Source organism: Caulobacter sp. UNC279MFTsu5.1 (assembly GCF_900114015.1).
Taxonomy (GTDB): domain Bacteria; phylum Pseudomonadota; class Alphaproteobacteria; order Caulobacterales; family Caulobacteraceae; genus Caulobacter.
In genome coordinates, this window is record NZ_FORN01000017.1 from 53,960 (window position 1) to 96,235 (window position 42,276).

At 70.3% G+C, this 42,276-nt stretch carries 33 protein-coding genes and 2 pseudogenes (1 of these 35 running past the window's edge); 17 read left to right on the forward strand and 18 right to left on the reverse strand.

Annotated features, from left to right (window positions below):
• The 3 genes in view from BM066_RS11745 to BM066_RS11755 are tightly spaced (at most 3 nt apart) and all read left to right on the forward strand, a layout consistent with a single transcriptional unit that may run on beyond the window.
• A protein-coding gene (locus BM066_RS11745; protein ID WP_089928050.1) for a TolC family protein crosses the window boundary here: on the forward strand, positions 1-195 show its final stretch. It extends 1,050 nt beyond the left edge of the window; 195 of the gene's 1,245 nt are visible here — the last part of the coding sequence; its start codon lies beyond the left edge, outside the window; it ends in the stop codon at positions 193-195.
• Positions 192-1,346 (forward strand): efflux RND transporter periplasmic adaptor subunit, encoded by a 1,155-nt coding sequence (locus tag BM066_RS11750; protein ID WP_089928053.1) that lies wholly within the window; start codon positions 192-194, stop codon positions 1,344-1,346. The genes BM066_RS11745 and BM066_RS11750 overlap by 4 nt, the downstream gene beginning before the upstream one ends.
• Before the next feature lie 3 nt (positions 1,347-1,349).
• Positions 1,350-4,514 carry an efflux RND transporter permease subunit gene (locus BM066_RS11755; RefSeq protein ID WP_089928055.1) on the forward strand — a complete coding sequence of 1,055 codons (3,165 nt, stop codon included), beginning with the start codon at positions 1,350-1,352 and terminating at the stop codon, positions 4,512-4,514.
• Between the two features lie 78 nt (positions 4,515-4,592).
• Here the strand turns inward: BM066_RS11755 and BM066_RS11760 are convergent, their stop codons facing one another.
• From BM066_RS11760 to BM066_RS11780, 5 genes are all read right to left on the reverse strand, one after another.
• Positions 4,593-7,556 (reverse strand): TonB-dependent receptor, encoded by a 2,964-nt coding sequence (locus BM066_RS11760; RefSeq protein WP_255367563.1) that lies wholly within the window; start codon positions 7,554-7,556, stop codon positions 4,593-4,595.
• Between the two features lie 308 nt (positions 7,557-7,864).
• Entirely contained in the window at positions 7,865-9,616 is a 1,752-nt protein-coding gene (locus tag BM066_RS11765; protein ID WP_255367564.1) for a glycoside hydrolase family 43 protein, read from the reverse strand.
• A gap of 11 nt (positions 9,617-9,627) precedes the next feature.
• On the reverse strand, positions 9,628-11,598 hold the full coding sequence (locus BM066_RS11770) for a glycoside hydrolase family 97 protein (RefSeq protein ID WP_089928059.1): 1,971 nt from the start codon (positions 11,596-11,598) through the stop codon (positions 9,628-9,630).
• A gap of 195 nt (positions 11,599-11,793) precedes the next feature.
• Entirely contained in the window at positions 11,794-12,801 is a 1,008-nt protein-coding gene (locus BM066_RS11775; RefSeq protein WP_255367565.1) for a LacI family DNA-binding transcriptional regulator, read from the reverse strand.
• 135 nt (positions 12,802-12,936) lie between these two features.
• Positions 12,937-14,397 carry a glycosyl hydrolase family 28 protein gene (locus tag BM066_RS11780; protein ID WP_177218443.1) on the reverse strand — a complete coding sequence of 487 codons (1,461 nt, stop codon included), beginning with the start codon at positions 14,395-14,397 and terminating at the stop codon, positions 12,937-12,939.
• A gap of 418 nt (positions 14,398-14,815) precedes the next feature.
• Between BM066_RS11780 and BM066_RS11785 the strand changes: the two genes are divergently transcribed.
• From BM066_RS11785 to BM066_RS11795, 3 genes are read left to right on the forward strand one after another with little or no spacing between them, the layout of a single operon-like run.
• Complete coding sequence (locus BM066_RS11785) at positions 14,816-16,072, forward strand: oligosaccharide MFS transporter (protein ID WP_089928069.1); 1,257 nt, start codon at positions 14,816-14,818, stop codon at positions 16,070-16,072.
• 4 nt (positions 16,073-16,076) lie between these two features.
• A complete protein-coding gene (locus BM066_RS11790; RefSeq protein ID WP_089928072.1) occupies positions 16,077-17,288 on the forward strand; it encodes a glycoside hydrolase family 88 protein in 1,212 nt (403 codons plus the stop codon).
• A complete protein-coding gene (locus tag BM066_RS11795; protein WP_089928075.1) occupies positions 17,285-18,217 on the forward strand; it encodes an ROK family protein in 933 nt (310 codons plus the stop codon). Before BM066_RS11790 ends, BM066_RS11795 begins: the two co-directional genes overlap by 4 nt.
• 98 nt (positions 18,218-18,315) lie before the next feature.
• Here BM066_RS11795 and BM066_RS11800 read toward each other — a convergent pair whose 3' ends face one another.
• From BM066_RS11800 to BM066_RS11810, 3 genes are all read right to left on the reverse strand, one after another.
• Complete coding sequence (locus BM066_RS11800) at positions 18,316-19,425, reverse strand: LacI family DNA-binding transcriptional regulator (protein WP_255367566.1); 1,110 nt, start codon at positions 19,423-19,425, stop codon at positions 18,316-18,318.
• A 377-nt stretch (positions 19,426-19,802) separates the two neighbouring features.
• On the reverse strand, positions 19,803-20,300 hold the full coding sequence (locus tag BM066_RS11805) for a PIN domain-containing protein (RefSeq protein ID WP_089928083.1): 498 nt from the start codon (positions 20,298-20,300) through the stop codon (positions 19,803-19,805).
• A complete protein-coding gene (locus tag BM066_RS11810) occupies positions 20,300-20,554 on the reverse strand; it encodes a type II toxin-antitoxin system Phd/YefM family antitoxin (protein WP_089928086.1) in 255 nt (84 codons plus the stop codon). The genes BM066_RS11805 and BM066_RS11810 overlap by 1 nt, the downstream gene beginning before the upstream one ends.
• A gap of 206 nt (positions 20,555-20,760) precedes the next feature.
• Here BM066_RS11810 and BM066_RS11815 point away from each other — a divergent pair, with 206 nt between their 5' ends.
• Positions 20,761-22,134: a cation:proton antiporter gene (locus BM066_RS11815; protein ID WP_089928089.1), complete on the forward strand. Its 1,374-nt coding sequence runs from the start codon at positions 20,761-20,763 to the stop codon at positions 22,132-22,134.
• Positions 22,135-22,252: 118 nt separating this feature from the next.
• On the opposite strand, the gene BM066_RS11820 is transcribed toward BM066_RS11815, so the two are convergent.
• From BM066_RS11820 to BM066_RS11840, 5 genes are all read right to left on the reverse strand, one after another.
• The gene (locus tag BM066_RS11820) at positions 22,253-23,812 is read right to left on the reverse strand and encodes a tryptophan halogenase family protein (RefSeq protein ID WP_089928093.1); all 1,560 of its coding nucleotides are present in this window, start codon (positions 23,810-23,812) and stop codon (positions 22,253-22,255) included.
• A gap of 248 nt (positions 23,813-24,060) precedes the next feature.
• Positions 24,061-25,590 carry a globin-coupled sensor protein gene (locus BM066_RS11825; RefSeq protein ID WP_089928096.1) on the reverse strand — a complete coding sequence of 510 codons (1,530 nt, stop codon included), beginning with the start codon at positions 25,588-25,590 and terminating at the stop codon, positions 24,061-24,063.
• 101 nt (positions 25,591-25,691) lie between these two features.
• Positions 25,692-26,918 (reverse strand): glycosyltransferase, encoded by a 1,227-nt coding sequence (locus BM066_RS11830; RefSeq protein WP_089928101.1) that lies wholly within the window; start codon positions 26,916-26,918, stop codon positions 25,692-25,694.
• A gap of 117 nt (positions 26,919-27,035) precedes the next feature.
• Positions 27,036-27,827 (reverse strand): nuclear transport factor 2 family protein, encoded by a 792-nt coding sequence (locus tag BM066_RS11835; RefSeq protein ID WP_177218444.1) that lies wholly within the window; start codon positions 27,825-27,827, stop codon positions 27,036-27,038.
• 123 nt (positions 27,828-27,950) lie between these two features.
• Positions 27,951-29,492, reverse strand: coding sequence for a glucan biosynthesis protein G (locus BM066_RS11840; RefSeq protein ID WP_089928108.1), 1,542 nt, complete (start codon positions 29,490-29,492; stop codon positions 27,951-27,953).
• A 235-nt stretch (positions 29,493-29,727) separates the two neighbouring features.
• On the opposite strand from BM066_RS11840, the gene BM066_RS11845 reads away from it, so the two are divergent.
• From BM066_RS11845 to BM066_RS11860, 4 genes are read left to right on the forward strand one after another with little or no spacing between them, the layout of a single operon-like run.
• Positions 29,728-30,843 (forward strand): ABC transporter permease, encoded by a 1,116-nt coding sequence (locus BM066_RS11845; RefSeq protein ID WP_089928111.1) that lies wholly within the window; start codon positions 29,728-29,730, stop codon positions 30,841-30,843.
• Complete coding sequence (locus BM066_RS11850; RefSeq protein ID WP_369823244.1) at positions 30,840-31,679, forward strand: ABC transporter ATP-binding protein; 840 nt, start codon at positions 30,840-30,842, stop codon at positions 31,677-31,679. Before BM066_RS11845 ends, BM066_RS11850 begins: the two co-directional genes overlap by 4 nt.
• Positions 31,679-32,617 (forward strand): MlaD family protein, encoded by a 939-nt coding sequence (locus BM066_RS11855; RefSeq protein ID WP_089928114.1) that lies wholly within the window; start codon positions 31,679-31,681, stop codon positions 32,615-32,617. Before BM066_RS11850 ends, BM066_RS11855 begins: the two co-directional genes overlap by 1 nt.
• Entirely contained in the window at positions 32,614-33,252 is a 639-nt protein-coding gene (locus BM066_RS11860) for an ABC-type transport auxiliary lipoprotein family protein (protein WP_089928117.1), read from the forward strand. The genes BM066_RS11855 and BM066_RS11860 overlap by 4 nt, the downstream gene beginning before the upstream one ends.
• Positions 33,253-33,399: 147 nt before the next feature.
• Here the strand turns inward: BM066_RS11860 and BM066_RS11865 are convergent, their stop codons facing one another.
• Complete coding sequence (locus BM066_RS11865) at positions 33,400-33,864, reverse strand: transcriptional repressor (RefSeq protein WP_089928120.1); 465 nt, start codon at positions 33,862-33,864, stop codon at positions 33,400-33,402.
• A 26-nt stretch (positions 33,865-33,890) separates the two neighbouring features.
• Here BM066_RS11865 and BM066_RS25970 point away from each other — a divergent pair, with 26 nt between their 5' ends.
• Together BM066_RS25970 and BM066_RS11870 are read left to right on the forward strand one after the other, a co-directional pair.
• Entirely contained in the window at positions 33,891-34,118 is a 228-nt protein-coding gene (locus BM066_RS25970) for a hypothetical protein (protein ID WP_143093719.1), read from the forward strand.
• 18 nt (positions 34,119-34,136) lie between these two features.
• Positions 34,137-35,042 carry a LysR substrate-binding domain-containing protein gene (locus BM066_RS11870; protein WP_089928123.1) on the forward strand — a complete coding sequence of 302 codons (906 nt, stop codon included), beginning with the start codon at positions 34,137-34,139 and terminating at the stop codon, positions 35,040-35,042.
• A 53-nt stretch (positions 35,043-35,095) separates the two neighbouring features.
• Here the strand turns inward: BM066_RS11870 and spbR are convergent, their stop codons facing one another.
• On the reverse strand, positions 35,096-36,235 hold the full coding sequence (gene spbR / locus BM066_RS11875; RefSeq protein WP_089928126.1) for a SpbR family protein: 1,140 nt from the start codon (positions 36,233-36,235) through the stop codon (positions 35,096-35,098).
• Between the two features lie 161 nt (positions 36,236-36,396).
• Between spbR and BM066_RS11880 the strand changes: the two genes are divergently transcribed.
• The 3 genes from BM066_RS11880 (at position 36,397) to BM066_RS11890 (ending at position 39,953) form a co-directional block, all read left to right on the forward strand.
• The gene (locus BM066_RS11880) at positions 36,397-38,208 is read left to right on the forward strand and encodes an ATP-binding protein (RefSeq protein WP_089928129.1); all 1,812 of its coding nucleotides are present in this window, start codon (positions 36,397-36,399) and stop codon (positions 38,206-38,208) included.
• A gap of 146 nt (positions 38,209-38,354) precedes the next feature.
• Positions 38,355-38,672, forward strand: a complete 318-nt coding sequence (locus BM066_RS11885) for a hypothetical protein (protein WP_089928132.1) — start codon at positions 38,355-38,357, stop codon at positions 38,670-38,672.
• 99 nt (positions 38,673-38,771) lie between these two features.
• Complete coding sequence (locus BM066_RS11890) at positions 38,772-39,953, forward strand: CaiB/BaiF CoA transferase family protein (RefSeq protein ID WP_089928135.1); 1,182 nt, start codon at positions 38,772-38,774, stop codon at positions 39,951-39,953.
• 34 nt (positions 39,954-39,987) lie between these two features.
• Here BM066_RS11890 and BM066_RS11895 read toward each other — a convergent pair whose 3' ends face one another.
• Complete coding sequence (locus BM066_RS11895) at positions 39,988-40,863, reverse strand: transglycosylase SLT domain-containing protein (protein ID WP_089928138.1); 876 nt, start codon at positions 40,861-40,863, stop codon at positions 39,988-39,990.
• A gap of 198 nt (positions 40,864-41,061) precedes the next feature.
• Here BM066_RS11895 and BM066_RS11900 point away from each other — a divergent pair, with 198 nt between their 5' ends.
• Positions 41,062-41,781, forward strand: coding sequence for an energy transducer TonB family protein (locus BM066_RS11900; protein WP_089928142.1), 720 nt, complete (start codon positions 41,062-41,064; stop codon positions 41,779-41,781).
• Between the two features lie 203 nt (positions 41,782-41,984).
• Here BM066_RS11900 and BM066_RS26980 read toward each other — a convergent pair.
• Together BM066_RS26980 and BM066_RS26985 are read right to left on the reverse strand one after the other, a co-directional pair.
• Positions 41,985-42,071 (reverse strand): annotated as a pseudogene (locus BM066_RS26980) (hypothetical protein); the annotation flags it as partial.
• Between the two features lie 52 nt (positions 42,072-42,123).
• Positions 42,124-42,276 (reverse strand): annotated as a pseudogene (locus BM066_RS26985) (hypothetical protein); the annotation flags it as partial.

A 42,276-nucleotide genomic window follows, 5' to 3' on the forward strand; every position in this document is an offset into this window, starting at 1 on the left:
GCCGCCGCCGAAACCTACCGCCTGGCCCGGATCGGCTACGACGCCGGCCGCCTGCCGTTGTCCGAGCTGCTGGCCGCCCGCCGCGACCTGATCGCCGCGCGCGGCCGGGCCGTCGACATCAAGCTGGCCCGCGTCAAGGCGCTGGCCGACCTCGCCCGCGCCCAGGGCCGCCTTCCCTTCGGAGACCAACCGTGATCGCTCGCCGTTCCCTCATCGCCTCGGCGGTCGCCCTGATCGCCGCCGCCGGTCTCGGCTACGGCGCCGCCCAACTGCCTCAAGGCCGCCCCGGCGCCCCCGCGTCTGAAAAGGAAGGCGCCGAGCACGACGTCCACGACCCGGCGGACTTCGTGCCCCTGAAGCTCGCCGACGCGGCGGCGGCCGGCGTCTCGGTCGTCACGCCGGGGCGCGGCGGCGGCGGCGACATCCTGCTGCCGGGGCGCGTGGCCCTGGCCGCCAACGCCCTGGCCGCCCTCGGCGCGCCGGTGTCCGGCGCGGTGGAGCGCGTCCATGTCTCGGCCGGCGCGGCCGTGACCGTCGGATCGCCCATCGCGACCCTGCGCAGCGCCGACGCCGCCTCCGGCCGCGCCAGCCTCGACGCCGCCGCGGCCGCCGCCCGGGCCGCCCAGGCCGCCGCCAGCCGCGACCGTCGCCTGTTCGAGGCCGGCGTGGTCGCCCGTCAGGACTGGGAAGTCAGCCAGGCCGTCGCCGAGAAGGCCCAGGCCGACCATCGCGCCGCCCAGGCCCAGGTCCGCGCCATGGGCGGGCCAGGCGCCAATGGCGTCACGGTCCTGCGCAGCCCGATCGCGGGGGTCGTGACGCGGATCGAAGCCCAGGTCGGCGGTTTTCTGACCCAGGGGACGCTGGTCGCCGAGATCGCCGACCAGAGCCGCGCCGAATATGTCTTCGACGCCCCCGCCGCCGCGGCCGACGCCATCCGGCTCGGCCAGGTGATCCACGTCCAGACGCCGGACGGCCAGGAAGCGCCGGCCAGGATCAGCGCCGTGGCGCCCGGCGCGTCGGGCGGCAACACCGCCACCGTCCGCGCCGCGCCCTCCGGCAAGACCGCGCCGGTCGGGTCGGTCGTCTCGGCCCGGGTGATGACGGGCGCAAGCGATGGCGGCGCGATCATCGCGCCCAGCGAGGCGGTCCAGACCGTGGCGGGCCGCCCGGTGGTGTTCGTGGTCGAGGCGGACGGCTTCCGCGCCAGGCCGGTGACCCCCGGCCGGGTCGCCGCCGGCTCCACCGAGATCCTGCGCGGCCTGACCGGAACCGAACGCATCGCCGGCAAGGGCGCCTTCCTGCTCAAGGCCGAGCTCGGCAAGGGCGAAGCCGGACATGAGGACTAAGCCATGCTCGCGCGCCTGATCGACCTTTCCGTCCGCTTCCGCTGGATCGTCGCCCTGCTGGCCGTCGCCCTGCTGGCCTATGGCGGAAGCCAGCTGGCCGGCCTGCCCATCGACGCGGTCCCCGACATCACCAACCGCCAGGTGCAGATCAACACCGTCGCCCCGGCCCTCGGCCCGGAAGAGGTCGAGCGCCAGGTCACCTTCCCGGTCGAGACGGCCCTGGCCGGCCTTCCGGGGCTGGTCGAGACCCGCTCGCTGTCGCGCCATGGCTTCTCGCAGATCACCGCCGTCTTCACCGACGCCACCGACCTCTACTTCGCCCGCAATCTGATCAACGAGCGGCTCCAAGCCGCCCGCGCCAACCTGCCCGACGGGCTCGAGCCCGCCATGGGGCCGCCGGTCACCGGGCTGGGCGAGGTCTATATCTGGACGGTCGAGCTGTCGGGCGCGGCGGCGCGGCCGGGCGCGCTCTACGTCACCCCCGAGGGCGATCGCCTGACCAGCGACATCCAAAAGGCCACCTATCTGCGCACGGTCCAGGATTGGATCGTCGCGCCGCAGCTGAAGACGCTGAAGGGCGTGGCCGGGGTCGACGTGCTGGGCGGCTATGTGAAGCAGTACGTCGTCCAGCCCGATCCGGCCAAGCTGTCGACCTTCGGCATCAGCCTGCCGCAGCTGATCGAGGCCCTGGAGCACGCCAATCGCGTCGAGGGCGCCGGCTACGTCCAGCGCGGCGGCGAGGCCTATATCGTCCGCGCCGACGCCCGGGTGAAGACCCTGACCGAACTGGCCGAGACCCCTGTCGGGCGGCGCGATGGGGCGGTGGTCCGCGTCTCCGACGTCGCCACCGTCGTGGTCGGCCAGGCTCCGCGCCTGGGCTCGGCCAGCGAGGCGGGCCGCGAGGTGGTGATCGGCACGGCCCTGATGCTGGCGGGCGAGAACAGCCGCACCGTCGCCGCGCGGGTGGGCCAGCGCCTGAAGGACATCCAGGCCAGCCTGCCGGCCGGCGTGGTGGTCAAACCGGTGCTGGACCGCACCGACCTGGTCGACGCCACCATCGCCACCGTCGAGCACAACCTGGCCTTCGGCGCGCTGCTGGTCGTCGCCGTGCTGTTCGTGGCCCTGGGCAATATTCGGGCCGCGGTCATCACCGCCCTGGTCATCCCGCTGTCGTTCCTGTTCGCCGCCATCGCCATGCGGCGCTTCGGGATCAGCGGCAACCTGATGAGCCTGGGGGCGCTGGACTTCGGCCTGATCGTCGACGGGGCGGTCGTCGTGATCGAGAACACCCTGGGCCGCCTGGCGCTGCGCCGGACGGAACGGGGCCGGCCGCTGGACGCCCGCGAGCGGATCGAGATCGCCGCGTCCTCGGCCCGCGAGATGGCCCGGCCCGCCGCGTTCGGCCAGGCCATCATCCTGATGGTCTACGCCCCGCTGTTGGCCTTCGAGGGCGTCGAGGGCAAGATGTTCGGTCCGATGGCCGCCACGGTGATGTTCGCCCTGGCCGGGGCCTTCGTGCTGTCCCTGACCTTCGTGCCGGCCATGGCCGCCCTGCTGGTCGGCGAGCCCAAGGGCCACGGCGAAACCCGGGTGATGACCGCCGCCAAGGCGTGGTTCGAGCCCCTGCTGCGCCGGCTGGTCGCCCGGCCGGTCGCGGTGGCGGCGGGGGCTGGCGTCGCCTTGCTGATCGGGGTCGCGGCGTTCCTGAGCCTGGGCCGCGAGTTCATCCCGACGCTCGACGAGGGCGACCTGATGGTCCAGGCCTCGCGCGTGCCGTCGGTCTCGCTGGAACAGAGCCAGGCCATGCAGTTCCGGATCGAGAAGACCCTGTCGGCCATGCCCGAAGTCGCCCTGGTGTTCACCCGCACGGGCACGGCCGAGATCGCCTCGGACCCCATGCCGCCCAGCGCCTCGGACACCTTCGTCATCCTCAAGCCGCGCAAGGCCTGGCCCGATCCCCGCCTGCCCAAGGCGCGGCTGGTCGAGCGCATGGAGGGCGCGCTGGCCCAGCACCTAGGCAACGCCTACGAGTTCACCCAGCCGATCCAGATGCGGTTCAACGAGCTGATCGCCGGGGTCCGCTCGGACGTCGCCGTCAGCATCTATGGCGACGACTTCGCGGTCATGGACCAAACCGCTCGGAAGGTGGCCAAGGCGCTGGGCGGGGTGCGCGGCGCGGCCGACGTCAAGGTCGAGCAGGTCTCGGGCCAGCCGACCATCACCGCCACGGTGGACCGCACGGCCGCCGCCGCCCTGGGGGTTCACGCCAGCGACGCCGCCGACGCCCTGGCCATTGGCCTGGGCGGTCGCGAGGCCGGGCACATCCTGGAAGGCGACCGGCGGTTCGACGTCGTCGTCCGCCTGGACGAGCAGCGCCGCAACGATCCGGCGATCATGGGCCAGCTGCCGGTCATGCCGGAGGGCGCGCCGGCGGGCACGGCGGCGATCCCGCTCTCGACCCTGGCCCGCTTCGACGCCGCCGAGGGGCCCAACCAGATCAGCCGCGAGAACGGCAAACGGCGCATCGTCGTCCAGGCCAACGTCCGGGGCCGCGACCTGGGCGGCTTCGTCGCCGACGCCAAGGCCGCGGTGCGCGACGAGATCCAGCTGCCCGCCGGCTCCTGGCTGGACTGGGGCGGTCAGTTCGAGAACCTGGAGCGGGCCTCGGCCCGCCTCATGGTGATCGTGCCGGTCGTCTTCCTGGTGATCGCCGTCTTGCTCTATCTCGCCCTGGGCTCCGCGGCGGAGGCGGCCTTGGTCTTCGCCTGCGTGCCCCTGGCCCTGGTCGGCGGCGCCGCGGCCCTGGCGCTGCGGGGCGCGCCGTTCTCGATCTCGGCCGCCGTCGGCTTCATCGCGGTGTCGGGCGTCGCGACGCTGAACGGCCTGGTGCTGATGCAGAGCATCCGCCAGCAGTTGGCCCTGGGGCTCGCGCCCGTCGAGGCGGTGCTCACCGGCACGGTCGGCCGCCTGCGGGCGGTCCTGACCACCGCCTTGGTCGCCATGCTGGGCTTCCTGCCCATGGCCGTCGCCATCGGCCCCGGGGCGGAGGTGCAGAAGCCGCTGGCCACCGTCGTCATCGGCGGCCTGCTGACCTCCACGGCCCTGACCCTGCTGGCCCTGCCCGTCTTCGCGGCCTGGCTGGCGTCGCGGGGGCGGCGGCTGAGATGACCCGGCGGCCCGGCCGTCCAGACGCAGAAAAACGCCGCCCCGAGGGGCGGCGCTGCAGGGGGAGGATTGGTGACCGGCCTAGCCGCCGAACTTGTAGCGGAGGCTCACCCCGTAGATGCGGCCGTTCATGAAGGACTGGCGCAGGATGTCGGTGTCGTAGCCGTTGTCGGGCTCGCCGACATAGCGGTTCGGCGCCTTATTGGTGATGTTCGACGCCGTCAGCGACAGGGTCAGGTCCTTGCGCAGGTTGAAGTTCACCGACGCGTCGAGCAGGCCGTAGCCCTTCAGGTAGCGGCCGTCGATCGGGTTGGCCGCGACCCCGAACAGCACGTAGTCCGAGCGGTAGGTGTAGACGAGGCGGGCCGACACGAAGCCGTTCTCGTAGAGGCCGGCGACGCTGTAGTTGTCGTCGGACTGGAAGGGCTGGCGGACGATGGTCGTCGGTCCCGTCGCGCCCAGCAACTTCACAGGCAGCTCGGTCTTGACGTGGGTGTAGGAGCCCTGGATGCCGAAGTTCTTCAGGACGTCCGGCAGGAAGCCGTAGTCGAAGAAGGTCTGGAAGGCCAGTTCGACGCCCTTGGCCGTGCCTGGGTCGGCGTTGACCGGCGTGGTGATCCGATATTGCCCGGCGGGGCAGCTGTTGGTCTGCGGAGGCGTAATCGGTCCCGCCGTGGCGACCGTCTGGCAGTTCTGGACGCCGAGCACGAAGCCGTCGATCTTCTTGTAGAACACCGCCGCCGAGACGTAGCTCGTGCCGTTGAAATACTTCTCGAACGACAGGTCGTAGCTGTCGGCCCGCAGCGGCGCCAGGTCGGCGTTGCCTTGCGAGCCCGTGCCGTCGGCGGGGTTGACCGAAACCGTCGGGTTGATGTCGCCGACGCCGGGCCGGGTGATGCCCTGGCCGTAGCCGAACCGCAGCAGGGTGTCGGGGGTGATGTAGCCGGTGATGTTGAAGGTCGGCAGGACGTCGGTATAGGCGTTGCTGCGCTTGTTCGGGATGATGACGGCCGTGCCGCTGCTGGTGTCGTTGATCCGGGCCTCGGCGTCCAGGTCGGTGCGGACGACCCGCACGCCGATGTTGCCGCGGATCTTGTCGTTCAGGAAGCTGAAGTCGGCCACGCCGTAGCCGGCGAAGGTCGCCTCGGTCGCCAGGCGGCGCGACAGCAGGACTTCCGGCAGCGAGTCCTCGGCGGGGATGCCAGCCAACGGGAAGCGGTTGCGGACGTTGTCGCCCAGCAGGGCGTCCGGGTTGAAGGTCAGGAAGCCGCCGCCGTAGCCAGCGTCGCCGTCCAGCCAGTTGGTGTGCGAGCCGTTGACCAGGTCCGGAGCGCTGGTGGCGAAGATGGCGTTCGACTGGTTGGCCGTCAGGGCGGCGCCGTCGGTCGTCAGGTTCTTGCCGCTGAACGAGTAGTTATAGAACTTCGACTTCTTGCGGTAGTACCGCGTGCCGAACTTGATGTCCTCGATGAAGCTGCCGTGCAGCTTGTACTTGCCGTCGAACTGGGCGGCGAGGCCGGCGTCGTCGTAGACGTTGTTGGTGCCGTTGGCGTAGTTCAGGAACGCCCAGGTGCTGGGGCTGCCCAAATCCGGGCCGGAGATCGAGACCTGCTGCGGCAGGCCGATGGCGCGGGTGGTGTTCCAGGCCAGGCCGGCCCGGGGCGTCATGACGACCGCGCGGTTGTCTTGGTGCTGGTCGGCCTTGACGTAGGAGAGGTCGAACTTCAGGTCAAGGTCGTCGGTCGGGCTCCATTTGACGCCGCTGGCCAGGATCCAGGTCTTGTAGAGCCGGTGCTCTTCACCGCCCATGCTGCTGAAGGTCGAGCCGACGAACGTGCCGCTGCCGAAGCGCTGGCCGGCCAGGACCACGTCGTCGCCGCCGTTGGCGTTGCGGCTGGTCAGGCCCTCGGTGGTGCTGAACGGGGTGACGACCAGGTTCTGGAGGTAGCGGCTGTCGCTGGAGTTCAGGAACCGGTAGCTCTGGTGATAGAGGTACGAGTTGTAGTTGCCGTCGACATAGAATTCGAGGTTCGGCTTCGGCTTCCACTGGAAGGCGCCGTTGACGCCCTTGCGGGTGCGCTGGATGTCTTCCTCGTTCTGGTTGACCTGCACGCCGGCGAAATTGATCAGGTTGGCGCGCTGGGCCGGCGTCATCGCCAGGGCGTCCGAATTGCTCACCGAAATCAGGCACGACAGGTCGGAGCGGCTGGCGAGAGCCGCGTTGTAGGCCGATCCGAGATTGGCGGCGCTGCAGTCGCTGCTATTGGCGGCGGCCACCCGCCGCAGGTTCGCGCCGCCGGGGCCGGGCGCATTGTCCGAACGGTTCCAGCTCTTCTGGTAGTTGGCGGCCAGCAGCAGGCCCATCTCGCCGTCGCCGACGTTCCAGCGGTTGGCCACCAGACCGAAATATTCCGGCTGCAGGCTTTTGACCATGTCGTTGTACTTGCCGGAGATCGCGGCGCTGGCGGTGAAGCCCTTCAGGTCCAGCGGACGGCGGGTGCGCACGTCGACCAGGCCGCCGATGCCGCCCTCGATGTGCTCGGCCGACGGGTTCTTGTAGACGTCGAGCCCGGCGATCATGCCCGGGATGGCGGCCTCGATGTTGAACTCGCTGCCGCCAGCGGTGAAGTAGGAGCGGCCATCGACCTGGGACGCAGTCTGGCCCGACAGGCCGCGGATGGTCAGGCCCGAGCCGACGCCGACCGGCGAGGCGCCTTCGCCGCCGTAGCGATAGCCCTGCACGCCAGGCACGCGGGTCAGGGTCTCGGCGACGTTGGGATCGGGCAGCTTGCCGATGTCCTCGGCGCGGATGGAGTCCACCACTTCCATGGTGTTCTTCTTCATCGACACGGCCGACTGCAGGCTCTGGCGAATGCCGGTGACCACCACCTCCTCGACGGCTGTCTCATTGGGCGCTGGGGACGCCGTCTGGGCGCTGGCCGCCGTCCAGCCGGCCGCCAGCAGGGCGGTCATCGACGCGGTGGCCAGGAGTCGCCCGTTGACCAGGCGGTTGCGGGTCGGGCGGTTGTGGGCTGGCTTCGACATGGTTTCCCCTCCGGATGTCTCGTTGCGCCGCCCGGTCGGGGCGACGGTAGCGTACGGCGCGCACGGCCCCGCCGTGACGCTCCGACGCAGTTGCGGTTGGCCTCTTCGTTTCGCTCCTGAACGGCCCGCGGCAGCGCCGAGGCCATTTCATTTTCGTTCTGACGACGTCTCCGCCGTTGCAGTACTGTTATCGATATCAAAACAAATGGCAATACGTCAATTGTCCTACCATTGGCGGATTATCGGGGTTGAAAGCGACGAAATGGCTGCGGAATCCGCGCCCGCACACGCGAGGGTAGTTATCGATATCATTCCCGCGCCGAGCGCCCGGTCGATTCCGCCATGGGCGCGACCTCGAACGAGTCGACGTCGGTCCATCCGATCCGCGTGGCGGTGTAGGCCGGCCGGCCCGAGGCCGCCTGGCTGAAGAGGCCCATCTGCGCCCCGACCCATCGCCCCGGCTTGCTGACGAACGGCTCGCCCAGCGGCGTGTACGACACCCCGTCCAGGCTGTAGCTGAACACGACCCTGGCGTGGGTCGAACGCAGCATCGACGGCGCATAGTGCGCGAAGCTCGGCGGCGGGTCGGCGACGGTGACCGGCGAGGCGCTGAGCCTCAGATAGACGCTGGCCGGCGCCGAAGTCAGGCCCACCGTGATCCGTTCGGGCTGGAAGGCGTCGGCCCCGACCCGGTCGACGCGCACCAGACGCACGCCGTCAGCCGTCTTCTCCAGGCCGATCCAGGCGTAGTCGGCGCCGAACATCACCAGGCCGGCGCGCTCGCCGACGGCCTTGGGCGCGAAGTCGATCCTGATCGTGGCGCTGAAGCTCGGGCCGGGCAGCTTCTGGGTCAGCAGCGCGCCGGCTTCCCAGAGGTTCTCCGGCGAGGAGATGGACTTCAGGCGCAGGGCGCCGGGCCGGGCCGTCAGGCTGCTCCAGTCCTCGCCGGGATTGGCGTTCCACTGCCAGGCCAGGGACAGCGCGCCATCGAAGGTGTCGCTGGCCTGGACCGCGGTCGGGGCCTGCGGCTTGTCGACCTTCGGCTTGCGCCACCGCAGCACCGGTTCGCCCCGGCCGTCGCCGTCCAAATCCTGCCCGATCACCGGCCAGCCGCCCTTCCAGGCCATGGGCTCCAGCCACACCCGCCGGCCGTAGGAGTCGGTGTCCTGGAAATGCAGGAACCAGTCCTCGCCCTTGGGCGTGGTCACCCAGGCGCCCTGGTGGGGACCGTTGATCTGCGTTTTGCCCTGGTCGAGGACGTTGCGGCCTTCATAGGGCCCCAGTGGGGCGCGGGACCGGAAGACTCCTTGCCAGCCGCCCTTCACGCTGCCGGCCGGGGCGAAGATGTAGTACCAGCCGTCGCGCTTGTAGAGCTTGGGTCCCTCGGTGGTGAACCAGGGCGACGGCCCGAACGTGGTGGCGACCTCCGGAAGCTTGGCGCCGTCGATCAGGGTCACCGGCTCGCCGACCGTCCTGTCGCCGGCCGCGTTCAGGCGCCGGGCGGTGATGACGTTGCTGAACCCCGCCCGGCTGCCGGCCCAGGCATGCACCAGCCAGCCCTGGCCGTCGTCGTCCCAGAAGGGGGCCGGATCGATCGCCCCCTTGCTGTCGTCGACCAGCACCGGCGCGCTCCAGGGTCCGGCCGGGTCGCTCGCCGTGACCCGGAAGATCCCGAAGTCCGGATCGGGATAGTAGATCATGAACTGGCCGTCGTGGTGGCGGATGGCCGGCGCCCAGACGCCGCCGCCGCGTCGCGGCGTCGCGTGATGGGCCGCCGGCGTGATCCGCGGCAGGGCATGGCCGATCAGCGTCCAGTTGACCAGGTCGGTCGATTTCAGGATTGGCAGGCCGGGCACATTGGTGAACGACGAGGCGGTCAGATAGTAGGCGTCGCCGACCCGGACGACGTCCGGATCGGAATAGTCGCCGGCCAGAACGGGGTTGCGATAGGTCCCGTCCCCCTGATCGGCGGCGAAGGACGGCGGCGCCGTCTGGGCCAGGACCACGCTGCTCATCGCCGAGGCGAGAAGCGCGCCCAGGATGGATCTGGCCAAAGGCACGGGCGTCTCCGCTACAGGGGTTCGAAGAAAATGGCCTGGCCGCCGCTGGGCGCCAGGGCCAGGGACAGCACCGTCTCGGCGGTGACGGGGACCTTGCGGACGACCACGGGCGTCTCGAACGCCGCGCCGCCGGCGGGACCGTCGGCGAACACCGTCGCCATCCATCGCCCCCGCCCCAGGAAGGCCAGCGGGGCCTGCAGGACACGCGGCGTCTCGTTGGTCATCGCGCCCAGGAACCAGCGCTCGCCATGACGCCGCGCGACCATGACGTGCTCGCCGATGGCGCCCGACAGGGCCCGGGTCTCGTCCCAGGTCGTCGGGCACTCGTCGAACCATTGCAGGTCGGGCCAGGCGCGGCCGGCGTACTTGTCCGGCGTGTCGTACCAATAAAGGAAGGTCAGCGGATTGTAGTAGACCGCCGCCATGGCCAGCTGGTGGGCGTTGGTCGTCTGGTTCTTCGGGTGGGCGTAGCAGATCGTGTAGTCGATCGGTCCGGCCACGGCGCGCGTGAACGGCAGGGTGACGTTGTGGCGGGCGGTCGGGAACTGCTCGTTGCCGCGCACCCCTTCCAGGGCGACATAGTTGGGCAGGGTCCGTTCCAGGCCGGCCGGCCGCAGGTTGTCGTGCAGATTGACCAGCAGCCGGTGCTCGCCGCAGGCCTTGACCAGGTCGAAGATGAAGTCGTTGTCGGCCTGGCGGCCCTCCCAGACGAAGCCGAACTTGATCCCCGCCACGCCCCAGCGGCGATAGGTGTCCAGGATCGCATCCCGCTGGCGCATGGCCGGCACGCGGTCGACATAGAGGATCATGCCGATCCCCTTGGCGCGGGCCGCGTCGATGATCCGCTGCAGGTCCAGGCCGGCGATCGGGACGGTGGCGTCGCCCGGATCCGTGCCGTCGCCGTACCAGTGGGCGTCGAACTCGACATAGTCGAGCTTCCGCGCGGCGGCGAAGTCCACCACCTTCAGCGCCGCTTCGGTGCTGTAGGGTTTGCGGATCCGCACCGCCCGGCCCGGCTTCACCCAGCTGACGTCGCCCAGGAGATTGGGCGTGGCCAGGGTCGGGATCAGGTCGGCCCGCTCGATCAGGCCGGCGACGTCGTCGGCGAGGATCAGGACACGCCACGGCGTGGCCTGGCCCGCGTCGAGCCCGAAGGTCGGGGCCGGCGGCGTGTCGCCGGGGCCCGACCAGCCGGTGGCGCGACCCGGATAGCGCATCAGGTGAACGGCCAGCCCCTCGCCCGGATCGGCGGCCGGACGCAGCATGGCGCGCGGATAGTGCAGGCGATCGGACTCGGCGATCAGCACGGCGGCGCCATTCGCCAGCACGGCGGTGACCGGCAGGTCGGCCAGAGGACCGACGTCGGAGCTGCCCGTCAGGTCCGGATGGGCGACCGGCGCCAGGGCCGCGGGCGTCGAGCGCTGGTACTCGCCCTCGTCCCGGCTGGAATAGACCTCGACCCCGAGGGGCAGGTTGAAGGCCGTCGCCTCGCCGGCCAGGGTCACGCCCTGCCCGCCCGGCGCCTGGCGAAGCACATAACGGACCGCACAGCCGGCGTCATAGGCCCGGGCCACCACGGCGAAGGCGACGCCCGTCTTGGCGTCCCGCAGGTCGACGGTGATCTCCTCGCAGGCCTGACTGTAGGCGTCCCTGACCCCGAAGGCCGGCGCCCAGGTTCCCGTCAGCCGCCGCCGCGACACGGAAACGACCGTCGCCTCGGCCCCCAGCTGGCCGCCGTCGGCCAGGACCAGCCCCAACCGGCTCGGACGAAGCACCTCGCGGCCGTCGCGCCGGACGCTCCAGGACAGCCCGCCGCCGCGCGCGTCCAGGTCCAGCCGCACCCGACCGTCAGGCGAGACTACCCGCAGCGGCTTCGACGCCGCCCGCGGCTTGGCCAAGGCGGCGCTCACGGCCCCGAGGGAGGCGGTCGCGGCGGCGGCCAGCAGGACGAAGCGACGGCGGTCGACGGGCAGGCGGACCATCAGCGCGCTCCGGATCCGCGCGTGACCCGGGCGCGAACGCGCCTGCAGAGCGGGTTGATCATCGTCGCCTCCCGGACACTGGCCTTCGGCGCTCCGCGCCGTGACCTCTTTATCTCGTCGTCGACATCCAGCGGCGCGACGATTGATATCGATATCATTTCTCCTTCGAGAACGTCAATCTCGACCCGGCGCGCCTCAGCCGGCGGGCGAGGCGGTCGATTGACGAACCATCAGGGTCAGGTCGGCCAAGACGTGCTTGCGGGAGCGATCATCGTCGGCGTCGCGCCGCGCCAGCCCAGCCGCCAGCTCCACCGCGGTGGCGGCCATGTCGGCGATCGGTTGGTGGATGGTCGTCAGCTGCGGCCAGATCGTCGAGGCGACGGGCGTATCGTCGAAGCCGGCGATGCTGAGCTCGGTCGGCACGGCGATTCCCAGGCCGTGGGCGACGGCGCTGACGGCGGCGGCCATGTCGTCGTTGCAGGCGAAGATCGCCGACGGCCGGCGACGCAGGCCCAGCAGCTGTCTGGCCGCCGTCAGACCCGAGCGATAGGTGAAGGCCCCCTCGACGACATGGGCGTCGGGCACGGCCAGGCCCGCCTGCGCCATCGTCGCCCGGAACCCCTCCTCGCGCCGCGTGGCCGTCGAGTGCGTCGGGTCGCCCCGGACGAAGGCGATGTCGACATGACCCAGCTCGATCAGGTGTCGGGTCATCATCGCCGCGCCCGCGAAGTCGTCGATCGCCACCGAGGTCACGCCCGGGGACGGCCTGGCCGTGGTGAAGCTGACGGGCTCGACGCCGGCGGCGGCCAGGAGCTTGAGGATCTTGGGATCGTCGCACAGCGGCGGCGGCAGGACCACGGCCCCGACGCCCGCCTCGATCAGCTTGACCACCGCCCTGGCCGGGGCGGGATGAGCGGCCGTCGGCTCGATCAGCAGCTGGCAGCCGATTTCGCCGGCCTTGCGGAAGGCGCCCATCAGGAACGCGCTGAGGTTGGACGAATTGGGATTGGAATACAGCACCCCGACCTGGGCCACGCCGGTCCGCGTCGCCCGCGCCACGGCGTTGGGGCGGTAGCCGAGCTCATCGATCGACTTCAGCACCTTGGCCCGCGCCGCCTCGCTGATGAAGGCGTAGTCGTTGATCACCCGCGAGACGGTCATCGAGGAGACGCCGGCGTGCTTGGCCACGTCGTGCAGCGTCACGCTGGGGCGTCGTTTTCCGCTCAAAAGGCTCTCCCACGCGGGCCGCCCCACGCACGAACGGCTCCTGGCCGACATTCTAGCCAAGATTTGCCGGCTATCGCCTAGGTTAAATCGTCGAGGCGCGGAGGCGGCGGGCTACTTGAAGGAAAGGCCGCTCACATAGGGGCCGACCTCCAGAACCTCCGGCGCCGGACCTGTCAGCTTGCGGCCGGCGATCGTGACGTTGTCGAAGGTCACATTGCGAACGGGCCGGTCCGGGGCGTAGCCGCCGATGATCGACGGCCCCGCCCAGCCCGATCCCGAATAGCTGACGTTCTTGAAGTGGACGCCGTCGATCAGCAGGCCCGGGCTGGCGCCGTACTTGGCGTTATAGACCACCCGCAGATTGATCAGCTTGCCCTCTTCGATGTGGTCCACGCGGATGTTGCTGAAGGTGACGTCGCGAACGGTGTTGGTGTCGCCGGCGCTGATGGCCATCGCGCCCTCGTATTCCGGATCGTCCTCGTCGAGGTTGAGCACGTCGATGTCGTCGAAGGTGATGTCCTCGAGGGTGTTGGGCTTGGCGCTGTCGCCGTGCAGGCCGACGAACATGGCGTGCGCGACGTCGGGCCAGAAGATCGAATGGCTGACCCGGACGCGCCGCGTATCGCCCACCGCGTTCTTGCGGGTGGCGTAGATCGCCACGCTGTCGTCCGAGGTGCGGATGAAGGCGTTGTCGATGTCGACGTCCTGGCAGGCGAAGACATTGATCCCGTCGGACCATGGCCCCTTGCCGAACGCCTTGATGTCGCGAAACCGCACCTGACTCGACGCGCTGCACGCGATCGCGCCGTGCACGGGATTGAGGAAGGTCGGCCCCTCGATCAGGACGCTGCTGGAGCCCTGAACCGTCAGCTGGTCGGACTCCAGGAACATCCCGTGGCCGATGATCTTGAGGTTCTCGACCTTGGCGGGCTGGAACACGCCCTGCATCAGCGCGCCGCCGGCGAGGTAGATCGTCTGGTTCGAGGCGGCCGGAAAGGCGGTCGCGCCTTCGGGCGGCACATGTAGGCCCGGTCCGTAGACGACGACGTTCGGCCCCGGCGCCGGCGGCGCGATCGGCGCCCCCGCCAGGATGTGCAGATTGCCCAGGCGGTCGCCGTCGAACTCCACCGAGAGATTCTGCGGCCGGTTCAGGGTGAAATAGACCACCCCGTCCTTCACCGTGGTCTTGATCGCGTTCCGCTTGGGGCGAACCTCGACCCGTCTGAAATCGCCGTTGTTCTTCTGCACGGCGACCTCGACGGTCCCGCGGAAATCGAACTGGACGACCGAGGCGTCGTGCGGACGGTCCTGGTCGACCTTGACGCCGTACTCGTAGAGATCGCGCCAGGGCCCGCCCGGACGCCGAACCCGCACCGTGAAATCGTCGTTGTGCAGGCTGTAGACCAGCTTGCCGGGCGGCGTGGCGTAGATCTGCAGGTCCGGGTCGACCTGCGCCGCCCCGGCTAGGTCGGTGTCGCTCTGCGCGGCGGCCGCGCTCGAAAGCCCCAGCCCCAGGACCAGGGACGCGGCCAGCGTCCTGGCCGCCGATCGGGCAACTCTGTGTCTGCGCATGGCGTCGCTCCCCGGGGACGGCTTGGAGCGCCGTCGCTTGATATCGATATCACATACAGCCATACCCCGACTCAACGGGGCCTGTCACCAGCCGCCGCGCGCCCAAGCGTTCCAGGAATCTTCAGGGGCGTGGGTTCGGGTCCGCGGGATTGAAAAGCGCGGGGCGCCGGCCGAGCCAGACGCCCCGTTCTCGGAGTCAGGCAGGAATCCGTCCGAGAAAATTCGCAGGACCGAGCCGACGTGGCTCGCCATGATTGTTATCGATATCACCACTGATTGGCAAGCCCTTTCCGTTGTGCGTCGGCATGGAGGATTTTGTTTGGTATCGATATCTCTTTCGATTATCACAGATGGACCCGAGCGGCTCCAGAGCCGCGTCGCCGCTGGCGTCAAACGGGGGGAGGAGTTGCTTAAGGCCATGGGAAAGAAGAACTACGCGCTGCTCAGCGCCTTCCTGTTCCTCTATTTCTTCGCCCAGGCGATGAGCATTTCGCTGCTGGCCCTGTGGCTCAAGCGGACCCTCGGCCTGACCGGCGCCCAGACCGGCGTGGTGTTCTCGGCCAACTTCATCTTCGCCATGGCCTCGCAGCCGATCTACGGCTTCCTGTCCGACAAGGTCGGCTTTCGGAAGACCATCCTGTGGGTCATCGCCGCCCTGGTGATGCTGTCGGGGGCCTTCTTCGCCTTCGTCTACGGCCCGCTGCTGAAGACCAACATCCTGCTGGGCGCGGCCCTGGGCGGGCTCTATCTGGGCGTCACCTTCATCGCCGGCAGCTACGCCCTTGAATCCTATGTCGACCGCGTCGGCCGCAAGGACGGGTTCGAATACAGCCGCGCGCGACTGTGGGGGTCGCTGGGCTTCGCCTTCGCGGCGTTCTTCTCGGGCCGGCTCTACAACATCGATCCGCTGATCAATTTCTCCCTGGCCTCGCTGGCGGGCCTGCTGCTGCTGCCGATCCTGGCCATGACCCGGATCGAGGGCGCCGCCGACGAACAGGCCCGCTCGGAAAGCCTCAAGCCGCTGGACGCCCTGGCGATCCTGAAGCTGCCGAAATTCTGGGGCTTCATGGTGCTGATCCTGGGCGTGACCAACCTCTACCTGGTCTTCGACCAGCAGTTTCCGGCCTACTACGCCTCGCAGTTCGCCGATCCCAAGCACGGCGCGGCAATGTTCGGCTACCTGAACTCGGCCCAGATCTTCGTCGAGGCGGGGATGCTGTTCGTGGCCCCGTTCATCGTCAACCGCACGGGGGCCAAGAACGGGCTGCTGCTGGCGGCGGCGATCATGATCTTCCGCATCACCGGTTCGGGCCTGGTCGAGGGTCCGGTGGCGATCTCGGCGATGAAGATGCTCCACTCGCTGGAGCTGCCGATCCTGGCGGTGTCGATCTTCCGCTACATCGCCGCCCATTTCGAGGCCCGTCTGGCCTCGACCCTCTACCTGGTGGGGGTCAGCTTCGGCCACTCCCTGGGCCTGGCCGTCCTCTCGCCGATCGTCGGCAAGTCCTACGACCTGATCGGCTTCCCCCACACCTACCTGCTGATCGCCCTAGGCGCGGCGCTGTTCTGGACCGCCTCGCTGTTCGCCCTGTCGCCGACGCCCGCCCGCGCGAGCAACGACGATCCGGCGCTGAAGACCGCCCTGCCCGACGCTGATCTGGCCAAGGTCGACTGAGCCCATGCCCCTGACCTCCCCCGCCCTGACCGCCGAAACCGCGCCCCGCGAACCGCTGAAGCTGCGCGGCGCCCTGGAAGGCCGCGCGCCCGACCGCGCGGCCCTCGACGCCGTCCTGGCCGCGGTGCTCGCGCGCATCGACGCCAACCTGGCGATGTTCACCGACGCCTTCCCGGCGCCGTCCAGCCTCGGCGGGGTCTATCCCGCCATGGGCAACGTCGAATGGACCAACGGCTTCTGGACCGGCATGCTGTGGCTGGCCTACGAGGTCAGCGGCGAGGCGCGCTATCGGCAGGCCGCCGAGCGGCAGGTGCAGAGCTTCAAGGACCGCGTCGATCGCCGGATCAACGTGGACCACCACGACCTGGGCTTCCTCTATTCGCTGTCCTGCGTGGCCGGCTACAAGCTGACCGGCGACCTCCAGGCCCGCGACGCCGCGCTCGAGGCGGCCCGCCTGCTGCTAGCCCGCTACCTGCCGCAGGCCGGCATCATCCAGGCCTGGGGCGACCTGAACGATCCGGCCCAGGCGGGCCGGATGATCATCGACTGCAACCTCAACCTGCCCCTGCTCTACTGGGCCAGCCAGGTCACCGGCGACTGCGGCTTCGCCGCCGCCGCCGACAGCCATATCGAGCAAGCCGCGCGCCACATCGTGCGGCCCGACAACTCGACCTTCCACACCTTCTTCATGGATCCCGTCACCGGCATCCCGCGGATGGGCAAGACCCACCAGGGCTACAGCGACAGCTCGTGCTGGGCCCGCGGCCAGGCCTGGGGGATCAGCGGCTTTCCGCTGGTCCACCGCTACAAGGCCGATCCGTCGCTGCTGGAACTGAGCGCCCGCCTGGCCAACTACTACCTCAACCGCCTGCCGTCGGACCTGATCTGCTGCTGGGACCTGGTGTTCACCGACGCGCCGCACGAACGCGACAGCTCGGCGGCGGCGATCGCGGCCTGCGGCCTGCTGGAACTGGCCCGCGGGCTGCCGCTGGCCGATCCCGACCGCGCCGCCTACGAGGGCGCGGCCCTGGCGACCGTCGAGACCCTGGGCGCGCGCTACCTGCTGCCGCGCGGCCAGCCGGGCACGGGGGTCCTGGCCCACGCGGTCTACCACATGCCCAACGGCGTCGGCGTCGACGAGGCCTGCATCTGGGGCGACTACTTCTTCCTCGAAGCCCTGGTCCGGCTGACCCGCCCCTGGGAGCCCTACTGGTGATTCAGGTCGGCATCGATTTCGGCGGCACCAAGGTCGAGGCCGCCGCCCTGGACGCCCAGGGTAACTATCTGGCGCGGGTCCGCGCGCCCAATCCCGGCGCCTATGACGCGGCGATCGAGACCGTGCGCGACCTGATCGCCCAGGTCGAGCAGCAGGCCGGCGGCCGCGGCACGATCGGCATCGGCGCGCCCGGCTCGATCTCGCCGACCACCGGGGTGATGCGCAACGCCAACTCGGTCTATCTGAACGGCCGCACCTTCCGCGAGGACCTGACTGTCGCCCTGGGCCGCGAGGTGCGCCTGGCCAACGACGCCAACTGCCTGGCCCTGTCCGAAGCGGTCGATGGGGCGGCGGCCGGGGCGCGGGTGGCCTTCGCCATCATCCTGGGCACGGGCTGCGGCGGCGGCCTGGCCGTGGACGGCCGCCTGGTCGAGGGCCCCAACGGCGTCGCCGGCGAATGGGGCCACATCCCCCTGCCCTGGCCGACCCCGCAGGAGACTCCCGGACCGCGATGCTGGTGCGGCCAGCACGGCTGCCTGGAGATGTGGGTGTCGGGCACCGGCCTGCGGCATGACTTCGCCGCCGCCACCGGCGTCCAGGCTACGGGCGAGGCGATCATCGCCGGTTTCCGCCAGGGCGAACCGGCGGCCGTCGCCGCCTTCGAGCGCTATGTCGACCGGCTGGGCCGGGCCATCGCCGTGCTCGTCAACATCGCCGATCCGGACGTGCTGGTGATCGGCGGCGGCCTGTCCAATGTCGGCGAGATCTACGAGCGCCTGCCGGCCCTGGTCGCGCCCCGGGTGTTCTCCGACCGCTGGTCGGCCCGCATCGCCCCGGCCCGCTGGGGCGACGCCTCGGGCGTGCGCGGGGCGGCCCGGTTGTGGAACGACCCGGCCGACGCCCAGGCCGCCCTCAAGGTCCGGGCCTAGAGCGTTTCCCGATCTGATTGCATCAGGCCGGCGCGCTAGACCTCTGTTTTAACGCATTTTCTTCACGCGAACCGGTGTCCACTTCGCTCGAAAATGCTCTAGTTCACCTTCGCCGGCCGGCGGCGGAGCGGGGCCTTGACCGGGGCCGGGCCCGACGAGCCACGCTTGACCAGGGTGAACTTCATCAGTTGATGGGTCGGGGCGGGCGAGTTTCCGGCCCGCTCGGCCTTGATCTCCTCGACGATCAGCGACACCGCCGCCCGGCCCATGGCGCTGATCGGCTGATGGATGGTCGTCAGTTCGGGCCAGATGGTGCTGGCGATCGGCGTGTCGTCGAAGCCGACCACGGTCAGCGCCTCGGGGACCGCGATCTGCAGCCCGTGGGCCACCGCCAGGGCGGCCGCGGCCATGTCGTCGTTGCTGGCGAAGATGGCCGTCGGCCGCTCGTCCGGGCTGAGCAGCAGCTCGGCCGCGGCCAGGCCTGAGCGATAGGTGAACTGCCCCTGGACGACCCAGTCGGGATCGACCGGCAGGCCGGCGGCCGTCATGGCGTCGACGAAGCCCTCATAGCGCAGCTGGGTGGGCGTGTGCTGCGGATCGCCCTTGATGAAGCCGATCCTGGCATGCCCCAGCTCGATCAGGTGGCGGGTCATGGCCGCCGCGCCCTGGTAGTCGTCGATGCGCACCGACGAGACGTCGTGCATCGGGCGGGCCGTGGCCAGGGCCAGGACCTTCACGCCGGCGGCGTGCAGCATGTTGATGGTCGGGCGGGAGTCGCACAGCGGCGGCGGCAGGATGACGCCGTCCACGCCCTGGTCCAGCAGGCGGCGCACGGCGGCCTTCTGGCTGGCCAGGCCGGTCGACCGTTCCAGGACCAGCTGGACGCCCAGCTTGGAGCTCTGCTCGATGCCGCCCAGCATCACCTCGCTGAGATAGGAGGCGCTGGGATTGCTGTAGAGCACGCCGACCCGCGGCCCGGTGCTGCCGGCCCGCGTGTTGCGGGCCGCCAGGTTGGGCGAGTAGTTCAGGGCCTTGATCGCCGACTGTACGCGCTCGCGCATGGCGTCGCTGACATAGCTGTTGCCGTTGACGACGCGGGACACGGTCATCGAGGCGACGCCGGCGTAGCGGGCCACGTCGTGAATGGTCACGGCCCGCCCCGACTCCGGCGCCGGGGGCGTTTCGACACGGGTTTTGCCCTTGGCCAAGTGCGGGCTCCTTGAGCGTTGCGTGGACGACAGGATCGCCGCTGGGACCTTGGCCGCACGCGCTGTCTCGGCGGCGGTCCAGGCCTCCGCCAGGGCGAACGGTCGGTCGCGCCAAGCCGCCGACCGATTCCGGCGCATCTCGTTCGTTATCGATAACTTCTCAGCCCTGGAAGGACTTGGCAAGTTTCCTCGCGCGCTGGGAGAGGGCTTGGGGCGGGCCTCGCCGCGAGGTTCGGAGTCCCGCCTGGCTGGCCGCCTTGTCGAAACCGAAACGCCCGAAGGCGCTGCGATCAGCCTCTTGTTGTCGATATAGGCCGCGCCATCCACAGCTCGCGCTCCGACGCCGAGCATGCGCCAGGGCGGCGACGAGCGCCCGCTCACCCCCGCACGAAGATGTTCCGCAACCACTGCGACCCCGCCTTGGCGGCCTGACCCCAGTCCTCGCTGTCGTCTAGCGCCTCGGGCTTGTAGCCCCAGGGGTTGAACAGCTTCAGCCGGTTGACCTTGAAGGCCGCGACGTCGCGGGTGACCAGGGTCAGGCCGTGCTCCAGGGCGGTGGCCGCCAGCAGGGCGTCGCGGGCGTCGGCCAATGGCAGGCGGGCCCGCCCCCGGACGACGGCGGCGTCGACCGGCAGGATGCGCCCGTCGAAAGCGGCGGCGACCTGGTCGTTCAGCCAGGCGCGCAGGGCCAGGCCCGCCGCCTTGTCCTTGCGCTCGACGCGCGCCGCGCCGGTCTCCAGCTCCAGCAGGGTGATCGCCGAGAGGAACAGGCTGGACCGCGCCTGGCCGGCGGCCCAGCGGGCCAGGCCCGGATCGGTCCCGCCGGCCTTGGCGTTGCGCAGTTCGAAGACGACGTCGGTGTCGAGCAGGTACATCAGCTTCGCCGATCCAGGGGCCTGTCCCAGGCGTCGTCCGACCGCGTCTCGGCGATGTCCAGGGCGACCGGCGCGGCCAGGGCCAGCAGGTCGACGATCGTCTCGGTCTGGCCCGACAGCTTGCGATAGGCCTCGATGCTCATCAGCACGTGGGTGGTCCGGCCGCGATCGGTGACGAACACCGGCTCGATCCGCGCGGCGCGCTTGGCCTGGCTGACATCCTGGTTGAAGTCGCGGCTCGAGATGACCTTCATGTGCCTACGTACCTACATTGACAAGGCTGTCTTGTAGGTACGTTACTACATTGTGGCGTTCAAGCAACAGGAAATTCGTCAACGAAAACAATCTTCTGTGCGGCAGCGTCAAAAAGGCGATTTCGGCTTGCGGCGAAAATCCAATTCTGCGCGGCTTGGGTCCAACGGCGAACAAACGCCGAGAGGATTCACAAGGGGGGACACACTTGTCCGACGTCATATCCAGCCTCGTCAGCACCGTGACGGGCATCCTGGGCCCGCATGGCCCGGCCACCAAGGTCGCCGCGCACAGCTTCACGCCCGGCGATTTCAGCGTGCATTTCTTCCTGCAGCTGGCCGTCATCGTCCTGGCCTGCCGCGTGGTCGGCTGGCTGGGCCAGAAACTGCTCCAGCAGCCGCAGGTGGTCGGCGAGATGATCGCCGGCGTGGTGCTGGGCCCGTCCCTGCTGGGCCTGCTGTTCCCCGACTTCCAGCTGGCGCTGTTCCCCAAGGAGACCAAGAACGTGCTCTATGTCGGCGCCCAGCTGGGCGTGGGCCTCTACATGTTCATGGTCGGCACCAGCTTCCAGGCGGGTCACTTCAAGGCCAAGGCCAAGAGCGCCATGAGCGTGTCGTTCGCCGGCATCGCCGCGCCGTTCCTGATCGCGGCCCTCATCACCCCGTTCCTGCTCAAGGTCCCCGGCCTGTTCGCGCCGACCATCGGCCAGGGCGCCGCCACCCTGTTCATGGGCGCCTGCATCGCCCTGACCGCCTTCCCGATGCTGGCCCGGATCATCAATGAGCGCGGCCTGGCCAAGACCTCGCTGGGCACCCTGTCCCTGACCGCCGGCGCCTTCGACGACGCCGTCTCCTGGTGCGTGCTGGCCGTGGTGCTGGCCACCTTCGGCGGCGGCGCCGGCGTGGCCGTGCTCGCGATCGGCGGCGGCCTGGCCTGGGTCGCGTTCGTGACCCTCCTCGGCCCGAAGATCCTGGCCCCGCTGGGCCGCATCGTCGAGCGCGAGGGCGAGATGAGCACCGGGGTGCTGGCCATGATCATCCTGGCCTTCTGCCTCTCGGCCTTCCTGATGGACGCCGTCGGCATCCACGCCATCTTCGGCGGCTTCATCCTCGGCGTCGTCATGCCGCGCGGCAAGCTGGTGGAGGAACTGAAGCGCAAGGTCGAGCCGATCGCGGTCGTCCTGCTGCTGCCGATGTTCTTCACCTATTCGGGCCTGAACACCCGGATGGACATGGTCAACTCGCCGACCCTGCTGCTGATCGCCCTGGGCGTCCTGGCCTGCTCGATCCTGGCCAAGTGGGGCGCCTGCTACGCCGCCGCCCGCCTGACCGGCGAGAACCACAGCACCGCCATGGGCATCGGCGCCCTGATGAACTCGCGCGGCCTGATGGAGCTGATCATCATCAATATCGGCCTGCAGAAGGGCATCATCGGCCCGACCCTGTTCTCGATGCTGGTGCTGATGGCGATCGTCACCACGGTCATGGCCAGCCCGCTGTTCGAGGTGGTCTACGGCAAGAAGGCCCGGGAATCCGGCGAGCTGGACGCCGTCGACGGTGCGGCCGTGAAGGCCGCCGCCTAAGCCTTCAGAAAGTTACCTCCCCACGCCCTCGCTCCCCTGCCGGAGCGAGGGCTTTTTTTCGTGAGGCCCGCACCGCGAGGCCGGGCGAAAACCGCTGGGGAAGTCCCGTCGCCCGGTCTCAGGCCGGCTCGAGCGAACGGTCGAAGCCGAAGCGGTTGATCTGGGCGATCAGGTCGCGGTGGCTGGGCAGGTCGTGGGTGGCGCGTTCGCCGAAGTTGCGGATCTTGGCGAACAGCTTCTCGGCCGCCGCCACGTCCGGAAACTCGCTGCGTCCTGGCGACAGGTCGGTTTTGAAGCCCATGCCGTACAGGATGTACTGGTAGTTGAAGAAGGCGAAGGTCTCCAGGTCGAGGATGAAGTCGTAGCGGGTGGGCGGACGCCAGCGCCACTGCTCCAGCAGGTCGACCAGCCGTTCCGGCATCGAGGCCGGGTCGGCGTTCTGGCGCCAGAACGGCTCGGTCCGCTGGCTCAGGCAATAGTGCAGCTTCAGGAAGGTGATGATGTTGTCGAAGCGGGCGGTCATCAGCTCGTTGAAGCGGAAGGCCGGGGCGTTGATCGGGCCGTTGTGCGGGAACAGCTCGGCGATGATCGCCACCGCCGCCTCGATCAGCACCACGCCCGTGGATTCCAGCGGCTCCAGGAAGCCCGCCGACAGGCCCACCGAGACACAGTTTTTGACCCACTGCTTGGTGCGATAGCCGGCCTCGAACGCCAGCGCCCGGGGCGCGATGTCGACGCCCCGCCCCACATAGTCGCCCAGTATGGCCCGCGCCCGGTCGTCGTCGATATGGTCGCTGGAATAGACGCAGCCCACGCCGCGCGCGCCGTTCAAGCCGATGTCCCAGGTCCAGCCGGCCTCGTGGGCGGTGGCGACCGTGAAGCTCTGGATCGGGGCGTCGGGGCGGTCGTAGGGGATCTTGCAGGCCAGGGCGCGGTCGGCGAACAGGATCGGCCGCGCCGACTTGAACGGGGCCTTCAGGGCCTGGCCGATCAGCTCGGCGTGGAAGCCCGTGCAGTCGATATAAAGCTCGGCCTCCATCCGGCCGTGCTCGGCGCAGACGATGTGGTCGATGGCCCCGGTCGCATCCAGCTCGACCTGGGTCAGCCGCCCTTGCAGGTGGCGCACGCCCAGCTCGCGGGCCCGCTCGGCCAGCACCTGGGCCAGCTTGGCGGCGTCGAAATGGTAGGCGTAGTTCAGCGGGCCGGAAAAGTTGCCCTCGTGCGGCCGCTTGGGCGCGCGCTGGGCGTCGGCGACCCGCGCCTGGATGGTCATGGCCTCTGCGAACGGCGCGCGCGTCGCCTCGTCCTGCAGCAGCCAGTAGGGCGCCAGGCTCGCGCCGTCGGTCGAGAACGGGGCCTCGAACGGGTGGAAGTACTGGTGGCGTTCCCCGTCCTCCTTCGGCGCCCAGGCCCAGTCGTTGAAGCGGATGCCCTGCTTGAAGGTGGCCGAGGTCTCGCGGATGAACCGGGCCTCGTCGATGCCCAGGAACTGCAGGGTCGTGCGGATGGTCGGGAACGTGGCCTCGCCGACGCCGATGATGCCGACCTCGGGCGATTCCAGCAGGGTGATCTCCAGATGCGCCTGCTCGGCGATCCGCAGCGACTTGGCCAGATAGGCGGCCGTCAGCCACCCGGCCGTGCCGCCCCCGACGATCAGGATTCTGCGTCTACGATCCATGCCGCCTTGATAGCGCGGCGCGCGGCAAAAGCGGAAAGCAAAGTTGGGGAATAGGCCCACGAGCTACGCCAGCGATACGCCTCGGCCACCCCCTCACAGATTGTCATCCCGGAAGCGCGTGGCGCTGTCCGGGATCCAGGGGCGGCCGCACCGCCTTGGCCCAGTCCCCTGGGTCCCGGCTCTTCGCTGCGCTACGGCCGGGATGACAACCGCCAAGGCTTCTGAAGGTTAGCCCAAGGAACCGGAACTTATCGTCCCGGCCGCGCGAAGGCGGCCACGCGCTCGCGGGCCTGGTGCACCGGATGGGCGGCCGGCGCAGGGGACGCCGCCCCCGTCCGGAACCCGCCCACATGGTTGGACAAGTCCGCCGCCTCGGCGCGCAGGGCGTGGGTGGCTTCGGTCGACTGCTGGACCATGGCCGTGTTGCGCTGGGTCACCTGGTCCAGCTGGTTGACGGCCACATTGACCTGGCCGAGCGCGGAGGCCTGCTCGTTGGCCGAGGCGGCGATCTCGTCGACCAGGGTGTCGATCACCCCCACCTTGTCGACGATGCCGCGCAGGGCCTGGTTGGTCTGGGCGACCAGGTCGACGCCCTCGCCCACCTGGCGGCTGGAGTCGGCGATCAGGGTCTTGATTTCCTTGGCGGCGTCGGCCGAGCGCTGGGCCAGGGCCCGAACCTCTTGCGCCACCACCGCAAAGCCGCGGCCGGCGTCGCCGGCCCGCGCGGCCTCGACCCCGGCGTTCAGGGCCAGCAGGTTGGTCTGGAAGGCGATCTCGTCGATCACGCCCAGGATCTGGCTGACCTTGGCCGAGGAGGTCTCGATCTGGGTCATGGCCTCGGCGGCCCGGGTCACGATCGCGCCCGAACGCTGGGCGTCGGCGGCGGCTTCGCTGACTTGGGCCGAAACGGCCTTGGCGCTCTTGGCGGTGCGGTCGACCGTGGCGGTCAGTTGCTCGACGGCGGCGGCGGTCTGCTCCAGGGTCGCGGCCTGCTGCTCGGTGCGCTGGGCCAGGTCGTCGGCGGCGTGGGCGATGTCGTCGGCGCCCGAGCGAATGCCGGAGGTGGCGCGCTCGACGGCCCTGATGGTGTCGGCCAGGGCGGCGGCGGCGTGGTCGAAGTCGGCCTTCAGGCCCAGGAACTCAGGCGACAGGGCGCCGTCGACCCGGGCCGACAGGTCGCCCGCCGCCAGGCGCGACAGGGCCTGGCCCACGGCGGCGACCGCGGCGGCCTGGCGCTGCTCGGCGGCTTGGCGCTCGGCGGCCATCCGCTCGCGCTCTTCCTGCAGGATGTCGAGATAGCTGGAGATGGCCAGGTCCATGTCCAGGAAGGTGGCCTTGACCAGGGCCACGACCTGATCGGTGACGTCGCCCTCGCCCTTGACGCCGAACAGGCCGCCCTTGGCCCGCTTCGCCAGGACCGCTCGAACCAGGTGCTCGACCACCAGGGCGTAGCCGCCGATGTACCAGCGCGGCTCCAGCCCGGCGCGGACATGGGCCTGGCCGACGCGCTGGACGCCGGCGGCGTAGTCCGGGCCATACTCGGCGGTCGCCAGCTTGCGCCAGTGGTCGCCCTGGCGGGCCTGGGCGGCGTCCATCTGGGCGCGGCTGGCGAACAGCTCGCGCATTTCCGGATAGGCGCGGATCTGGTCGTAGAAGCCGTCGAGGGCGGCGTGGATCTCGGCGTCGACCACCGGCTTGGCCGCCTTCAGCGCCGACCGCGCGCGTTGGTCGAACCGCATGAAGGCCATGCGTTGGTCGAGTTGCTGATTGACGCTCATGCCCTGCCCCGAGTCTCGAAATCCCTAAGCCCCAGAGAGGTGACCCGATTTCATTAACCGAGACTGAAATCCCCCCCCTTTAGGGGGAGCGACCATCCGCCTCAGCGACGGCCGATCACGTCGAGCAGCCGCTCGGCGGCGACCCTCGCGCCGTCGGACCGGATCGCGCCGGCCAGGTCCCGCGCCCGCGTGCGGACCTCCGGAACCAGGGCGCTCTCAAGCGCGGCCGACAGGGACTCCACGGTCGGGGCCGGACCCTCATGGGCGACGCCAACGCCGAGGTCGGCCACCCGCCCGGCGAAATACGGCTGGTCGGCGATCTGGGGGACCACCACCTGCGGCGCCCCGGCCCGGGCGGCCGTCGTCGTGGTCCCCGCGCCGCCGTGGTGCACGACCGCCGCGACCCGGGCGAACAGCGCCTGCTGGTTGACGTCGCCGACGGCCAGGCCGTCGTCGCGGTCGTCGCCCAGGTCGAGATCCGCCCAGCCGTGGGCGAGGAGCACCCGGCGCCCCTGGGCGCGAACCGCCGCGACGGCCGCGCGGGCGGCGTCCTTCAGGGCCTGCATGGGCATGCTGCCGAAGCCGACATAGACCGGCGGCGGGCCGGCGTTCAGGAAGGCCTCCAGGGCGGGCGGCAGCGGGCGCTCGTCCGGCAGGATCCATGCGCCGGTCTGCACCACCCCGCGCAGATCCGTCGGCCGCCAGGGGCTCAGGACCGGGTCCGAGGCCAGCCACGGCCGGTCGGTGAAGACGTGGTCGCGGACGTTGTCGACCGGCGGCAGGCCCTTCGCGGCGCGCAGGGCCGCGAACGCTTCCCCGAACACGGCGTTCATGGTCCGCGCGTTCCCCTCCCACAGCACCCGGTTGTCGGTTTCGTCCGCCGGGACGGGGTGGCCCGGAAAGGGCAGCGGCCGGTGGTGGGTCGACGGCAGGAAGACCGGACAATAGGCGGCGTAGACGTAGGGAACGCCCTGCAGCTCGGCCACGCACCGCGCGGCGGCCGTGGACGGGAACAGGCCGGCGGCGAGGATCGCGTCGCAACCCTCGGCCGCCGCCGAGATCGCCTCGAACTGGGCGGTCAGCACCCCCGCCGCTCGCTGCGACAGGTCCATGGGCGGCTGGTTGGCCAAGGCGGCGGCCACCCACCGGCGCACGGGGGTGAAGGCGGGCGCCAGCGGCGCGCCGGCCCGCGCCAGCAGGGCGACGAACTCCGGATCCGGCGGGGCGCACACCACCGCCTCCACGCCCAGCGCCCGCAGGGCGGCGGCCAGGCCCGCCATCGGCTCGACGTCCCCCCGCGACCCAAAGGTCGACAACAGCACCCGCATTCGGTCCTCTCCTCGCGTTGAGGACGCTACAAACTGCCCATAAATCGCCGCCCGCCAAGTCTTGAACGAAACTGTTTCGTGCCCAGATGACAGTCAGGCGGCGGCGGCGACGAGCGCCTACGGCGCCTCCCTGGCGTACAGCAGGGCCGCCATGCGCCACCCCGACGCCGTTCGCAGCATCAGCGCACGATCCGTCCACTCGCCGTTTGCGGATCGGAACGACCAGCGCGCCATGCCGACATCGCCCTGCGCGTCGACGATGCGGCTGGTCACCTCGAAGGTCGCGCCCGCAGAGGTTCGGCGCCGATCCACATAGCGCGCCTGCCACTCGGCCACGGACGCGGCGACGAACTCCCCATCTTCGACGCTGGTGACCAGGGCGCGGGGATCGAGGGTCGCGCCCAGCAGGGCCGCATCCCAGCCGCGGTCGGCCTTGAGCTTGTCGTCCACCACGCCCGCGACGCCCGCGACCGAGGCGGCGCTTTGCGTCGCCTCCGGTTGGCACAGCGTCGCCAGGATGCGCCAGCCGCCCGCCAGCCGCGCCAGCAGCACGTAGTCGACGACGGGCTTGCCGCCACGCGTCGCGCGGACCCTGGCCAGCGCCGTCGTCTCGCCCGCGTCGATCCGCTCGATCGTCAGGGGCGATGTCGCCGCCGCGGGCCCCTCCGCCAGCCGGCTCTTCCATTGGGCCTGGTAGGTCGCCGTGATCGTCCGGCCGTCGGTGCAATAGGCGATGGCGCTCGGCTGGAAGGCGCGCCCGAGCTTGACCGGACTCCGCTCGGCGATCGCCTCGCCATAGGCGCGCACCGCGTCGGCGGGCGTGGCGAGGAGGACGCCGGCCCGGTCGTCGGCTCGCGCCGCGACGGGCGACAGGGCCGCGGCCGTCAGCACGGTCAGGATCAATCGCATCATCGCCTCCCTGGACGTGACGGATTTTCCGCGCCGCGCGACGCTTTGACTATTCGGAAGGAAACGGGCCGTCATTCAACTGAAATGAAGAATGCCGGACGCCTCCGCGTCGGGGTTCGCTTCCTACGCGGTCCAGAGATACCGCCAGGTCTCCGAAATCACCTGGCCGCCCCGCGTCAGGCGCAGCGACAGGTCGATGTCGGTCGCCTGGGGCCGCACGCCGAACGCCACCCGGGCCGCCGCCTCGTCCGGATAGGGCGACAGGTCGCGCCAGGCGATCTCACCGCCCGCGGCCTGGAGGTCCATCGCCACCCCGTCCAGCCCCTCGGCCAGGGCCCCGCCCTGCAGGTCGACGGTGAACAGGCGCAGGCCGGCCTGGGCGTCGGCCCCGGTTCGGGTGCGGAACACCCGGGCGTCGGGGCTGGCGAAGCGCTCCTGGCCCCAGTGCAGGCGATAGCGCAGGTCGACCTGGGATCCGGCCGTCCACGGCGCCTTGGGCCGCCAGAAGACGGCGATGTTGTCGTCAGTCTCCTTGGTGGTGGCCAGTTCGGCCAAGTGCACCGCCCCCTCGCCCCAAGCGTCCAGGGGCTCGACCCACAGACTGGGCCGCAGATCGTAGCGGGCCTGCAGGTCGCCGAAATCCTCCAGCGCCCGGGCCCGCTGCACCAGGCCGAAGCCCTTGGGGTTCTCGTCCGGGAAGCGGCTGAGGCGATGGGCCTTGGGATTCTGCAGCGGCCGCCAGACGTGCTCGCCCTTTCCCGTCCAGATCGCCAGGCCGTCGCTGTCGTGCACGGCGGTGCGGTAGTCCGGGACGGGCGAGGGATCGGCGACGTTGAACAGGAACATGCTGCTCATCGCCGCCACGCCGGTCTTGGTCATGGCCGCGCGCGGGAAGACGCTGGCGGCGACGTCGAAGGTCACGTTGTCGCCCGGCCGGATCGTGAAGCTGTAGGCGCCCGCGCAACTGGGGCTGTCCATCAGGGCGTGGACGACCACCGCGTCGCCGTCGGCCGCCGGGCCGCCGCCCGGGGGCCGCTCCAGCCAGAAGGCGACGAAGTCGGGGAACTCCTCGTTCGGTTCGCCGGCCCCGATCGCCAGGCCGCGCGCCGACAGGCCGTAGCGCTGCCCCCGGCCCAGGGCGCGGAAGTAGCTGGCGCCCTGGAACACGGCGATCTCGTCCAGCTTGTCGGCCTCGTTCAGCGGCCACAGCAGGCGGAAGCCGGAAAAGCCGGTCCAGGCCTTGGCGACGTCGGCATGCTCGCCCGGAATCTCGAACATCGCCGGGTCGAAGGCGATCGGCCGCGCCAGGCCGTCGGCGACCTCATGGATCGGCAACGGGCGCGGATAGAGCCAGGCGGGCGGGAAGAACTCGGCCCGGAACGGCGGCTGGCGGTCCTTCCAGAGATCGGCCTCAGGCCGGAAGCGGATGCGGAAATAGTCGTCGTAGGACAGGCCCGTGATCGTCGGCGGGGCGGGCGGCTTGGCGTAGGGCGCGGCGGCCAGGGCCCGAGCCTTGTCGCGCAGGCCCTCGACCGAGAACGGCTGGCCGGCGGCGGCGTCGACGACGGGACTTTGGGCGGCGGCCAGGCGCGGCGCCAGGGCCAGAACCGCCGACAGCGACAGCGTGCCGAGCGCGGCGCGGCGGTTGAGCGGACTGGAGAGCATCCCGACCTTTTAAAGCAACGCCCCCGTTGCGCGCCATACAACGCACCTTTAGCGACAAGGGTCCGCACATTCGCCCTATTCGCGGGCGGGTGCGACAAGGTCGCTGGCGCAAGGCCGCGCACCCGCCTATTCCTAGCGCGGTAAGCGTCGCAACAAGCCTGGCCTTGGCACGTTTGGGCTTGGTCGAGCGTCTTGGTAGGCTTCGACGGCGGATTACAGGGACCGACGAGACTTCATGGGCGCTCCGGCTGATTTCACCCTCAAGGAGACCGCCGGTCACAAGACCGCCGTGCTCTCGGGGGACTGGACCGCGCGCGGCATGGTCGACGCCGGCGAGCGCCTGGTCCAGGCCATGGAGGGCTCCCAGGCCATCGACCTGGACCTGAGCGACATCACCCGCTGCGACACCGCCGGGGCCTACGCCATCATCCGCGCCGCCGACGGCCGGATCAGCGCGGGCAAGATCAAGGCCGGACCGCGCACCCTGCGCCTGCTGCAGCTGGTCGACGACGCCATCCAGGTCGAGCCCGAGGCCGCGCCGCCGCGCAAGGGCTTCCAGGCCCTGCTGGAGCGCATCGGCCGGGGCGTCTACGGCCTGGGCGACGACCTCTACAGCACCCTGGCCTTCCTCGGCCACCTGCTGGTCGCCATCGGCCGCTGCATCGCCAAGCCCAGCCGCATCCGCTGGGCGCCGGTGGTGGCCCTGGCCGAGCGCGCCGGGCTCGACGCCATCCCGATCGTCGCGGTCACCACCTTCTTCATCGGCGCGGTGGTGGCCCTGCTGGGCGCCAACATGCTGACCCAGTTCGGGGCCCAGGTGTTCGCCGTCGAGCTGATCGGCATCTCGGTGCTGCGCGAGTTCAACATCCTGATCACCGCCATCCTGCTGGCCGGCCGCTCGGCCTCCAGCTTCGCGGCCGAGATCGGCTCGATGAAGATGAACCAGGAGATCGACGCCATGCAGGTCATGGGCGTCGACCCGTACGAGGCCCTGGTCCTGCCGCGCTTCGCCGCCCTGCTGATCACCATCCCCCTGCTGACCTTCGTGGCCACCCTGGCGGGCCTGGCCGGCGGCATGCTGGTCACCTGGACGGCGCTGGACCTGTCGCCGACCTTCTTCCTGCAGCGCATGCAGGACTCGGTCGGCGTGCAGCATTTCTGGATCGGCCTGTCGAAGGCCCCGGTCATGGCCATGGTCATCGCCGCCATCGGCTGCCGCCAGGGCATGGAGGTCGGCAACGACGTCGAATCCCTGGGCCGGCGCGTCACCGCCGCCGTGGTCCACGCCATCTTCGCGATCATCGCCATCGATGCGGTCTTCGCCCTGATCTACATGGAGCTGGACCTGTGAGCCCGGCGAAAACGCCCCAGGCGGCCGAGGACGAGGCCCCGTCGACCGCCGAGGCCCCGCCGATCCGGGTCACGGGCCTGGTCTCGCGGTTCGGCGACAACGTCATCCACGACGGCCTGGACCTGACGGCCAACCGCGGCGAGGTGCTGGGCGTGGTCGGCGGTTCGGGCGCCGGCAAGTCGGTCTTGCTCAACACCATCATCGGCCTGAAGGTCCCCGACGGCGGCTCGGTCAAGCTGTTCGGCCAGGACATGGCCGACGCCTCACGCCGCCGCTGGAACGTCATCGAGCGCCGCTGGGGCGTGCTGTTCCAGCAGGGGGCGCTGTTCTCGAACCTGACGGTGCGCGAGAACGTCGCCGCGCCGCTGCACGAGCACACCCGCCTGCCCAAAGGCGAGATCGAGCATCTGGCCGACCTGAAGATCGCCCTGGTCGGCCTGCCCGCCCGGGCCGGCAACCTCAAGCCCGCCGAGCTGTCGGGCGGCATGCGCAAGCGCGCCGGCCTGGCCCGCGCCCTGGCCATGGACCCCGAGCTATTGTTCCTGGACGAGCCCACCGCCGGCCTGGACCCAATCAGCGCCGCGGCCTTCGACACCCTGATCAAGGACCTGTCCGACAGCCTGGACCTGACGGTGTTCATGATCACCCACGACCTGGACACCCTGTACGAGATCACCGACCGCATCGCGGTGATCGCGGACAAGCACGTGGTCGCCACCGGCTCGGTCCAGGAGCTGGAGAAGAACGACCACCCCTGGATCCAGGAATATTTCATGGGACCGCGAGGACGCGCGGCGGCCCGCCAGGCGCCGCAGTCGACACCGAGGACGAGCTGATGGAAAGAAACGCCAACTACGCCCTGGTGGGAGCCATGACGCTGATCCTGTTCATGGGTCTGCTGGTCTTCTTCGTCTGGCTGGCCAAGCTGAGCTTCAACCAGGAGTACGACCTCTACGACGTGCTGTTCGTCGGCCCGGTGCGCGGCCTGTCGGACGGCGGCGAGGTGCACTTCAACGGCATCAAGGTCGGCGAGGTCACCAAGATCGCCCTGGACAAGAGCGATCCCAACCGCGTCATCGCCCGTGTGCGCGTCACCTCGGACGTGCCGATCAAGACCGACAGCTTCGCCACCCTGGAGCCCCAGGGCATCACCGGCGTCAACTATGTGCAGATCACCGCCGGCGCGCCGTCCAAGCCGCTGCTGAAGACCACGGTCAGGAGCGGCGAGGTGCCGGTGATCCGCAGCCAGCGCAGCGCCCTGTCCGACCTGCTGGAAGGCGGCGGCACGGTGTTGACCCGCACCATCGAGGCCCTGGACCGCGTCAACCGCGTGCTGTCTGACGACAACGTCAAGACCTTCGGCGCCTCGCTCCGCGACGTCCAGGCGGTCACCGCCGAACTGCGCGAGCGCAAGGCGATCATCGCCGACGCCCAGAAGGCCCTGCAGAGCATCGAGGTCACCTCGACCCGGATCGGCGAGCTGTCGGACTCGGTCAACGGCCTGGCCAACGGCGACGCCAAGCGCACCCTGAAGAACCTGGGCGACGCCGCCGACGAGTTGAAGGCCACGGCCAAGGACGTGCGCGGCATGGTCGGCAAGCTGGAAGGCCCGACCAGCGACTTCGCCACCACCGGCCTGCCGCAGCTGTCGTCGGCGGTCGTCACCCTGCAGTCGGCCGCCGAGTCCCTGGACCGGCTGGTCAGCGAAGTCGAACAGAACCCGCGCGCCCTGGTCGGCAAGGCGCCGCCCAAGGAACTGGAGGTCAAGCCGTGAGCATCCTGCGCATCACCCTGCGGACGGCGACGATCGCCGTCACGGCCGTCGCCCTCACCGGCTGCATCAGCGTGTTCCCGAAGACCAAGCCGTCCGGCCTCTACCGCTTCGGCCACGCCCCGGTCGAAAGCTCGCGGCCGGCCAGCGAGAAGGGCTTCGGGGTCTACAAGACGCCGACGGTCTTCACCCGGGCCGCCATGAGCGACCGCCTGCTGTCGGTGACCAACGGCGAGGCCGCCTACATCGCTGACGCCCGCTGGGTCTCGCCGGCCATCGTGCTGTTCGACGAGGCCGTGGCCCGGTCCTTCGAGTCCGAGACCAGCAGCGCCCGCCTGGTCACCCGGGGCGAGGCCCTCAAGGCGGCGATGGCCCTGCGCCTGGAGGTCCGCTCGTTCGAGACCGACTATGTGAACGGCCCCAAGGCGCCGCCGGAGGTGCTGGTCGAGATCCGCGCCGTCATGACCCGCAGCAACGACCGCGCCCTGCTGGGCGACAAGGTGTTCGTGGCCCGGGTCAAGGCCGCCGACAACCGCCTGTCGGCCATCGTCCCGGCCTATGACCACGCGGTCGGCCAGGCGCTGTCGGAGATTGTCGACTGGGTCGACGAGGCGGGCGCGAAGCTGCCGGCGGCGTAACCCTTGTTGTCATCCCGGACAAGGCCCGAAGGGCCGCAGATCCGGGACCGCCGCAAGCGCCGAGTTCACGCGTCGGTCCCGGATCTTCGCGCTACGCGCTCGTCCGGGATGACAACCCTTTTGGCCATATGCGATAGCCGGCCCCCCTCACCCTTCCGGCTCCTCCCCGACCCGGTCGACGGTCGCGCGGATTGCCCCAGGATCGCGCCGGAACCGCACCAGGATCTCCACGCTGTCCGGCCGCCGGGCCAGGGCGTCGCGGACCATGGCCAGCAGGGTGTCGGGCGAGACGTGCAGGTCCACGACCTGGGCGGACTCCTCATAGACCAGATGCGAATGCGGCTCGGGCACGGTGTCGAACACCAGCTCGGTCGTCGTGGTGGGCAACCGGCCGATCAGGCCGTGGTCGGCGAGGATCTCCAGCTGCCGGGCCAGTTCGCCCGACGTCACCGCCAGGCCCGCTTCGGCGACCAGGTCGGCGGCCTCCGCCACGGTCAGGTGCACCTCCGGCGAGGCCCGCAGCAGGGCCAGCAGGCGCGGCAACGACCCGTGCCCGGGCAGGCCGGCGCGGCGCAGCTCCTCGCGCAATACGGCGTCCACCGTATGGGGCATTTCAGCGTCCTCCCGAGAGGCCGTGGATGATCGCGATCCTGCGTCGCCGCGATCTTGCCTCGACCTCGAAGACTGGCCGCGTCGGGTTCCCGCCGCGTCCAGAAAGCCGTTCCGCCAACCCTGGCGATCTCGAAACGATCCTGTCCGTCATCCTGGCCGGGCCGCCACGCGGGCGCCAACGAGCCCGTCCCGGCGTCGGCCGGACTCATCATTCGCCCATCATTGTGATAAAAAGAAGCGCCAAATCTAAATGATCGCGATAGGCTTGACCTATGAACCTTCGCGACCTCCGCTATCTGCTCGCCGTGGCCGAACACGAGCATTTCGGGCGCGCCGCCAAGGCCTGCGGCGTCAGCCAACCGACCCTGTCGGTGCAGATCCGCAAGCTCGAGGACCTGATGGGCGTGACGCTGTTCGAGCGCAGCAGCAAGACCGCCGCCCCGACCGCCGCCTGCCTGCAGCTGATCGGCCACGCCCGCGCCGCGGTGACCGAGGCCGAGGCCATCCTGGCCACGGCGCGCAACCTGCGCGACCCGCTGTCGGGCCGCTTCCGGCTGGGCATCATCCCCACCCTGGCCCCCTATCTGCTGCCGCTGGTCTTCGCGCCGTTGCGCGAGGCGCTGCCGACGCTGGAGCTGGAGCCCTGGGAGGACCAGACCACGGCCCTGCTGGAGCGGCTGCGGACCCACGAGCTGGACGCCGCCCTGCTGGCGACCGAGGAGGACGGGTCCGACCTGGTCAGCCGCCCGCTCTTCGACGAGCCGTTCCTGGCCGCCCTGCCGCCCGAACACCCGCTGGCCGGGCGCCCGGTGATCGTCGAGACCGACCTGGCGCGCGACATCCTGGTGCTGGCCGACGGCCACTGCCTGCGCGACCAGACGATGGAGGCCTGCGGCGGCGACGCGGCCCTGGGCGGCCCCCTGCGGGCGTCCAGCCTGCCGACCCTGCTGAACATGGTGGCGGCGGGCTATGGCACCACGCTGATCCCCGGGCTGGCGGCCGGGGCGGCGCAGGACGCGGGCATCGTGCTGCGCCCGCTCTCGACCCGGGCCGGACGCACCGTCCGCATCGCCTGGCGCGCGCACTTCCCCCGCCGCGCCGCGGTGGAGGCGGTGGGCGAGGTCATCGCCGACCGCCTGCGCGCCTTCGCCGAGGGCGCGGCGGCTGGCGCGGTTTAGTTTTTAATCCGCTCGTCCCGGCGAAGGCCGGGATGAGCGGAATGACGAGAAGCCTACCCCGCCGCCACAGCCGCCTTGGCCTGCTCGTGCAGGCGGTCGGCGCGGTCCAGCAGGTAGTCGGCGTCCTCGCGCGACACCGCCGGCGAGGCGGTCAGGAAGCGCTGGATCATGTGCTCCTGGAACCGTTCGCGGTCGCCGGGGCGGCCGTCGTATTCCAGGGCGTGGAAGGCGTCGACGCCGGCGCGCAGGGCCGGGAACAGGCGTGGCGGCAGGCCGGCCCGCTCGCAGATCGCCTTCAGGCCCAGGGTTCCGGCGTCATGGATCATCAGCCAGGTGCGGTGATGCGGCACGCCGGCCAGTTCGGCCACGCCCCACTCGAAGAAGGTCATGTGGCCGTGGGCCAGGGCCCGCAGCAGCAGCGACGGCGACAGCCGGCCGACGCTGGCCAGGTGGGCGGCGAAGGCCTTGGCGTCGGCCGAGCGGCCGGCCTGGTCGACCAGGTCGATCGTCGCCCGTTCCTTGGCGCCGAGAATGAGCTCCAGGGTCCGTTCGGCCGACAGCGGGTGGGTGGCCAGGATGTGGTCGCGCACATGGTCGCCGACCATGTCGATCAGGCGCTCGGTCACCGACAGCGGCAGGGCCGAGCGGTAGGCCACCGCGGTCAGCACCGTCTCGGACTTGGCGAAGCGCTCCAGCGCCCGCTGCAGGGTGGTCTCCGACATCCGGGCGTTGTCGTTGGCGCAGACGGCGGCGACCACGTCCTCGGCGCCCTGCTCGACCAGCAGGGTCGTGACCTTGGCCGACAGCTTGGGACGCTTGGCCACGGCCATCTGGCGCACCGGCCCGCCCAGGCGGACGATCTCGGCCAGGTCGGCGTCACTGAACACCGGCGAGAAGCTGATCACCGGCAACGACACGCTCTCGACGTCGCGGGCCAGGCGGTTGGCGACGTCGGCCGGCAGGGTCGGCGAATTGCGCAGGGTCACGGCCAGGGCGCGGCGGACCAGCTCGGCGGCGTCGGCGGCCATCACCCGCAGGATCTCGGCGGCCAGGGCGCGCTGCTCGTCGTCCAGCTCGGCGCGGTCGATAGTGCGGCACAGCTTGTGGGCGGCCAGGGCGCGCTCGTCGGGCGTCGCGCCCTTCACCAGCATGCGGATGTCGTGTTCGGTCAGGGCGGCGCGGGTGGTGGCCATCGTTCTCCCCCTCAAGTCCACGGAACGGCGGGGAATCGGATCATCCCCCGTTATGCTTAACGATTGTTTGCCCTCAAAGCCGTGGTCGTTAACGATAAGCCGTAACGTGGCGCAAACCGCGATCGCCTAGGGTCTGCCCTCACCAGTCGAGGAATCAGTCCTTGTTCGCCGAGCGCCGACAAAACACCCCCGTGGACGGCGACGCCGCTGACGCCCGCCTGGCGCTGGACGCCCAGACCGCCCTGCTGCCCTACGCCCTGGCCGTGTTCGCCGTCAGCCTGCCGATCTATGTCTGGGCCAGCTCGTTCGCGCAGAACGCCGGCTGGATGGCGATCAGCTTCGCGGTGTTCGCGATCAACTGGGGCGTCTTCTACGGCGTGGTCGCCTGGCTGCGCGGCGACGCGGCCCAGGACCTGACCCGCCGCGCGCGGGTGCAGGTGATGTCCGGCCTGCTCTGGGCCGTGGCGGTGGGTCAGATGGCCGCCTTCGCCGACGGGGCGGGCGGCGTGCGCGAGACCCTCCTGCTGCTGTCGGCCGGGGCGGCCGTGGTCTGTATCTTCTTCGCCGCCCCCTGCCTTCTGGCCCTGCTGCTGACCGCCCCGGTCGCCGCGGTCGGGCCGCTGTACCTGCTGTTCGCCCATCCCGAGAGCGAGCGGTCCGGCGCCATGGCTTTCGGGGCCATCGCCCTGGCCATGGCCCTGTCGCTGGTCCTCAACCGCATGCTGCGCCGCCAGCACGCCCTGGCCCTGGCCCACGAGGCCCTGCTGGAGGAGCGGCTGACCGTGCTGGAGGCCGCCGAGCGCGCCGCCCGATCCAAGTCCGACATCGTCGCCACCCTCAGCCACGAGATCCGCAACGGCCTGACCGGCGTGACCCACGTGCTGGCGGCGGCCGCTGGGAAAGGCGGGCGCGCGGCCCCCTCCCGCGAGCAGTTGAACGCCGCCCTCGACGCCGCCCAGGACCTGGTCGCCGTGCTGAACGCCACCCTGGACTCCGAGACCGCCGAATCCGGCCGCCTGGCCGTCGAGAGCGTGGCCTTCGAGCCCGTCCGCCTGATCCGCGACCTGGTGCTGCTGGACCGCCCCCACGCCGTCGCCAAGGGGCTGGAGCTGGCCGTCCATGTCGAGCCGGACCTGGAGCACCGCCAGCTTGGGGCCGCGATCGGCGATCCCCTGCGCACCCGCCAGATCATCGCCAACATCGTCGGCAACGCCGTCAAGTACACCGTGCGCGGCCGGATCGAAGTCCGGGTCGAGCGGCGCGAGGGCCAGATCGCCATCGAGGTGGCCGACACCGGCCCCGGCCTGTCGCCGGCCGAGATGGACCAGGCTTTCCAGGCGTTCCAGCGCGTCGAGCGCACCGGGGCGGGAGTCAACGGCGCGGGCCTGGGCCTGTCGCTGTCGCGCCAGCTGGCCAGGCTGATGGGCGGGGCCCTGGAGGCGACCAGCGCCGTCGGCGTCGGCAGCTGCTTCACCCTGACCCTGCCGTTCGACGAGACCGCCCTGTGCGCGATCGAGCCGGCTGGCGGCGAGGCCGCGCCGCCGGTCGAGGCCGCCGGAGCCCCGCCGCGCAACCTGCGGATCCTGGTCGCCGAGGACGACGCCCTCAACGCCGCCATGCTGCGCGCCATCCTCGAGCAGCTGGGCCACCAGGTGGTCCATGCCCAGAACGGCCGCCGCGCCCTGGACCTGGCCCGGATCTGCGACTTCGACCTGGTGATGCTGGACGGCCGCATGCCGGTCCTGGACGGTCCCCAGACCGCCGCCGCCCTGCGCGCCCTGGACGGCGGCAACCGCGACGTGGCGATCGTGGCGGTGATCGGCGGCGACGCCGACGAGGCCCGCGAATGCCTGGACGCCGGAGCCGACACCGTGCTGCGCAAGCCGGTCAGCGTCGCGGCCGTGGCCCGCGCCGTGGCCGACGCGGCGACTCTGGACCGCAAGACCGTCTCCAGCCAGGCGGCGGTCGCCTGATTTCCGTTCGCCGCCCGTGACGTCGCGCGCCCGCGGCCCTTACTTTGAGTTGCGCCGCTCCGCCATCATGGCCAAGCTCGCGGGACCGCACCCTATCGGTCCGCCTGCGCCGTCACCCTGACGACGCCATTCCTCTTGGAGTTCTTATGAAAAAAGTCCTTGCTCTCGGACTGTCGGCGATCGCGCTTTTCACGGCCTCGTCGGCCTTGGCCGATTCCAATATCGAGGGCCCGGTCATCGGGTGGCGCCTGCAGAACTACGTGCCGAACAATGTCACGGTCTACTTCACGGGATCCTCCTGCGCGCAGGGCGCCCTGACGTTCGGTCCCGCTGCCACGGCCGATGACCGCAACAGGTTCTATTCGCTGATCCTCACCTCGCGCTCGACCGGAAAGAAGATCGGCGTGTTCTACGAAACCGTCAGCGGAAACTGCCAGATCCAGTCGTTCTACACCCTGGACTGACGTGGCGGACTGACGTGGTCGGCCGTCGGCGACGAAGGCGCTTCCAACGGTTCACACGGCCGTCCACACTCCCGGCAACGACAAAACCGGGAGGACGGGATGCTGCGCGATCTGCGGGTCATCGAGCTGGCCACCTACATCGCCGCCCCGGGCGCGGCCGGGATCATGGCCGATTGGGGCGCCGACGTGATCAAGATCGAGTCGCCCGACGGCGATCCGATGCGCGGCTTCTTTGACACCATCGGCTCGGACCAGGCCGCCAACCCGGTCTTCGAGTTGGACAACCGCGGCAAGCGCTCGGTGGTGCTGGACATCCGCACCCCGGCCGGCCGCGACGCCGCCAAGGCCCTGGTCAAGGACGCCGACATCTTCCTGACCAATGTCCGCCCCGCCGGCCTGGCGCGGGCCGGGCTCGACCATGAAGCCCTGAAGGCGGTCAATCCGCGCCTGATCTATTGCAGCCTGACCGGCTACGGCCTGGAAGGTCCCGACGCCGACCGGCCAGGCATGGACGTGGCCGCCTTCTGGTCGCGGGCCGGGGTGGGCGCGATCACCGCCCCCAAGGGCGCCGAGCCCTTTCCGATCCGCACCGGCATGGGCGACCACGTGACCTCGCTGGCGACCGTGTCGGCGATCCTCGCCGCGGTGCACGAACGCCAGCGCACCGGCCTCGGCCGGCTGGTCGAGACCTCGCTGCTGCGCACCGGCGTCTATGCGATCGGCTCGGACATGGCCATCCAGCTGCGGTTCGGCAAGCTGGCCTCCACCCGGCCCCGGCGCGAGGCGGTGCAGCCCCTGGCCAACTTCTTCCAGACCCGCGACGGCCGCTGGATCTGCCTGCTGGCCCGCCAGGGCTCGACCGACTGGGCGCGGATCGCCGCCGCCGCCGGACGTCCGGAGCTGACCGAGGACCCGCGCTTCGCCAGCGCCCGCCTGCGCCGCGAGCATGGCGGCGCCCTGGTCGACATCCTCGACGAGGCCTTCGCGGCCATGGACTACGCCCAGGCCGCCGCCGCCCTCGACGCCGGCGACCTGACCTGGGCGCCCTGGCAGACGCCGCGCGACCTGGTCAGCGACCCGCAGGCGGCGGCGGCCGGCTGCTTCGTGGAGACGCCGGACGGGCGCGGAGGGACTTTTCCGGCGCCGGCGGGACCGGCGCGGTTTCCGGGGGCGCGGGACGGGCCGCGCGGGCCCGCGCCGGGGCTGGGCGAGCATACGGCCTCGGTGCTGGCGGAGATCGGGTGGTCGGAGGCGCAGATCGCGGGGGTGGTGAAGCCCTAGCCCCTTCCCCCCACAAGGGGGAGGGAATGGACAGTTATCGCCGGCTCTTCCCGCCGTCGTTGGCGTCCGACAGCACGCGCAGCATCTCGGCCGAGAACATCGAGCTGGTCATGCGCTGGGCCGACGAACCGCCGTTCGAGACGAAGCTGAAGCCGCTGTCGGCGTCCTGTGGGCCGCGCAGGATCAGGCTGACCAGTTCTTGCTGCTGCTGGATGCGCTCCAGCCGGCGGCCGGTGGCGTACTGGACGAAGCCCTGGTCGGTCTCGGGCGCGCTGGTCGGCGGCGCGACGTCGGGGACGGCTCCGCCGCCGCCCGCCGCCCGGGTCAGGTTGGCGTAGACCTCGCTGACCGTGGCCGCGCGGCCTTCGCGGTAGAAGATCGAGCGGTTGGCCGCCGCCGCGTCGGGGAACATGGCCGCGGCGCTGGCGCCGGGCGAATTGCCGACGGCCTCGATCAGCCGAGCCGAGCCCTGGGGACCCAGGAAGTGGGCGGCGTAGAGCTCACCGGAGGTGGGCGAGCGCCCCACCCGGCCCCGCAGATAGGAGGCGTGGTCGCTGGTCAGCTCGCCGGCCATCAGCGAGGCGGCGTGCGGGTCCAGCTTCAGGCCCAGCACCGCCTTGCGGGCCTCATCGCCGGCCACCCGGTACCGGCCGTCCGAGCCCTGCTGGATCAGGTCGGCGTAGCGGGCGTAGCCGTACTTGGCGCCGTGCTTCTTCAGCGTCGACAGCCAGGTCTGGTCGACGAACTGGAACAGGCCCGAGGCCGACGAGGTCCGCGCCTTTGCGGCGGGGTTGTAGCCGCTCTCGCGCTTGGCCGTGCCCATCAGGAACGAGAAGTCCACGCCCGTCGCGCTGGACGCGCGCTGGATCGCCGACTCGACGACGCTGCGGATGGAGGTGACTTCAGCCATGCCCGAAGATGTGAACCCGCATGGTTAATCGCCCCTTAACCAAGCCTAACGACCCGGCAGAAATTGCCTGTGGCGGGTCGCCGCAGTTACGAGTGTAAAAATTCTACGCTCGTAATATTTACAAACGTAATTCATCGTGACAGGCTTGCTCCATCGGCCCCGACCTTCTTCAGGCGGTCGATGCAGAAGGAGGTTGTCATGGTTGCGTACGAAGGCGCGGTCGGTTCCTACATTCCTGGCCTGGGCACCAAGCCCGGCAAGCCGTCCAAGGCCCTGGTCGCGGCGCTGGTGGTGGTCTCGGCCGCCCATGCGGGCCTGTTCGCCTACCTGGCCTATCAGAAGTGGGTCGCTCCCCCGACGGAGATTTCCGAGCCTCCGATCATCGAGGTCCCGCTCTACGATCCTCCCAAGCCCGAGCCCGACAAGCCTGTCCCGCCCAAGGCGACGTCAAACCCGCCGCTGGTCCACAAACCGACGCTGGTCACGCCCCCCACGGTCGACCCGTTGCCGGTCAAGCCGGTGGAGGGTCCACGCGATCCGCCCGGACCGGGCCCGGTGGACCTGAAGACCGACCTGCCGCCCGGACCTCCGACCGTGGTCGAACCGCCCCAGCCCAAGGTGATCACCCGGCCCAACTGGCTGAAGAAGCCCGGGGCCTCGGAGTTCAGCCGCTTCTATCCCGAAAGCGCCATGCGCCGGGGCGTCGGCGGCATGGCCACCCTGACCTGCACGGTGGCGGCCAACGGCTCGATCCAGGCCTGCAGCGTGCTGGACGAGACCCCGGCCGAGGAAGGCTTCGGCAAGGCCGCCGTCAAGCTGTCGAAGTTCTTCCGGATGAGCCCGCAGATGGAGAACGGCCAGGCCGTCGACGGCGCCAGCGTCCGCATCCCGATCCGCTTCAACGCGGCCGAAGGTTAGGAGACGCATCCGCCGACCGGGTCCGCGGATCCGATCGGCGTGGTCTCATCGGTCACGGGGGAGCCCCGGATCGTCGCGCGCCTTCCAGCGCGGCGGTCCGGGGTTTTTGCTGTTGAGACGTGCTGTCCCGGAGGGGGCGCGGTCGGCTCGCGTGCTCACTTCTGTCCTGCCCGGGTAGAGGGGTGACGCCGTGTCCGGTTTCACCCTGACGCCCTGCCGGCTCGCCGTCTGACTCGGTAGCCCCTCACCCTCCCACCGCTGCGCGGCGGGCCCCGCCCTCTCCCCAAGGAGAGGGTTGGAAATAACTTATCCTCGGCGTTCAGCCAACAAAGTCTCAGGATTTCAACGCCCTGAACTTTCTCGACCCGATTTGATCCCCACCCTTCCAGACCGGCCGTATCCTTTACTCACCTCGACGCGGGGAAAGGGCGCATGGCCAGCGACCGATGCGGCGGCGGGGGGCGATCGAGCGGGACTGGGCTGGAGGGGGTTACT

Coding starts and splice junctions, on each gene's coding strand:
- BM066_RS11755 (WP_089928055.1), top strand. CDS start 1,350: ATGCTCGCGCGCCTGATCGACCTTTCCGTCCGCTTCCGCTGGATCGTC.
- BM066_RS11760 (WP_255367563.1), bottom strand. CDS start 7,556: ATGTCGAAGCCAGCCCACAACCGCCCGACCCGCAACCGCCTGGTCAAC.
- BM066_RS11770 (WP_089928059.1), bottom strand. CDS start 11,598: ATGGTCCGCCTGCCCGTCGACCGCCGTCGCTTCGTCCTGCTGGCCGCC.
- BM066_RS11780 (WP_177218443.1), bottom strand. CDS start 14,397: ATGCGCAGACACAGAGTTGCCCGATCGGCGGCCAGGACGCTGGCCGCG.
- BM066_RS11785 (WP_089928069.1), top strand. CDS start 14,816: ATGGGAAAGAAGAACTACGCGCTGCTCAGCGCCTTCCTGTTCCTCTAT.
- BM066_RS11790 (WP_089928072.1), top strand. CDS start 16,077: ATGCCCCTGACCTCCCCCGCCCTGACCGCCGAAACCGCGCCCCGCGAA.
- BM066_RS11805 (WP_089928083.1), bottom strand. CDS start 20,300: ATGTACCTGCTCGACACCGACGTCGTCTTCGAACTGCGCAACGCCAAG.
- BM066_RS11810 (WP_089928086.1), bottom strand. CDS start 20,554: ATGAAGGTCATCTCGAGCCGCGACTTCAACCAGGATGTCAGCCAGGCC.
- BM066_RS11820 (WP_089928093.1), bottom strand. CDS start 23,812: ATGGATCGTAGACGCAGAATCCTGATCGTCGGGGGCGGCACGGCCGGG.
- BM066_RS11825 (WP_089928096.1), bottom strand. CDS start 25,590: ATGAGCGTCAATCAGCAACTCGACCAACGCATGGCCTTCATGCGGTTC.
- BM066_RS11830 (WP_089928101.1), bottom strand. CDS start 26,918: ATGCGGGTGCTGTTGTCGACCTTTGGGTCGCGGGGGGACGTCGAGCCG.
- BM066_RS11835 (WP_177218444.1), bottom strand. CDS start 27,827: ATGCGATTGATCCTGACCGTGCTGACGGCCGCGGCCCTGTCGCCCGTC.
- BM066_RS11840 (WP_089928108.1), bottom strand. CDS start 29,492: ATGCTCTCCAGTCCGCTCAACCGCCGCGCCGCGCTCGGCACGCTGTCG.
- BM066_RS11845 (WP_089928111.1), top strand. CDS start 29,728: ATGGGCGCTCCGGCTGATTTCACCCTCAAGGAGACCGCCGGTCACAAG.
- BM066_RS11855 (WP_089928114.1), top strand. CDS start 31,679: ATGGAAAGAAACGCCAACTACGCCCTGGTGGGAGCCATGACGCTGATC.
- BM066_RS11865 (WP_089928120.1), bottom strand. CDS start 33,864: ATGCCCCATACGGTGGACGCCGTATTGCGCGAGGAGCTGCGCCGCGCC.
- BM066_RS25970 (WP_143093719.1), top strand. CDS start 33,891: ATGATCGCGATCCTGCGTCGCCGCGATCTTGCCTCGACCTCGAAGACT.
- BM066_RS11870 (WP_089928123.1), top strand. CDS start 34,137: ATGAACCTTCGCGACCTCCGCTATCTGCTCGCCGTGGCCGAACACGAG.
- spbR (WP_089928126.1), bottom strand. CDS start 36,235: ATGGCCACCACCCGCGCCGCCCTGACCGAACACGACATCCGCATGCTG.
- BM066_RS11885 (WP_089928132.1), top strand. CDS start 38,355: ATGAAAAAAGTCCTTGCTCTCGGACTGTCGGCGATCGCGCTTTTCACG.
- BM066_RS11890 (WP_089928135.1), top strand. CDS start 38,772: ATGCTGCGCGATCTGCGGGTCATCGAGCTGGCCACCTACATCGCCGCC.
- BM066_RS11895 (WP_089928138.1), bottom strand. CDS start 40,863: ATGGCTGAAGTCACCTCCATCCGCAGCGTCGTCGAGTCGGCGATCCAG.
- BM066_RS11900 (WP_089928142.1), top strand. CDS start 41,062: ATGGTTGCGTACGAAGGCGCGGTCGGTTCCTACATTCCTGGCCTGGGC.